The sequence below is a fragment of the Myxococcus sp. NMCA1 genome, assembly GCF_026810205.1.
GTDB lineage: Bacteria > Myxococcota > Myxococcia > Myxococcales > Myxococcaceae > Myxococcus > Myxococcus xanthus_A.
Window position 1 is genome coordinate 57,672 of record NZ_CP113950.1, and the last position, 57,283, is coordinate 114,954.

The 57,283-nt window shown below is 69.2% G+C and carries 48 protein-coding genes and 1 pseudogene (2 of these 49 only partly in view); 32 read left to right on the forward strand and 17 right to left on the reverse strand.

Translation table 11 applies throughout. The annotated features are described in order from the left end of the window. From OZ403_RS00280 to OZ403_RS00290, 4 genes and pseudogenes are all read left to right on the forward strand, one after another. Positions 1-888: pseudogene (locus OZ403_RS00280) on the forward strand (acyclic terpene utilization AtuA family protein) (its annotated part extends 239 nt beyond the left edge of the window); the annotation flags it as partial. Next, entirely contained in the window at positions 865-1,398 is a 534-nt protein-coding gene (locus OZ403_RS39565) for an AtuA-related protein (RefSeq protein ID WP_442929829.1), read from the forward strand. The pseudogene OZ403_RS00280 and the gene OZ403_RS39565, both read left to right, overlap by 24 nt. 4 nt (positions 1,399-1,402) lie before the next feature. Next, entirely contained in the window at positions 1,403-3,019 is a 1,617-nt protein-coding gene (locus tag OZ403_RS00285) for an acyl-CoA carboxylase subunit beta (RefSeq protein ID WP_268783206.1), read from the forward strand. A gap of 14 nt (positions 3,020-3,033) precedes the next feature. Then, on the forward strand, positions 3,034-5,028 hold the full coding sequence (locus tag OZ403_RS00290) for an acetyl-CoA carboxylase biotin carboxylase subunit (protein WP_268783207.1): 1,995 nt from the start codon (positions 3,034-3,036) through the stop codon (positions 5,026-5,028). A 30-nt stretch (positions 5,029-5,058) separates the two neighbouring features. On the opposite strand, the gene OZ403_RS00295 is transcribed toward OZ403_RS00290, so the two are convergent. Continuing rightward, on the reverse strand, positions 5,059-6,270 hold the full coding sequence (locus tag OZ403_RS00295; protein WP_140786561.1) for an MFS transporter: 1,212 nt from the start codon (positions 6,268-6,270) through the stop codon (positions 5,059-5,061). Between the two features lie 62 nt (positions 6,271-6,332). On the opposite strand from OZ403_RS00295, the gene OZ403_RS00300 reads away from it, so the two are divergent. The 9 genes from OZ403_RS00300 (at position 6,333) to OZ403_RS00340 (ending at position 15,420) form a co-directional block, all read left to right on the forward strand. Beyond that, positions 6,333-7,403, forward strand: a complete 1,071-nt coding sequence (locus OZ403_RS00300; RefSeq protein WP_268783208.1) for an isopenicillin N synthase family dioxygenase — start codon at positions 6,333-6,335, stop codon at positions 7,401-7,403. A gap of 37 nt (positions 7,404-7,440) precedes the next feature. Then, positions 7,441-7,773, forward strand: a complete 333-nt coding sequence (locus tag OZ403_RS00305) for a glutathione binding-like protein (protein WP_268783209.1) — start codon at positions 7,441-7,443, stop codon at positions 7,771-7,773. A 101-nt stretch (positions 7,774-7,874) separates the two neighbouring features. After that, entirely contained in the window at positions 7,875-8,507 is a 633-nt protein-coding gene (locus tag OZ403_RS00310) for a hypothetical protein (RefSeq protein WP_268783210.1), read from the forward strand. A gap of 18 nt (positions 8,508-8,525) precedes the next feature. Further along, a complete protein-coding gene (locus OZ403_RS00315) occupies positions 8,526-8,945 on the forward strand; it encodes a hypothetical protein (protein WP_140786564.1) in 420 nt (139 codons plus the stop codon). A 135-nt stretch (positions 8,946-9,080) separates the two neighbouring features. Beyond that, complete coding sequence (locus OZ403_RS00320) at positions 9,081-9,485, forward strand: hypothetical protein (protein ID WP_268783211.1); 405 nt, start codon at positions 9,081-9,083, stop codon at positions 9,483-9,485. Positions 9,486-9,572: 87 nt separating this feature from the next. Beyond that, complete coding sequence (locus OZ403_RS00325; RefSeq protein ID WP_268783212.1) at positions 9,573-10,217, forward strand: glutathione S-transferase family protein; 645 nt, start codon at positions 9,573-9,575, stop codon at positions 10,215-10,217. 104 nt (positions 10,218-10,321) lie between these two features. Beyond that, complete coding sequence (locus tag OZ403_RS00330) at positions 10,322-10,891, forward strand: TetR/AcrR family transcriptional regulator (protein ID WP_140796874.1); 570 nt, start codon at positions 10,322-10,324, stop codon at positions 10,889-10,891. 237 nt (positions 10,892-11,128) lie between these two features. After that, a complete protein-coding gene (locus tag OZ403_RS00335; protein WP_268783213.1) occupies positions 11,129-12,265 on the forward strand; it encodes an efflux RND transporter periplasmic adaptor subunit in 1,137 nt (378 codons plus the stop codon). A 14-nt stretch (positions 12,266-12,279) separates the two neighbouring features. Then, complete coding sequence (locus OZ403_RS00340; protein ID WP_140786567.1) at positions 12,280-15,420, forward strand: multidrug efflux RND transporter permease subunit; 3,141 nt, start codon at positions 12,280-12,282, stop codon at positions 15,418-15,420. A gap of 48 nt (positions 15,421-15,468) precedes the next feature. On the opposite strand, the gene OZ403_RS00345 is transcribed toward OZ403_RS00340, so the two are convergent. The 7 genes from OZ403_RS00345 to OZ403_RS00375 form a co-directional block, all read right to left on the reverse strand. Beyond that, the gene (locus OZ403_RS00345; RefSeq protein ID WP_140786568.1) at positions 15,469-15,837 is read right to left on the reverse strand and encodes a metal-sulfur cluster assembly factor; all 369 of its coding nucleotides are present in this window, start codon (positions 15,835-15,837) and stop codon (positions 15,469-15,471) included. After that, positions 15,830-16,906, reverse strand: a complete 1,077-nt coding sequence (locus tag OZ403_RS00350; protein WP_140786569.1) for an amidohydrolase family protein — start codon at positions 16,904-16,906, stop codon at positions 15,830-15,832. Before OZ403_RS00350 ends, OZ403_RS00345 begins: the two co-directional genes overlap by 8 nt. 42 nt (positions 16,907-16,948) lie before the next feature. Beyond that, the gene (locus tag OZ403_RS00355) at positions 16,949-18,082 is read right to left on the reverse strand and encodes a hybrid sensor histidine kinase/response regulator (RefSeq protein ID WP_268783214.1); all 1,134 of its coding nucleotides are present in this window, start codon (positions 18,080-18,082) and stop codon (positions 16,949-16,951) included. After that, the gene (locus OZ403_RS00360; protein ID WP_268783215.1) at positions 18,055-19,224 is read right to left on the reverse strand and encodes a PAS domain S-box protein; all 1,170 of its coding nucleotides are present in this window, start codon (positions 19,222-19,224) and stop codon (positions 18,055-18,057) included. Before OZ403_RS00360 ends, OZ403_RS00355 begins: the two co-directional genes overlap by 28 nt. A 165-nt stretch (positions 19,225-19,389) precedes the next feature. Beyond that, on the reverse strand, positions 19,390-20,136 hold the full coding sequence (locus tag OZ403_RS00365; RefSeq protein ID WP_268783216.1) for a class I SAM-dependent methyltransferase: 747 nt from the start codon (positions 20,134-20,136) through the stop codon (positions 19,390-19,392). A 13-nt stretch (positions 20,137-20,149) separates the two neighbouring features. After that, the gene (locus tag OZ403_RS00370) at positions 20,150-21,379 is read right to left on the reverse strand and encodes a type II toxin-antitoxin system HipA family toxin (RefSeq protein ID WP_268783217.1); all 1,230 of its coding nucleotides are present in this window, start codon (positions 21,377-21,379) and stop codon (positions 20,150-20,152) included. 1 nt (position 21,380) lies between these two features. Continuing rightward, entirely contained in the window at positions 21,381-23,054 is a 1,674-nt protein-coding gene (locus OZ403_RS00375; RefSeq protein ID WP_140786573.1) for a DUF262 domain-containing protein, read from the reverse strand. Between the two features lie 451 nt (positions 23,055-23,505). On the opposite strand from OZ403_RS00375, the gene OZ403_RS00380 reads away from it, so the two are divergent. From OZ403_RS00380 to OZ403_RS00395, 4 genes are all read left to right on the forward strand, one after another. Next, positions 23,506-24,987, forward strand: coding sequence for a M20/M25/M40 family metallo-hydrolase (locus tag OZ403_RS00380; protein ID WP_268783218.1), 1,482 nt, complete (start codon positions 23,506-23,508; stop codon positions 24,985-24,987). A 194-nt stretch (positions 24,988-25,181) separates the two neighbouring features. Further along, positions 25,182-26,243, forward strand: coding sequence for a hypothetical protein (locus OZ403_RS00385; protein WP_268783219.1), 1,062 nt, complete (start codon positions 25,182-25,184; stop codon positions 26,241-26,243). Then, positions 26,240-27,010 carry a hypothetical protein gene (locus OZ403_RS00390; protein WP_140786575.1) on the forward strand — a complete coding sequence of 257 codons (771 nt, stop codon included), beginning with the start codon at positions 26,240-26,242 and terminating at the stop codon, positions 27,008-27,010. The genes OZ403_RS00385 and OZ403_RS00390 overlap by 4 nt, the downstream gene beginning before the upstream one ends. Positions 27,011-27,198: 188 nt before the next feature. Then, positions 27,199-27,525 (forward strand): hypothetical protein, encoded by a 327-nt coding sequence (locus OZ403_RS00395; RefSeq protein ID WP_140786576.1) that lies wholly within the window; start codon positions 27,199-27,201, stop codon positions 27,523-27,525. Between the two features lie 12 nt (positions 27,526-27,537). On the opposite strand, the gene OZ403_RS00400 is transcribed toward OZ403_RS00395, so the two are convergent. After that, a complete protein-coding gene (locus tag OZ403_RS00400) occupies positions 27,538-29,271 on the reverse strand; it encodes an MDR family MFS transporter (protein ID WP_140786577.1) in 1,734 nt (577 codons plus the stop codon). Positions 29,272-29,545: 274 nt separating this feature from the next. On the opposite strand from OZ403_RS00400, the gene OZ403_RS00405 reads away from it, so the two are divergent. The 3 genes from OZ403_RS00405 to OZ403_RS00415 all read left to right on the forward strand — a co-directional run bounded on the left by OZ403_RS00405 (position 29,546) and on the right by OZ403_RS00415 (position 34,299). After that, a complete protein-coding gene (locus OZ403_RS00405) occupies positions 29,546-31,585 on the forward strand; it encodes a lysyl oxidase family protein (protein ID WP_268783220.1) in 2,040 nt (679 codons plus the stop codon). Positions 31,586-31,832: 247 nt separating this feature from the next. Continuing rightward, positions 31,833-33,059, forward strand: a complete 1,227-nt coding sequence (locus OZ403_RS00410) for an ABC transporter permease (protein WP_140786578.1) — start codon at positions 31,833-31,835, stop codon at positions 33,057-33,059. A 19-nt stretch (positions 33,060-33,078) separates the two neighbouring features. After that, positions 33,079-34,299 (forward strand): ABC transporter permease, encoded by a 1,221-nt coding sequence (locus tag OZ403_RS00415; RefSeq protein WP_140786579.1) that lies wholly within the window; start codon positions 33,079-33,081, stop codon positions 34,297-34,299. A gap of 97 nt (positions 34,300-34,396) precedes the next feature. Here the strand turns inward: OZ403_RS00415 and OZ403_RS00420 are convergent, their stop codons facing one another. Both OZ403_RS00420 and OZ403_RS00425 read right to left on the reverse strand, forming a co-directional pair. Then, positions 34,397-34,567, reverse strand: coding sequence for a hypothetical protein (locus tag OZ403_RS00420; protein WP_163884368.1), 171 nt, complete (start codon positions 34,565-34,567; stop codon positions 34,397-34,399). Positions 34,568-34,723: 156 nt separating this feature from the next. Beyond that, positions 34,724-35,452 carry a hypothetical protein gene (locus tag OZ403_RS00425; protein ID WP_268784933.1) on the reverse strand — a complete coding sequence of 243 codons (729 nt, stop codon included), beginning with the start codon at positions 35,450-35,452 and terminating at the stop codon, positions 34,724-34,726. A gap of 147 nt (positions 35,453-35,599) precedes the next feature. On the opposite strand from OZ403_RS00425, the gene OZ403_RS00430 reads away from it, so the two are divergent. The 3 genes from OZ403_RS00430 to OZ403_RS00440 all read left to right on the forward strand — a co-directional run bounded on the left by OZ403_RS00430 (position 35,600) and on the right by OZ403_RS00440 (position 38,822). Then, entirely contained in the window at positions 35,600-36,847 is a 1,248-nt protein-coding gene (locus OZ403_RS00430) for a phospholipase D-like domain-containing protein (RefSeq protein WP_140786580.1), read from the forward strand. Positions 36,848-36,882: 35 nt separating this feature from the next. Continuing rightward, complete coding sequence (locus tag OZ403_RS00435; RefSeq protein WP_268783221.1) at positions 36,883-38,199, forward strand: outer membrane protein assembly factor BamB family protein; 1,317 nt, start codon at positions 36,883-36,885, stop codon at positions 38,197-38,199. 92 nt (positions 38,200-38,291) lie between these two features. After that, positions 38,292-38,822 (forward strand): GNAT family N-acetyltransferase, encoded by a 531-nt coding sequence (locus OZ403_RS00440; RefSeq protein ID WP_140786582.1) that lies wholly within the window; start codon positions 38,292-38,294, stop codon positions 38,820-38,822. Between the two features lie 2 nt (positions 38,823-38,824). Here OZ403_RS00440 and OZ403_RS00445 read toward each other — a convergent pair whose 3' ends face one another. Beyond that, positions 38,825-40,492, reverse strand: a complete 1,668-nt coding sequence (locus tag OZ403_RS00445; protein ID WP_237081679.1) for a type VI secretion system contractile sheath domain-containing protein — start codon at positions 40,490-40,492, stop codon at positions 38,825-38,827. A gap of 273 nt (positions 40,493-40,765) precedes the next feature. Here OZ403_RS00445 and OZ403_RS00450 point away from each other — a divergent pair, with 273 nt between their 5' ends. Then, a complete protein-coding gene (locus tag OZ403_RS00450) occupies positions 40,766-41,866 on the forward strand; it encodes a lytic transglycosylase domain-containing protein (RefSeq protein ID WP_268783222.1) in 1,101 nt (366 codons plus the stop codon). A 33-nt stretch (positions 41,867-41,899) separates the two neighbouring features. On the opposite strand, the gene OZ403_RS00455 is transcribed toward OZ403_RS00450, so the two are convergent. The 5 genes from OZ403_RS00455 to sitA6 all read right to left on the reverse strand — a co-directional run bounded on the left by OZ403_RS00455 (position 41,900) and on the right by sitA6 (position 48,524). After that, the gene (locus OZ403_RS00455) at positions 41,900-42,670 is read right to left on the reverse strand and encodes a hypothetical protein (protein WP_237077904.1); all 771 of its coding nucleotides are present in this window, start codon (positions 42,668-42,670) and stop codon (positions 41,900-41,902) included. Between the two features lie 89 nt (positions 42,671-42,759). Continuing rightward, positions 42,760-44,100, reverse strand: a complete 1,341-nt coding sequence (locus OZ403_RS00460) for a sigma-54 interaction domain-containing protein (RefSeq protein ID WP_140786586.1) — start codon at positions 44,098-44,100, stop codon at positions 42,760-42,762. 58 nt (positions 44,101-44,158) lie between these two features. Beyond that, positions 44,159-46,912: a protein kinase domain-containing protein gene (locus OZ403_RS00465; protein WP_268783223.1), complete on the reverse strand. Its 2,754-nt coding sequence runs from the start codon at positions 46,910-46,912 to the stop codon at positions 44,159-44,161. A 195-nt stretch (positions 46,913-47,107) separates the two neighbouring features. Further along, complete coding sequence (sitI6, locus tag OZ403_RS00470) at positions 47,108-47,830, reverse strand: SitI6 family double-CXXCG motif immunity protein (protein ID WP_140796885.1); 723 nt, start codon at positions 47,828-47,830, stop codon at positions 47,108-47,110. A 16-nt stretch (positions 47,831-47,846) separates the two neighbouring features. Next, positions 47,847-48,524: a SitA6 family polymorphic toxin lipoprotein gene (sitA6, locus tag OZ403_RS00475; RefSeq protein WP_140796886.1), complete on the reverse strand. Its 678-nt coding sequence runs from the start codon at positions 48,522-48,524 to the stop codon at positions 47,847-47,849. A gap of 66 nt (positions 48,525-48,590) precedes the next feature. Here sitA6 and OZ403_RS00480 point away from each other — a divergent pair, with 66 nt between their 5' ends. The 8 genes from OZ403_RS00480 to OZ403_RS00515 all read left to right on the forward strand — a co-directional run. After that, the gene (locus OZ403_RS00480; RefSeq protein WP_140786590.1) at positions 48,591-49,001 is read left to right on the forward strand and encodes a hypothetical protein; all 411 of its coding nucleotides are present in this window, start codon (positions 48,591-48,593) and stop codon (positions 48,999-49,001) included. Between the two features lie 136 nt (positions 49,002-49,137). After that, positions 49,138-50,664, forward strand: coding sequence for a CoA-acylating methylmalonate-semialdehyde dehydrogenase (locus OZ403_RS00485; RefSeq protein WP_140852781.1), 1,527 nt, complete (start codon positions 49,138-49,140; stop codon positions 50,662-50,664). 74 nt (positions 50,665-50,738) lie between these two features. Then, a complete protein-coding gene (locus OZ403_RS00490) occupies positions 50,739-51,992 on the forward strand; it encodes a GTP cyclohydrolase II (RefSeq protein WP_140786592.1) in 1,254 nt (417 codons plus the stop codon). Beyond that, positions 51,985-53,196 (forward strand): DUF1688 family protein, encoded by a 1,212-nt coding sequence (locus tag OZ403_RS00495; RefSeq protein WP_140786593.1) that lies wholly within the window; start codon positions 51,985-51,987, stop codon positions 53,194-53,196. The genes OZ403_RS00490 and OZ403_RS00495 overlap by 8 nt, the downstream gene beginning before the upstream one ends. 12 nt (positions 53,197-53,208) lie before the next feature. Next, on the forward strand, positions 53,209-53,844 hold the full coding sequence (gene upp, locus OZ403_RS00500) for a uracil phosphoribosyltransferase (protein ID WP_140786594.1): 636 nt from the start codon (positions 53,209-53,211) through the stop codon (positions 53,842-53,844). Between the two features lie 111 nt (positions 53,845-53,955). Next, positions 53,956-54,465, forward strand: coding sequence for an MXAN_0125 family MYXO-CTERM protein (locus tag OZ403_RS00505; protein WP_237081680.1), 510 nt, complete (start codon positions 53,956-53,958; stop codon positions 54,463-54,465). Between the two features lie 389 nt (positions 54,466-54,854). Then, entirely contained in the window at positions 54,855-56,177 is a 1,323-nt protein-coding gene (locus OZ403_RS00510) for a CapA family protein (RefSeq protein ID WP_140796887.1), read from the forward strand. A 132-nt stretch (positions 56,178-56,309) separates the two neighbouring features. Beyond that, on the forward strand, positions 56,310-57,283 hold the 5' portion of the coding sequence (locus OZ403_RS00515) for a putative metal-binding motif-containing protein (protein WP_268783224.1). The gene runs 1,042 nt beyond the window's last position; 974 of the gene's 2,016 nt are visible here — the first part of the coding sequence; it begins with the start codon at positions 56,310-56,312; its stop codon lies beyond the right edge, outside the window.

A 57,283-nucleotide genomic window follows, 5' to 3' on the forward strand; every position in this document is an offset into this window, starting at 1 on the left:
GGGCGTGAAGGTGCAGGTGGCGCACGTGGAGGGGGATGACCTCTCCGGGCAGGCGGACGCGCTGGGCCTGGGCTCGCCGCTCACCGCGAATGCGTACCTGGGCGGGTGGGGCATCGCCGCGTGCCTGCGCGCTGGGGCGGACATCGTCGTCACCGGACGAGTGACGGATGCCTCGCTGGTGGTGGGCCCGGCGGCGGCGCACTTCGGCTGGAAGGTGGATGACTGGGACCGGCTGGCGGGGGCCATGGTCGCCGGCCACGTCCTGGAGTGCGGCACGCAGGCCACGGGGGGCAACTTCTCCTTCTTCACGGAGCTGGACGCGCGGCGCCCCGGCTTCCCGCTGGCGGAGCTGTACGAGGACGGCAGCAGCGTCATCACCAAGCACGCGGGCACGGGCGGCGCGGTGACGGTGGACACGGTGCTGGCGCAGCTCGTCTATGAAATCACCGGGGCGCGGTACGCGGGCCCGGACGCCACGGCGCGCTTCGACACCATCGCCCTGGCGTCGCATGGCAAGGACCGCGTCCGCATCTCCGGCGTGCGCGGCGAGCCGCCTCCCCCCACGGTGAAGGTGTGCCTCAACAACCTAGGGGCTACCGGAACGAGGCGACGTTCATCCTGGTGGGGTTGGACATCGAGGAGAAGGCGCGGCTGGCGCGAGAGCAACTGGAAGCGGCGCTGACACGCAAGCCGAAGGAGCTCCAGTGGATGCTCACGCGGACGGACCGCGAGGACGCGGCCACGGAAGAGCAGGCCGCCGCCTTCCTGCGCGTGGTGGTGAAGGACGCCGACGCGAAGGTGGTGGGCCGGGCCTTCAGCGGCGCGGCCGTGGAGCTGGCGCTGGGCAGCTACCCGGGCTTCACGATGACGGCGCCTCCCTCGGACGGCGCGCCGTATGGCGTCTACACGCCGGCCTATGTCGAAGCGGGGCGCGTGGAGCATGTCGCCGTCCTCGAGGACGGAACGCGCACCGCCATCACGCCTCCCGGCGAGACGCGCGCACTGGAGTCCGTGGAGCCACCGCCGCTGCCACCGCGAGTGCCGGACGGCCCCACGCGCCGGGTTCCGCTGGGGCGCATCGTCGCCGCGCGCAGTGGTGACAAGGGCGGCACGGCGAACATCGGCGTCTGGGCGCGCACGGATGCGGCCTGGCGGTGGCTGGCGCATGCGCTCACGGAAGAGAAGCTGCGCGAACTGCTCCCGGAGGCCGCGCCGCTGCGCATCGAGCGGCACGTCTTCCCCAACCTGCGGGGGCTGAACTTCGTCGTCGATGGCTTGCTGGGGGAGGGCGTCTCCTCGTCCACCCGCTTCGACCCACAGGGCAAGGCGCTGGGCGAGTGGCTGCGCTCGCGGCACATGGACATTCCCGAGGCGCTGCTGCGCGAAGGACAGGAGTAGACCGATGCCACGAATCACCTCGCGAATCGACCCGGGCTCCGAATCCTTCAAGGCGAACCGCGCGGACATGCTGGCCCGCGTCTCCGAACTGCGCGCCATCGAGGCGAAGGTCCGGAACACGGAGAACCAGGCGAAGGAGAAGTTCCACAAGCGAGGGCAGCTCTTGCCTCGCGAGCGGCTGATGCTGCTGCTCGACCGGGGATCGCCCTTCCTGGAGCTGTCCACGCTATGTGGCTATGGCTACCACGACGACAGCGACGGCTCTCTGGCGGGTGGCAACAGCATCATCGGCATCGGCTACGTGTCCGGGGTGCGGTGCATCGTCTTCGTGAACAACTCCGCCATCAAGGGTGGCACCGCGTCGCCGTGGGGCGTGCAGAAGGCGCTGCGCGCGCAGGCATTGGCGCTGGAGAACAAACTGCCCATGGTGTCGCTGGTGGAGAGCGGCGGCGCCAACCTGATGTACCAGCAGGAAATCTTCATCCCGGGCGGGGAGACCTTCTACAACCAGGCGCGGCTGTCGGCGGCGGGCATTCCCCAGGTGACGGTGGTGCACGGCTCCAGCACGGCGGGCGGCGCGTACCTGCCGGGCCTGTCCGACTACGTGGTGATGGTGAAGAAGAAGGCGAAGGTGTTCCTCGCGGGCCCGCCGCTGCTCAAGGCGGCCACGGGGGAAGTCGCCACGGATGAGGAGCTGGGTGGCGCCCAGATGCACGCCACGGTGGCGGGTACCGCGGACTACCTGGCGGAGGACGACGCGGACGCCATCCGCATGGCCCGCGAAATCGTGGCGAAGCTCGGGTGGAACGCGCAGCTCCCGCCCAGCGAGCGCCCCGCCTATGCCGAGCCCGTGTACTCGCCCGACGAGCTCTGCGGCGCCGTGCCCGTGGACTACCGCAAACCGTACGACTGCCGCGAGGTCATCGCTCGCATCGTGGATGGCTCGGAGTTCACCGGCTTCAAGGACGAGTACGACGCGCACACCGTCTGCGGCTGGGCGAACCTGTACGGCCACCCGCTGGGCATCATCGGCAACAACGGGCCGATTTCACCCCACGGCGCGACGAAGGCGGCGCAGTTCATCCAACTGTGCTGCCAGAAGGACACACCCATCCTCTACCTGCAGAACACCACGGGCTACCTGGTGGGCACGCAGCCGGAGCAGGGGGGCATCGTGAAGCACGGCGCGAAGATGATTCAGGCCGTGGCCAACGCGACGGTGCCGCAGCTCACGGTGCTGATTGGCGGCGCGTTCGGCGCGGGAAATTACGGCATGTGCGGCCGTCCGTTCCATCCGCGCTTCATCTTCGGGTGGCCCAACTCGCGCACCGCCGTCATGGGCGGCGAGCAGGCGGCGAAGGTGATGTCCATCGTCTTCGGGGAGAAGCTGGCCCGGCAGGGACAAGCGGTGGACGAGGAGCAAATCAAGGCGTTCTGCCAGCCCATCATCGACCAGTTCGACAAGGAGTCGCACCCGTTCAACTGCAGCGCGCGGATGTTCGACGACGGGCTCATCGACCCGCGGGACACGCGGCGGGTGCTCGGGTTCGCGCTGTCGGTGTGCCGTGAGGCGAAGCGGCGGCAGGTCCATCCCAACACGTTCGGCGTCGCGCGGCTGTGAGAGGAGCGGACACGATGGAGCGTTTCAAGAAGGTCCTCATCGCGAACCGCGGCGAGATTGCCGTCCGGGTGATTCGGACCTGCCAGCGGTTGGGCTACCGCACCGTGGCGGTGTTCTCCGAGGCGGACCGCGGCGCGCCGCACGTGCTGGCGGCGGACGAGGCGGTGGCCATTGGTCCGTCTCCGGCGAAGGAGTCCTACCTCGTCATCGGGAAGATTCTGGAAGCGGCGAAGACGTCCGGCGCGGAGGCCATCCACCCGGGCTACGGTTTCTTGTCGGAGAACGCGGACTTCGCGCGCGCCTGCCACGACGCGGGCCTGGTGTTCATCGGCCCGGAGGCCGAGGCCATCACCCTGATGGGCAACAAGCGTCAGGCGAAGCTGCGCATGATTGCGGCGGGCGTGCCCTGCATTCCTGGCTACGAGGCGTCCGACCTGGATGATGAGGCGCTGGCGGTGGAGGGCGAGCGCATCGGCTTCCCGCTGATGGTCAAGGCGGCGGCGGGTGGCGGCGGGCGCGGCATGCGGCTGGTGCACGAGGCGTCGCAGCTTCGCGCGGCCCTGCGCGCGGCGCGCTCGGAGGCGACGAATGCCTTCGGGAGTGGCGAGCTCATCCTGGAGAAGGCCGTCATCGACGCGCGGCACGTGGAGGTCCAGGTCTTCGCGGACACGCACGGCAACGTGGTGCACCTGGGCGAGCGGGACTGCTCGGTGCAGCGCCGGCACCAGAAAATCGTGGAGGAGAGTCCGTCACCGGCGGTGAGCCCGGCGCTGCGCGCGCGCATGGGTGAGGTGGCGGTGGCGGCGGCCCGGGCCATTGGCTACCGGGGAGCGGGGACCATCGAGTTCCTCCTCGCGCCGAGCGGTGACTTCTACTTCATGGAGATGAACACGCGCCTCCAGGTGGAGCACCCGGTGACGGAGCTGATTACCGGGTTGGATTTGGTGGAGTGGCAGCTCCGCGTGGCGGCGAGGGAGAAGCTGCCCCGGACGCAGGAGGCGATTTCTGCGTCGGGGCATGCCATCGAGGTCCGCCTCTGCGCGGAGGACCCCGCGAAGGGCTACGCGCCCCAGGCCGGGCGGCTGTTGGCGTGGAGGCTGCCGGTGCGTGAGGGCGTGCGCATCGACCACGGCGTGCGGGAGGGGCAGGCGATTCCGCCCTTCTATGACTCCATGCAGGCGAAGGTGATTGCGCACGGCCCGGACCGGGAGACGGCGCGCCGGCGGCTGGTGGAGGCGCTGCGCGAGCTGACAGTGTTCGGCGTCACCACCAACAAGAACCTGTTGTTGTACGTGCTGGAGCACGCGGCGTTCCGTTCAGGGGAGTACGACACGGCGTTTATCGCGAAGCACGCGGCGGCGTCGGAGGTGGAAGGGCTGTACCAGGCAAACGCGAAGGCGCGGGCGCTGGCGGCGGCGCTGCTCTTCCACGAGGAAGGCCTGAAGCTGGCGGACACGGCGGGACTGGATGTGTCCCTGCTGAACTGGAACACGTCCCACCGCCACCCCGTGCGGATGAAGCTCGCGAGCCGTGGCGCGGAAGCGTCCGTCACCGTCCAGCCCGTGTCCGCGGAAGGGTACGAGGTGGGCGTGGGGGATGCGTCGTTCGACGTGTCCGTGTTGGGGTTGTCCGCGGGCGTGCTCGAATTCGCCAGCGCCGGGACGCGGGGCCGCGCACGCTACCTGCGGGACGGGGACACGCTGTGGCTGGACCTGGGCTCGGGGGCGCACGCCGTGACGGACGTAACGTTCCGTCCGCCGTCGAAGTCGGACGGCGTGGGCAGCGGACGGCTGGCGGCGCCCATGGATGGGCGCATCCTGCGCGTGGACACGCAGGTGGGCGCGGCGGTGAAGCCCGGGGACGTCCTGGTGGTGCTGGAGGCCATGAAGATGGAGTTCCAGGTGGTGGCGGACGTCACGGGCACTGTCGCGGAGCTCAACGTGTCCGTGGGCAGCCAGGTGAAGGCGAAGCAGCTCCTGGTGTCGCTGGCGGCGGAGAAGGCTTCCTGAGCGATTGGGCCTGGCTCGAGCGGCGGAGCGTCAGGCCTCCGCCGCTTCAGGCACAGTGCCCTTCGGCCCTCGCTTGAGCGCCAACAGGGCCACGACACACAGCGCGGCGCCGGAGGCGCACACCCCGCTCCATCCCCAGTGCGTCCAGGCGAAGGTCCCCAGCCACGAGCCCGCGGCGCCGCCCGCGAAGTACGTCACCATGTAGAGCGTGTTCAGCCGGCTGCGGGCCTCCGGACGCAGCGAGTACACCCGCGTCTGATTGGAAATCTGGTTCGCCTGGACGCCCAAATCGAGCAGCACCACGCCCAGCGCCATGCCCCACAGCCAGCGCCCCAGGGGCCACATCACGACGAAGGACAGCAGCAGCACGACGATGGCCGCGCCGTTGATGCGCCGGTCCCCGCGCTTGTCGGCGTAGCGGCCCACCAGCGGGGCCACGGCGGCGCCCGCCACGCCCACGACGCCGAAGAGCCCGGCCACCTGCGCGTCGTACTTCTGCGGCAGGCTCTGGAGGTACAGCGCCAGCGTGGACCAGAACACGCTGAACGCGCCGAAGCTGAGTGCGCCCAGCACCGCATGCAGCCGCAGCACGGGCTCGGTGCGCGCCAGGTGGATGAGCGAGCGCAACAGTTGCGGATACGGCATGGAGGCCATGGGCGGCTGGGATGGCAGCGTGAAGCGCAGCACGCCGGCCAGCGCGAGCATGAGCCCCGCCGCAATCCAGAACATGGCGCGCCAGCCCAGGTGCGTCCCGACGAAGCCCGCCGCCGTCCGGGACAGGAGGATGCCAATCAGCACACCGCTCATGACGGTGCCCACCACCCGGCCTCGCTGCGCCGCGGGCGCCAGGTGCGCCGCGAAGGGGACGAGGAGTTGGGGAATGATGGTGGTGACGCCCACGACGAAGCTCGCGGCCACCATCCAGTGGAGCGTCGGCGCCAGTGCCACGCCCACGAGCGCCAGCGCCACCAGCGTGTTCATGGTGACGATGACCCGCCGCCGCTCCAGGCTGTCGCCCAGCGGGACGATGAAGAGCATCCCCACCGCGTAGCCCACCTGCGTCAGCATGGGCACCAGCCCCAGCGCGCTCCCCGAGGCCCCCAGGGCCGCGCCGATGTCTCCCAGCAGCGGCTGGTTGTAATAGAGGTTCGCGACGGTGGCGCCCGAGGCGGCGGCCATCAGCCACACGAGCCCGGTGGACAGAGCGGTGTGGGGAGCTTCCGGAGGGGAATGCGTCGGCATGGCGGCGGGCGGACTCTCGCGCCGCGCCCTGCCGGGGTCCAGACCTGTGTAGGCTCCCGGGAATGACAGGTCCGGATTCCGCACGGGGCGGCTTGCCCGTCATCGACATGGCGTCACTGTTCGATGCATCCCGCGTCACCGAGCGTGCGCGCGTTGCGCGTGAAATCGAGCAGGCCTGTCGCGACAGCGGCTTCTTCTACGTGACGGGCCACGGCGTGTCCGGCGAGGTGCTCGCGCGGTTGGAGCGGGAGAGCCACCGCTTCTTCGCGCTGCCCCGGGCGGCGAAGGAGGCCATCGCCATGTCGATGGGCGGTGTCGCGTGGCGGGGCTGGTTCCCGCTCGGGGGGGAGCTGACCTCGGGGCGTCCGGACCGGAAGGAGGGGTTGTATCTGGGCACGGAGCTCGGAAGCGAGCACCCGCGCGTAAAGGCCGGCTGGCCGTTGCACGGCGCCAACCTGTGGCCCGCGGAGGTGCCGGAGCTGCGCGCGGCGGTGCTCGACTACATGGCGGCCTGCACGCGCGCCGCGCATGCGCTGATGGAGGGCGTGGCGCTGAGCCTGGGCCTGGACGCGGACTACTTCCGGCGGCACTACACGGCGGACCCGACGGTGCTCTTCCGCGTCTTCCATTACCCCGCCGAGCCCCAGTGCGAGGAGGAGAGCTGGGGCGTGGGCGAGCACACCGACTACGGCCTGCTCACGCTGCTGGCCCAGGACGACCACGGCGGGTTGCAGGTGAAGACGCCGCGCGGCTGGGTGGAGGCACCGCCGCTGCCCGGGACGCTGGTGTGCAACATCGGCGACATGCTCGACCGGATGACAGGCGGGTGGTACCGCTCCACGCCGCACCGGGTGAAGAACGTGAGCGGCAAGGACAGGCTGTCCTTCCCACTCTTCTTCGACCCGGACTTCGCCGCCGAGGTCCACCCCCTGCCACGCGGCGCGGGCGCTGACGTGGACGAGGACCGCGCACGCCGCTGGGACGGCGCCAGCGTCCACGCCTTCCAGGGGACCTACGGCGACTACCTGCTGGGCAAGGTGTCCAAGGTGTTTCCGGAGCTGGTGCGGCGGGTGTGGGAGCGCGCGCCCACGGCACTGCCGGAGGAGACACCCCGAGGACCGTTACCGCGTTGACGGAGCCCGGGTCGCGTGCTTGAGAGCGCTGCGCCGGATGGCGAGATTCGGCGCGTCCACACCGCTCGCCGAGGTGGACCTGTTCTTCGCCCAGGAGGAGTGGGCGAAGCTGCGCAGGCCGGGCGCGGTGGAGTCGCTGAAGGAGCGCCTGGGAGAACTCGCGGCGCATCTGGGTGAGCGCGAGTACCTGGAGGACCGCTTCACCGCGGGCGACCTGATGATGGTGACGGTGCTCCGCATCCTTCGGCACACGGACGTGCTCGACGGCTTTCCCACGCTGAAGGACTACAAGGAACGCTGTGAGGCCCGGCCCGCGTTCCAGCGCGCCCTGGCGGCTCAGATGGAGCCGTTCCAGCAGCCTCGCGCTTGAGTGATTGACACGGCGCTCGGATGGGGCATCGTCGCTATGCAGTGCCGTGTGCATTCGCCGCATTTCAGCCGGATTTGCGTCCGGTAGGTCAGGTGGAATGGATGCCTCGCCGACTTGGAATGTTGCTGGTGGTGATGGCTGCCTGCAGCAGTGGTGACTGGTACACCCGGGCAGGGCACGACGCGTGGTTCGGGTTCCGCGGCAGTTCGGTATGGGCTCGCGGGCCTTGGCCCAAAATCCAGCCATCCAGGGACCTGGACGAAGTCATCGATCAACTGTGCCCCGCCATCATTCAACTGCCACGGGCTCGCGATGGCGAGTACGGCCAGGAGTACTGCGGCGCGCTCTATTCCCTTGGAGACGGGACCTATTACGCGACCTACGGCTCCCCCTTGGGGACGACCGTCATGGTCGGGCCCAGCAATCGCAAGCGGTGCATGCCACCTCGCTATGTGGTGGACGCGCGTGGGCGAACGGCGCCCATCGCGGACTACCACAGCCATCCATGGGCACCCTCGGAGATGTCACCCGAGGACAGGCAGGCGGACCTCCAGCGCTTCATGATTCGTATCCAGTTCGACACGGATTGCACCGTCATGAAGCTGGTCCCCTACGTCAACGAGTCTCGTCCTGGAGAGGCGTACGTGAGGCGGGGGAAGCAGTGGGTGCTGATTGGCGTCATCAAGAACGAGGACAAGCGGTATGGGCGTATCACGGACGTCGGCAGCGAGTGACGTTGGCGAGGTGACCGCATGAAACGCACGCTCCTGTTGATGATGTTGCTGCCTGGATGTGCCCTCTTTCGACCGGCCTCGCGTCCCGTTCATGCATCACCGGAGGAAGCGGCACGCGTGACGTTTCCTCGCGACTTGCCAACAGAGGGGCTTCATGAACTGTCAGGCCCCATGGTCGCGGCCATCGCGCTGGCCATGGAGGATTTTCGGCCCCTGGGGACGAAGCCGCACCGAGGCGCTACGCCGCTGGAGCAGTGCCTCTACCGGCGCGAGGCCTTCAACGCCGCCACCGCTCCTGGGCCCGAGGGTATCGTTTTCGTTCGCTTCTCCTTCAGCCCCAGCAATTGCGCCGAGCATGAGCGGGAAATCGTGCTCGACATGGGCGCGACCTACGCAGTGGACGTGCCCGGAGGGCGAATCCTCGCGGTCCAGCGTTGAGCGCTGGCGGGCCTCCGGCTCGATGTCCTGCGGCGTCCACCGCTGCTCCACGTTGTGAGTCCAGTCACACGCCGTTTCCCTGGAACTCGAATTGGATTTCTCCCTGTCGCCGAGGTCGAGGACTATCGCCTGCGTGTGAGGGACTTCGTCGAGCAGCATGTGCTGCCGCTGGAGAAGCAGCCCGACGCTTTCGATGCACGCGAGAACCTCCGCGAGGATGTGGTGGCCCGGGTGCGGGCCCGCGCTCGCGAAGAGGGGCTGAGGGCCTTCCTGTTCGACGCGGACCAGCCGGGTTGGCGCATCAAGCGGCGCATCCCCATCATGGGACCGGAGGAGCACGGCGGGCACTGCGAAATCGTCTTCGACGGCCTGGAGATTCCGGACGCGCACCGGCTGCTGGAAGTGGGGGACGGCCATGGACATCCACATTGGCCGGCTGCTCACCATGAGCGCCGCGTGGAAGCTGGACCAGGGCGACTTCGCCGGGAGAGCGCGCCGAAAGCGCTGCCAGAGGACGCCCGAGGACCGTTACCGCGTTGACGGAGCCCAGGTCGCGTGCTTGAGAGCGCTGCGCCGGATGGCGAGATTCGGCGCGTCCACACCGCTCACCGACCAGGAGACATCACGATGATGACCATCAGCGCGTTCAAGTGGGTTCCGCCGTTCGCACAGGGACTGGTGCGGGACCTCCGGGTGCGGTGGGCGCTCGAAGAGGCGGGGCTGCCGTACCAGGTGCGGCTCATCGACAACAAAGTCCAGGCCTCGCCCGACTACCGCAAGCTCCAACCCTTCGGCCAGGTGCCGGTGCTGGAGGAGGAAGGCCTGGTCCTCTTCGAATCAGGCGCCATCGTGCTCCACATCGCCAACAAGTGTGAGGCGCTGCTGCCGGCGGACGCGGCGGCCAGGGCTCGCGCGGTGACGTGGCTCTTCGCGGCGCTCAACTCCATTGAAATCATGATTCAGCCGCTCGCCGAGGTGGACCTGTTCTTCGCCCAGGAGGAGTGGGCGAAGCTGCGCAGGCCGGGCGCGGTGGAGTCGCTGAAGGAGCGCCTGGGCGAACTCGCGGCGCATCTGGGTGAGCGCGAGTACCTGGAGGACCGCTTCAGCGCGGGCGACCTGATGATGGTGACGGTGCTCCGCATCCTTCGGCACACGGACGTGCTCGACGGCTTTCCCACGCTGAAGGCCTACAAGGAACGCTGTGAGGCCCGGCCCGCGTTCCAGCGCGCCCTGGCGGCCCAGATGGAGCCGTTCCAGCAGCCTCGCGCTTGAGCGTCTGGGGAACCAGTCGGACGTAAGTGCCTGAAATGAGGGGGCTTTCGAGGCCCTCAAATGAAGGTTGAAAAGAATCCATCCGGACGGCATGTTTTGGGTGCATGACGAGCGCGCACCAACGCAAGAAGCAGCCCGACGTCATCCGCGCGCAGCTTCTCCGCGCCGCGGCGGAGCTCGTCACGCAGGGGGGGACCCAGGCCGTGACGCTCGAGGCTGTCGCGGCCCACGCGGGGGTGACGAAGGGCGGCCTCCAGCATCATTTCAAGAGCAAGCAGCTGCTGCTCGACGCGCTGTTCGACGAGATGAACCAGCAGTTCATCGAGTCGTTCCACGCGAACATCGCGGACGACCCGGACGCTCATGGGCGCGAGGCACGTGCGTATCTCCGTGCCATGGTCTCCAGCCCCGCCAACCCCGAGCAGATCCGGGGCTTGAGGGCGCTGATTGGAAGCATGATGGTGGAGCCCGACCTTCGTGAACGCTGGAACTGCAGCTGGCAGGAAGACCTCCAGCTGAAGTCCGGTGAGGTCAGTCCCCAGGACATCAATTCCCTCATCTGCCGCCTCGCGGCTGACGGCTTGTGGCTCGCGGACCTGCTCGAGGACCAGGGAATCGGGCCTGAGGTGAGGGCCGCGGTCATCCGAAGGCTCGAGGAACTCACCCGGGAGTAGGCGCCCATCACCGTCAGTGTGTCCGCATCCGGCTGACACCTCGGTCTGGAGTTCGTCTGTCAGGAGTCTCCGTGAGGGGGCCGTCAGTGACGGGCTTGTGCCTCGATATGTCTCATTCGTCATGTCATCTGCGCTGGAGCAGGTGGCGCTTCATTCCCTGGTTGCTGGCGAACCAGGGCGCGGCTTTGTGAGAAAAGTATGCTTTTGCGTATCTCTCGACGTTTTCGCCAGACAACAATGCCTATCAACAGGTCGACGAGCCTTCTCCTCGCTTGGACGCTGCTCCCGCTTCTCGCTTGTGACGGCAAGCAGGAGGAAGCGGCCTTCGCACCGCCGGTCCAGGAGGTGTCCACGCTGAAGGTGAAGGGGGAGGCCGTTGTCCTTCACGACGAATTCCCCGCGCGTGTCTCCGCGTTCCGGGTCGCGGAAGTCCGCCCGCAGGTGGGTGGGCTCGTGCGCAGCCGGCGCTTCTCCGAGGGCGACACGGTCCAGAAAGGGCAGCCGCTCTACCAACTGGAAGCGGCGGTGTTCCGCGCGATCGTGGAAGGCGCGGCGGCGGCCCATTCGGCCAGTGAGGCCGGGCGGCTCCAGGCGGAGTTGCATGCGGGGCGCATCCAGTCCCTCTTCGAAAAAGGAGCGAGCACCCAGCAGGCCCACGATGACGCCCGGGCCGCGCTCGCCATCGCGAACGCGGAGGTGGCGCGTGCCCGCGCGGCGCTGGACAGGGCCCGCGTCGACCTGGACTACGCCACGATTACCGCCCCCATCGCGGGGCACATCGGCATCTCCCAGGTCAACGAAGGCGCGCTCGTCGGCCCCGCGGATGCCACGCCGTTGAGCGTCATCCAGCAGATTGACCGCGTCTTCGTCGACATCAAGTCACCCGTGGAGCGCGCGGCGGGCTTGCAGTCACTCCAGGGAGGCACCGGAGAGGCGGGAGCGGAGGTCATCGTGCTCTCCTCGGCGGGGACGCCCTATCCGGAGCGCGGCCGGGTCCAGTTCTCGGACATCTCGGTCGACCCCGGTTCCGGCGAGCTCACGGTGCGCGCCCTGGTCCCCAACGCGCAGCGCAAGCTCCTGCCGGGCATGTTCGTGAAGGCGCGCGTCGTGCTCGGAGAGGTGGCCGATGCGCTCCTCGTTCCCCAGCAGGCCGTGCTTCACGACGCGCAGGGCCAAGCGCAGGTCTTCATCATCCGAGAGGACAACACCGCAGAGGCGCGCAACGTCCGCGCCGGCCGCATCGTCAGCGGACGTTATCTGGTGGAGGAAGGACTCTCCGCCGGAGAGCGTGTCGTGGTCGAGGGGCAGGACCGTCTTGCGCCAGGCCAGCAGGTCACCCCCGTCGAGTGGCAGCACGCCCCGGCCTCGCGCTGAACCTGGAGTAAGCCGTGCCAAGATTCTTCATTGAACGCCCGGTCTTCGCCTGGGTGATTGCCATCTTCATCGTGCTCGCCGGAGCCATCTCCATTCCCCGGCTTCCCATCGAGCGCTACCCGTCCATCGCGCCGCCGAGCGTGACGATTACCGCCACCTATCCCGGCGCCACGCCGGCCGCGATGAACGACAGCGTCGTGTCGTTGATTGAGCGCGGCCTGTCCGGCGTGAAGAACATCCTGTACTTCGAGTCGTCGAGCGACACGTCGGGCGTCGCGCAAATCGTGGTGACGTTCGCGCCCGGAACGGACCCGGACCTGGCGCAGGTCGACATCCAGAACCGCCTGAAGACAGTCGAATCGCGGCTGCCGCAGATGGTCCGGCAGCTCGGGCTCCAGGTGGAGACGACCACCACCAACTTCCTGCTCTTCTCCACGCTCGTGTCGAGCGACGGCCGCTACGACGAGGCCGAGCTGGGTGACTTCCTGAGCCGGAACGTGGTCGAGGACCTGCGGCGCGTGCCCGGCGTGGGACGCGTCCAGCTCTTCACGCCGGCCCGCGCGCTGCGCGTCTGGTTGGACCCGGAGCGGCTCATCTCGCACGGAATCTCCGTGGATGAGGTCGCGGCGGCGATTCGCGCACAGAACGCGGAGGCCTCTCCCGGACGGCTGGGGGACATGCCCGCGGTTCCAGGCCAGCGCGTCACCACCCCCCTGATGCTCCAGGGGCAGCTCCTGGACGTCGCGGACTTCGAGCGCGTCATCATCCGGGCCAACCCGGATGGCTCGAACGTGCTGCTCAAGGAGCTCGCCAAGGTGGAGCTGGGGCCCCAGAGCTACGCCTCATCCACCCGGCAGAATGGGAAGAACGCCGCCACGTTCGGCGTGCAGCTGGCCCCGGGGGCGAACGCGCTCGATACCTCCGAGCGCATCCGCGAGCGGATGGCGGACCTCTCCCGGGCGTTCCCCGCGGGCGTCGAGTACACGATTCCGTATGACGCGGCGCCGTTCGTGCGCGTCTCCATCCAGAAGGTCGTTCAGACCTTCTTCGAGGCGATGCTGCTCGTCTTCGCGGTGATGTATCTCTTCCTGCAGAGCGTGCGTTACACGCTGATTCCCGCCATCGTCGCGCCCATCGCGCTGCTGGGGACCTTCGCGGTGATGCTGGCGTCGGGGTTCTCCATCAACGTCCTGACGATGTTCGGCATGGTGCTGGCGATTGGCATCATCGTCGACGACGCCATCGTCGTGGTCGAGAACGTCGAGCGCATCATGGCGGAGGAGGGGCTATCCCCCCTCGAGGCCACGAAGAAGGCGATGAAGGAAATCACGGGCGCTGTCATCGGCATCACCCTGGTGCTCACGTCCGTGTTCATCCCCATGGCGTTCGCCACGGGCTCCGTCGGCACCATCTACCGCCAGTTCAGCCTGGCGATGGCCGTGTCGATTCTCTTCTCCGCGTTCCTCGCGCTCACGCTCACCCCGGCGCTCTGCGCGACGCTGCTGCGCCCGGTGGAGCCCGGCCACGCGGGGAAGCGCCGCGGCTTCTTCGGCGGGTTCAACCGGCTGCTGGAGCGGGTGACGGGGCGCTATGCGAACTGGACCCGGGCCATTGTCGGACGCCTGGGCCGGGCGTTCTTCGCGTACGCGGTGGTGGTCGCGATGGTCGCCCTGGCGTTCTGGCGGCTGCCGGGCGCCTTCTTCCCGGAGGAGGACCAGGGGTTCCTCAACGTCTCGGTGCAGCTCCCGTCAGACGCCACGGCCGAGCGGACGAACAGCGTGCTCGGGGAACTGGAGTCCTTCTTGAGCGAGCGCAAGGGCATCCAGGACGTGCTGACCATCCAGGGCTTCGGCTTCTTCGGCTCGGGGGCGAACGCCGGTCTCATGTTCGTGATGATGCGCGACTGGGACCAGCGCCAGGGTGAGACGGCGGCGGGTGAGGTCGCCGCCGCCAACGCGCGCTTCGCCTCTCCGCGCGAGGGCATGGTCATCAACGTGCTTCCGCCCGCGGTGGACGGGCTCGGCAACAGCGCGGGCTTCGCCATGCGGCTGGAGGACCGCTCCGGACACGGCACCAAGGCGCTCAACGACGCCATGAACCACGTCCTCCGGCGTGCCTCGGAGAGCCAGGTCATCGCCTTCCCGTATCAGGAGGGCTTGCCGGAGGGCTCGATGGTGCGAATCCAGGTCGACCGCGAGCGCGCGGCGGCGCTGGGTGTGTCGTTCGCGGAAATCAACTCGGTCATCTCCACCGCGCTGGGGTCGACGTACGTCAACGACTTCCCCAACAAGGGCTACATGCAGCAAATCATCCTCCAGGCGCGCGCGGAGTCCCGCATGCAGGTGGAGGACGTGCTCAAGCTCCCCGTGCGCAACGCGCGCGGGCAGATGGTGCCCCTTTCCTCGGTGGCCGAGCCCGTCTGGGAGCGGGGGCCCATGCAGTTGGTCCGCTACAACGGCTACCCCGCCGTGCGCATCGCAGGAGCGGCGGCACCCGGCTTCAGCAGCGGTGACGCCATGGCGGAGATGGAGCGCATCGCTGGCGAGCTCCCACCCGGCTTCGCGGTGGAGTGGACGGGGCTCTCCTACCAGGAGCGGCTCTCCGGCTCGGAGGCCCCCATCCTCCTGGCGCTGTCGATGCTCGTCGTCTTCCTGGTGCTGGCGGCGCTCTACGAGAGCTGGTCGATTCCGCTGTCGGTCATGCTCGTCGTGCCGCTGGGACTCATCGGCGCGCTGGCGGCGGTGATGTCTCGCGGGTTGATGAACGACATCTTCTTCAAGGTGGGCCTCATCACCATCATCGGCCTGTCCGCGAAGAACGCGATTCTCATCGTCGAGTTCGCCAAGCAGCTCGAGGAGCAGGGACGTTCACCGCTCCAGGCCGCGGTGGAGGCGGCGCGGCTGCGCTTCCGTCCCATCCTGATGACGTCGCTCGCCTTCGCGCTGGGCGTGGTGCCGCTGGTGGTGGCCAGCGGCGCGAGCGCGGAGACGCAGCGGGCCATCGGCACGGGTGTGTTCGGCGGCATGGTGTCCGGCACCGTCCTGGCCATCTTCCTGGTCCCCGCCTTCTACGTCGCCGTGCGGAGCCTGCTCAGACACCGCGCCTCCGCCACGGCGGCGCCGTTGGTGAAGGAGGAACCGGCGGGGAATCACTGATGCGGTCGCTGGCGGGCACGCACCCGCCCGCCAGCGCCGCGGCACGGCTCAGGAGCGGCGCTGCGCCGAGTCCTGGGGCAGCAAGCGGCCACCCAACATGGTGATGCGCTTGGCCGCGAGCCGCTGGCGGGCCTCCGGCTCGATGTCCTGCGGCGTCCACTTCAGGTCGTGGTCGAACTCCACGTTCACCGTGGTGACGCCGTCCACCGCCAGCAGCCGCTGCTCGATTTCCCGCATGAAGTAGGCGGCCATCATGCACATGGGCGAGGTGATGTGCAGGCGCACCGTCACCTGGCCCTCCGTGCGCTTCACGGACTCAATCAGCCCCATCTCCCCGATGCCCAGCGGCACGCCGGTGGCGCAGCTGCACGGGTCCGGGATGTCCTGGATGCGCTCGCGCAGGGCCTGCTCACTCATACAGGCTCTCCCGGTAGCCGTACGGCTGGATGTTGCCGCGCGCCTTCAGCTTCGCGAACTCGTCGTTGGCGATGTTCTTCTTCACCGCCTCCACGTCCACGCCCGCGTAGCGCGCGTAGTTTCCGCCCAGAATCAGCCGCTTCACGTCCGGCGTCACCTGCATGCCCGCCACCTGCACCAGTTCGTCCGGCAACTGGAAGTCATGCCAGAACTTGTGCAGCGCCGGGTGCGGGTGGCTGAACACCGTCCCGGAGCCCCACATGATTTTCTCCGGGCCCGCCCACTTCAGCAGCGCCGCCAGGGACTCGGCGAACCAGCGCTCGCGCTTCACGATGAGCGCGCCCGTCACTTCCAGGTTGACGTACACGTTGGGGAACAGCGACAGCTGCATGCCCGTCTCGTCCAGGAAGGCCATGCCGCCGTGGACGATTTCGAAGTTCAGGTCGGGGAAGGCATCCGCCGCCCCGCCGATGTCATCCACCTTGTAGGGCTCCAGCGGCACCGCGCCCATGGGCAAGCCCTTGTGCACGGCGATGTTCTTGATGCCCAGCTTCTGCGCACGCTCGAAGAGCGGGAAGGCGATGCTCGGGTCATCCATGCGCCAGCCCGTGTGGCGGAACTTGTCGCCCAGCCACGCCGCCGGGTAGAGCTTCAGGCCGCTGGGCTTGAGCGTTTCGTACTGCTGCTCCAAATCATCCAGCGCTGCCGTGCCGCGCAGCGGGTCCACGCCCGCGTACACCAGGAAGCGGTGGGGATAGTTGCGGTGAATCTCCAGCGTCTTCTCATAGGAGCACAGGCCGTCGTGGTACAGCGTCTGGAGCGGCAGCACGTGGTGCACCGCCAGGTCGACGCCGCTCTCCACGAAGAGCAGGTGCGCCAGCTCCCTCACGGACCAGTTCTTCAGGAAGCCTTCCGCCGTGGGGACGCGGTGCGTCTCCCCGGACAGTCCGCTGTGCAGCCCCCAGATGAGTCCCGCGAGCGACTCGGCGTACTTGCCGGCGCGGTAGTTCGTGGGATGGAGGTTGTAGGCGTGTGTCACCGCATCGATGACGAAGTTGCCGTCAATCACCCGAGGACTCCTTTCACAGTTGGGCCGGGAGGACGCCCGGCGTCATTCGCTACCACGAGAGGCACCCAGGAGCTGTCCCAGGCCCTGATGAATCGACTCCACGTCGAAGGGCTTCTCAATCTGCAGATTCGGCACGCGCTCCAGGAACTGACGGGCGCGCGTGGTGTACGAGCCGCCGGTGATGAAGATGAAGCGCTCGGCGATGCCGTCCCCGCGCTCGCGGACGCGCTCGTAGACGTCCATGCCGGAGATGCCCGGCATCATCAGGTCGCAGAAGACGGCGTCGAAGGGCGCGCCCGACGTCAGCACTGCCAGCGCGTCCTCGCCGTTGTTCACCACCGTCACCCGGTGCCGCATGCCGATGATGCGCGCCAGGGAGCGGCCCACCGCGGGCTCGTCGTCAATCACCAGCACCTGTCCCCGCCGCTCGGCGTGGGGCGCGGGTGCCACTGGCGCGGCCTGGGTGGGGACGGCGTCCGGCGCCGTGGGCAGGGTGACGGTGAAGGTGGTTCCCTGGCCCAGCTCGCTGCGGACGGTGATGTCACCGCCCAGCTTGCGGATGAGGCTGTGGCAGATGGACAGTCCCAGCCCCGTGCCCTTGCCCACGGGCTTGGTGGTGAAGAAGGGGTCGAAGACGCGGGAGAGCACCGCGGGCGCCATGCCGCAGCCGGAGTCGCTCACGTCCACCAGCACGCTGCCCGGCGGCCCGGCGCGGACCCACACGGTGATGTGGTGCTCCTCGGCGTTGCCTTCGGGGATGGCCTGCGCCGCGTTCACCAGCAGGTTGAGGAACACCTGGCCCAGGCGCGAGCCGTCCGCGAACACGAGGGGGACGGAATCGTACTTCTTGATGAGCCGCGCCCGGTGGCGCAGCTGGCTGGCGGCCATGTTGATGGAGAAGTCCAGCGGCTGCCGCACGTCCACCGCTTCGCGCCGCTCCTCATCCTGACGGGAGATGAACTTCAAATCCCGCACGATGTTGCGCACGCGCATGGCGCCTTCCTGCGCCTCCTTCAGCAGGGCCTCCGTGTCCTGCAGCGTCACGGGCCACGCCACGCTGCTGAGACCGCGCTCCCCGGCCCGCGTCAGCTCCGCGCCCAGGCGGCTCACGGACTCCATGGCCGAGGCCAGGTTGGCCATGACGTAGGTCAGCGGGTTGTTGATTTCGTGCCCCACGCCCGCGCCAGTGTGCCGGCCAGCACCATGCGGTCGTTCTGCAGGAGCTGCGACTGGGCCTGCTTGCGTTCGGTGATGTCGCGCGCCATCACCACGACGGCCTCGTGCCCGTCGAACTCGATGGGGATGCCCACGCTCTCCGCGTCGTACCAGGTGCCGTCGCGCCGCAGGTAGCGGACCTCCCGCAGCGGGGCCAGCGCGCCCTTCACGGCCGCGGTGTGCACGCGGTCCTTGACGAGCTCCAGGTCATCCGGATGGACGATGCTCCAGATGGGCTTGGCCATCAGCTCGGCCGGGTCGTCGTAGCCCAGGGCCCGCAGCAGCGTGGGGTTGGCGTAGATGAAGCGCCGCTGGGTGTGCACGAAGATGCCTTCGGGCGCCCGGTCGATGAGCCTGCGGAAGCTCTCCTCCGAACGGCGCAGCGCCTCCTGCGTGCGCTTGCGCTCGGTGACGTCCTCGAACGCGAACAACCGGTAGCGCATGGCGTCCCCCGCCACCGAGGAGGACGTGGACAGCCGCCGCAGGGTGCGTCCATCCGACAGCCTGGCTTCGTCCTCCACCAGTCCCGGCACGCAGCCCTGGTCCGGGGCCGCGCACAGGCGCAGGAACTCCGCCGCGTCGCCGGCCTTGAGGCAGTGGTGGATCACCTCGTCATGGGACAGCTCACCCCGCTGGATGGCGCCCTCCAACTCGGCGATGCCCCACAGCTGGCAGAAGCGGTGGTTGATGTAGTGCACCCGGCGCGTGCGGATGTCGACCAGGTAGAGGCCGAAGGGCAGGTAGTCACTCTCCGGCCAGGGGGCGGCGGACGGCTTCTCGGCCTGCCGCACCGTGCAGTAGAGCGGCTCCGACTCCGAAGCGGCGGTGATGCGCCAGGACAGAGGCAGCCAGGACCCATCCGGCCGGCGCCAGCGGCAGATGCGCGAGGTGGGGCTCGTGGAACCCAGCTTCGCGAACAGGACGGCGGCGTCTTCGATGGGGATGAAATCCTGCAAGGCCATGCCACGCAGTGACGTCAAAGACAGGCCCACCAGGTGGCCAAAGGCAGGATTGGCTTCGAGCAACACGCCATCACGGCCCAGGATGACGTAGGGCTCCGTGGACAGCTCGAAGAAGCGGTGGGCCCACTGCTCGGTCGACATGCTTCCCTTGGGTTGCCAGGGCGCAGCCAGCGCCGGCTTGGGGGGAAGGCCGGGTCATGGCATGCGAGGTGTTCGTAGATGCCTTTGCGCTTTCCAGGACATAGACACTATTTGTGGAAAAATTGCATGTCCTGATTTCGTGGATGGGGCCGCTCATACGCGGAGTCAAGGCGCTGACGGGCTGCGCAACAGATAGAACACGTAGCCGTAGGTGTGTTCGTACTGGCGATAGAGGCGGGTCTCCTGCTCGGCGGCCGAGAGCGCGGCTTCCAATGACGCGTCACCGTGGGCGCGCAGGTGTGCGACGCGCTGGAGCAGGGGCGTGTAGTAGGTGTCCCACCACGCGGAGGCGGGGAGGGTGAAGGTGTCGAGCACCTCGTAGCCCGCGGCTTCCGCGGCGGCGCGGTTCTCCAAAACCGTACCCATGGTGGGGTAGGCCTCACCCCAGAAGCGCGCGATTTCGTCAGGGCGCTCATCGGTCAGCCAGGTGCATTCGGTGATGGCGGCCACGCCTCCGGGCGCGAGCAGCGGACGCCAGCGCCGCAGGCCCGGACCGAAGCCCAGGTGGTAGATGGCGCCTTCGGACCAGAGGAGGTCAAAGGAAGCCTCGGGCAGCGACAGTGCACCCATGTCCTGCCGCTGTATTTCGACGAGCGCGTCCAGGCCCCGCTCGCGTGTCCGTGCCTGGAGTTGGTCGAGGAAGGGCCCGTGCAGGTCCACCGCGATGACCCGGGTGCGAAGCGCCTCGGCGAGCACCAGCGTCTGCGCGCCCGCGCCACAGCCGAGGTCCACCACGCGCGGGTGCGGTGGCAGCGGAGGCAGCCGTCGCAGGGCCTCCCGTGTGCAGTCGTCGCTGCCGGGGCCGTGACGGGGCAGGTCGTCATAGACGGTGAAGAAGGCGTCTTCGCTCATGGAGGGCCCCGGTTCATTGCCCCTGGAGCAGGGGCACGCGCTTCCAGTGGGCTTCGATGCGGCGGCGGCTCTCATCCGGCAGGGGCAGCTGCGCGTGAAGCGAGGACCAGGTGTCGAGCGACGCTTCCACCGCGGACTTCACCACCGGCAACACGTCACTTGTGGGCAGCGCCAGCTTGCGCGCCAGCCGTTCGAAGCTGCCCAGGGAGATGTCCTCGAAGCGCTTCGACTTCGCGAAGTTGAGCGCGAGCGTGTCCGCCGGCATGTACTGGAGCGTGGACACCAAATCGTACGCGGGTGACAGCGTGGCCCGGGTGCCGTCCGGGTAGAGCAGCGACCAGTTCTTGTGGTGCGCGTCCCCGTTGCCAATGACGGCGATGAACACCAGCCGCCGCAGGAACTCGTGCAGCGCGTCCAGTCCGGCGACCTTGTAGATGACGTTGGCGACCGTCTCGTAGTTGTACTTCTTGTACTTCTCATCCGCGTACAGCCCCAGCACCTGCGTCAGGTCCTCCATGTGGACCCGGCGGCCGGGTTCGGGGCGGTCGAAGCGGCGCACGGCGTAGGCCACGTCCTCGCGCAGGGTGATGCCTTCGGGCAGGCCCTGGATGTCGGCCACGTCCAGCAGCGCCACCTCGGGCACGGTGATGCCGGCGGCGCGGGCCCACGTCATCATGGAGAACTCGTTCTCCGGGACGCGGTCGTAGCGGTTGTCCGGCAGCTTCACAATCCAGTTGCCGCCGCGTCCGCCCGCCGGGAGCGTCATCGCCTTGTCCCGGCGCAGCATGGAGAACTTGAGCTGCACGCCGGCCAGCGAGAAGCGCAGCGGCTCCTGATCCTGCGGCGCGTTGGGCGCCTGGGGCTCCTCCAGCGGCTCCAGGCCACTGAGTGACAGCACGCTGGCGGGCCGCACGACGATGGCGCCGGGCAGGTCCTCACCCAGCCGCGCGATGAGGAAGAACTCGCGCTGGCGGGCCACCTGCTCGCGTTCGGCGATGAGCTCTCGCAGCGTGCCTTCCGGGAGCAGGTTGGAGAAGAACGAAGGCAGGCGCAGGCGGCTGACGTGCCGGCGCGTGAGGTCGTCCTCGAAAATCTGTCCCAGCACCGGGCGCGGGTAGCGCTGGCGGTACTCCTCCGCGATGACGAACTCGATGCGTTCGTCCTCCAGCAGCGTCAGCGTGCCGACGTGCACGTCGCCCAGGTGGACGTCGAGGATTCCGGCCGTGGTGCGGGTGGGCTCCAAGTCAGTCCTCCTCCTCGACGACCAGCGATTGGAGGGACGGACGGTCCGACTCCTCGTAGCGGGTGCGGGCCCGCAGGAACTCGATGATGTGTCTATCGATGAGCTCCATGCGCTGCATGAGGAATTCGAGCGTGCCGCCCTCGCGCAGCGTGTCGCGCATGGCGGGGGTGATGGCCTGGCTCTGGAGGACCTCGGGCGCCGGCGCGGGCTCGTCGCGCAGCACGTCCAGCAGGGGCTGGCCGGGCAGGGGCGGGTGCATCAGGTAGTTGGCGGGGGTGTAGAGGAAGGAGCGGTACAGCGCGGGGTCCAGCTTCAGCTCGGCGTCGGGCTCCTGCACGGTGAGGGACTTGAGCACGGGGCTGAGGCTGGCGGGGTCGGTGTCGCTGAAGAGCTGGGATGGCTCCAACAGGGCTCCGGTGCGCAGGTGCCGCGGCTGGAGCGAGTACAAGGCATTGAGGGCCATGCCGCGCGAGCGCAGCGCGAGGCCAAACGTCGCGGGCTGCGCGTGCTGGGCCAGCCATTCGTCGGACAGGGGCCGCACCTGCGCCAGCAGGGACTGGACGGACTGCTCCTCGTCGGGGCCGATGGCGGCCAGCAGCTCCTGCGGCGACAGGGCCCGGCTGTCGAGGAAGCTGTCCACCAGGCTGCCGCGCCAGAACCCCCGCGCGAGCAAATCTCGGGTGCGCGGCGACGGCTCCGGGTGCAGGTGGAAGAAGCGCGCGAGCAGCACGAAGTAGAGCGGGTTCGTCAGCAGGCGCCCGTGAGGGATTCCCGCGTCGCGCTTGAGGAAGATGATGACGCTGCGCAGGGCCGCTTCCGTCTGGAGCAGCGTTTGCGTGAGATCGTCCTCCTCGCGGAGCTGCTTCTGGAAGTCCTGGGTGAAGTCCAGGCCGCGTACCGCGAGCACGGCCTTGAGCAGCAGGGATTCATCGATGCGGCCGAAGCCCAGCTCCAGCAGGCTGGTGGCCAGCGCCTTCAGATTGGGCAGCCGCGAGCCCGCGGTGCCGCCGTAGAGCGCGTTGAAGACCTCGTCGTCGGTGAGCGGCTTTCCGGAGGTGTTGAGCCGCTTGAAGATGATGCGCAGCGTCTTCTCCTCCGCGGCTTCGACGACGTACGCGGGCATCTGGTACTCGCGCGCCGCCTTGCCCAGACGGATGGCCGCGCGCACGTGCTCCGGGTTCTTCTCGCGCCCCGGGTAGCGGTCCAGCCAGCCCAGCAGTTGCTCGCTGTCGAGCACCCGGTTGAGCGGCAGCCAATGCGGAGGCGTCGGCTCGCCGTGCGCGGGCTGGACGATTTCCTGCGTGTCCAGGTCGAAGAAGAGCGTGAAGCCGTCCCGCGCGGCGGGCTCCTGCTCCGGGTGGAGGAGCACCGCGGCCAGCGCGGTGATGCGCTGCTGCCCATCCACCACCCACAGCGCCTGGCTGTGGGAGGGCGCGTCGATGCGCACCGGGCCGAAGCTCACGCTGGCGGCGGGGGCCTCGCGCTTCCAGAAGAGCAGCGTGCCGATGGGATAGCCGCGGTACACGCTGTCGAGCAAATCCCTCACATCGCCGGCCTCCCAGCGCAGGGGCCGCTGGAAGTGGGGGAGACGCACCTCGCCGCGCCGGACGCGGTCCAGCAGGTCCTCGATGCTGAATGCCGTCGCCTGGGGCCGCCGCGTCAGGGTGGATTGCATGCGCTTACCTTTGTCCGGCCTGTAACACGCCCCGCACGGGATGCCCGCCTTCCGGTGGCTGTCCTGGGGAATCGCCTGGCTTGGACAGTGACAGTGGAATCGTCTGTGTTCACCGGGTGTGAATGTTCGATTATGGGCTCGGAGGGGGAGCGTGCTTGACGGGCGCTCGCCTGCCCTTCAACATGCCGTCCACGTTTCCTCTTCGGAGTGAGACGCGGCGGCGGTGATTGCCTCCCCCAAAAGCGACACCGTCGTGGAAGTCCCAGTTGAGCCCCGCGCGCCGCGTTCCCCCTCTCGGCGCGCGGTGGCCCCTGGGATTCTCGCTCCGCCCCTCGGTTCCATGCCTGCATGACGCACGGGCGTTGTCCGCTTCCGGGCGGTGGTGACGCTCACCGTCGCTTGCGAGGCCCAGGGGCTCGACGGAGAGTGGGCGCCTCCCCTTGGAGGCCCCTTGCCCGTCGCCACCTTCATCCTGCCCGCTTCCCTCGCGCTCCAGTTGCTGTCGGGAGCCGCACCCGCCGCGAAGCCGGCGCCCAAGGCTGTCCCCGCGAAGCGCGCCGCGCCCGTGTACGCGCAGGCGACCGCCGAGAAGCTCATTGGGCCCGCGCTCACGGATGGCCATGCCTATGCTCGGCTCGCCGAGCTGACGGACGGCATTGGCCCGCGCCTGTCGGGGTCGCCGGGCGCCGAGGCCGCCGTGCAGTGGGCGCTGCGCTCCTTCAAGGCCGACGGGGTGAAGGCGTGGTTGGAGCCGGTGAAGGTGCCGCACTGGGTGCGAGGCGAGGCGTCCGGCGAGGTGCTGGCCTCCGAGCGCACGCGGGGGCACCCCCTGGCGCTGCTGGCCCTGGGCGGCAGCCCGCCCACCGCGCCCGAGGGACTCACCGCCGAGGTGGTGGAGGTGACGTCGCTGGAGCAGTTGGAGTCGCTGGGCGCGGCGGTGAAGGGGAAGTTCGTCTTCTTCAACCACACCATGACGGTGGCCGCGGACTACGGGCGCTTCGCGGGGCTGCGCTCACGAGGCCCCGCCGCCGCCGCGAAGCACGGGGCGGTGGGCGCGCTGGTGCGCTCGCTGGCCACGGCGTCGCTGCGCACGCCGCACACGGGCGCGACGAACTTCCCCAGTGAGGGGCCGCGAATCCCTGCGGCGTCGGTGGCCACGGAGGACGCGGACCTGCTCCACCGGCTGCTGGCGGGTGGCCCGGTGCGCGTGAAGCTGATGCTGGGCAGCTCCGAGCTGCCGGACGCGGATTCCTCCAACGTCGTGGCGGAGATTCGCGGCCGGGAGAAGCCGCAGGAAATCGTGCTCATCGGCGCGCACCTGGATTCGTGGGATGTGGGCACGGGCGCGCATGACGACGGCGCGGGCGTGGTGATGGTGATGGAGGCCGCGCGGCTCATCGCGAAGCTGCCGCAGGCGCCCCGGCGCACGGTGCGGGTGGTGCTCTTCATGAACGAGGAGAACGGCCTGCGCGGTGGGCGGGCCTATGCGGAAGCGCACGCCGCGGAGCTGCCTCGGCACGTGGGCGCGTTGGAGATGGACGCGGGCGGCGGGCGGCCCGTGAGCGTCAGCGTGCGCGCGGGCGAGGGCGGGCAGGACCTGCTGCGCCCGTGGCTGCCGCCGCTGACGGCGCTGGGCGTGACGCAGTTCTCCGCGCGCGAGGCGGGTGGGGCGGACATCAGCCCGCTGATGCCCGCGCGCGTGCCCTTCTTCGGCGTGGAGGTGGACAGCAGCCGCTACTTCGACGTGCACCACACGGAGGCGGACACGCTGGACAAGGTGGATCCGCAGGACCTGGCGCGCAGCACCGCCGCCGTGGCGTGGATGACGTACGCGCTGGCGGAGATGCCCGGCACGCTCACGCGTCCCGAGGCGCCGGCGCCGCGTGGGCCTGTGTCGGCGCCCGCGCAGCAGTCGAAGACCTCGGGGAACTGAGGGGGCAGCTTGGGGGGAGGCCAGCCGGGACGCCCTTGGAGCGCATTGTTCGTTAATTTTGTCGATATTGGCCGTTTTCGGCCAATATGCGCACGTATCTTACGCATATCTGCATATTATCGACAGAGTTAATGGACTCGACTGCGGAGTTTCGAGAAGCATTCTGGAAGCAGGACCTCCGATTGCCTCGGGGGGTGGAACTCCTGCGCCAAGACGTCTTCCTGTTGCCGCGCAGAGGACCTGGTGGGCAGGCGGTCTATGAACTCGCCGAGGTGGTTCTCCCCCAGGTACGAGTGCCGGTCCTGATAGCCTACCGCGCGCCGTTGCTCCCGGCGGACGTTCACTCACTTCGGGAACGCCTGCGCGCGGCGAGCGTGGCGCTGGACCAGCGGGATGGGACCGCCGAGCGCCTGCCCGTTGTCCGCATCCCGATGATTGCGACGGATTCCGCGTCATCTGGAGTCATCGCGGCCTGCGAGCATGAAGACGTCGCATTGGTCGATCAGCGAGGAACATTCTTCCTGCGCTCAGGCAGCACCTTCATTCGTGTACAGGGGCGCGAACCGTCGCAGCGGCGTCCCCGTGAGCCGGTGTTCCACGGGAAGGGGTGCCGCATTGTCCGGACCCTGTTGCAGTCGCCGGGAGAAGCGCAGACGGTCCGCGCGTTGTCGGAGCGGACGCAGACCAGTTACTCCTATGCGTACGGCGTCGTCCGCCACCTCGTGCTCGATGGGTATGTCGAGCCGGTCGGCAAGCGGAGTGGGTTTCGGCTGAGGGCTCCCGTGCGCCTGCTGAGGGCGTGGATGGCAAGTGGCGAGAAGACCTCCGTGACACTGGACGGTTTCAACGCGCCTTCCACCACGCCGGAGTTGTTGGGGAAGGGCCTTGAGCGATTGAAGGCCCAAGGCATTCGGGGCATCTACACGCTGGCGAGCGCCTTGCTACCTGAAGAGCGCTTCGTGTCGGGACTGCCTCACGGGCTCTATCTCACGGGCTCTATCGACGCGGCTGTCGAAGCCTTCGGGCTGCGCCGGCTGATGCCTCATAACTTCTGGGTGCTGCGGGCAGAGCCCTCGGCTGAGACGGATGCCGGGGGGGTCTTCTTTTCGCCACGAACGCTTCCTCATGGCCCGGGTGTGGCGTTGCCTCAGTTGACCGTGGACTTCCATCAAAGTGGGGGGCGCGGCAAGGAGCAGGCGGATGAGCTGGTGCGGCAATTCGCACGGGCGCTGCCCATTCCAGAGGATGCGCCATGACCGAGCAGGAGCAGTTCGAAGAGATTCTGCGAGAACTGGGCGAACTCCTGCTGCAACTGGGAGATCTCTCCTGGAACGTCGTGCTCATCGGTGGGCAGGTGCTCGCGTTGGAGTCGCTCCGCAAGGGTGGGTCGGGGGTCATCGCCGTCACGACCGACACAGGAGCCGTGATTGAGCGCGGCTATTCCCACGAGCCTGATCTGCTCTTCGACATGGATGGCACCGAGTTCGGGGCGGAGCGTCTACCTGAGGTCCTCAAGCTCCGGGGGTACGAGCGAACGCGCAGTTTTCGTTGGTCGAAAACCCTTCCGGGAGGGGTGATGCACCTCGACCTGTTCGCACCTGCTGGAGTCGATTTGGAACAACTCCCCACGAACATGACGCCGCTGCCTGATGCGCGGTTGGCGCTGCGTGGAAGTCAGCCCGTGTTTCTCCCAATGGGAGAGACCTCGCTGCGAATCCGGCTGCCGGACGCAGTTGGATTCCTCTCGATGAAGGTTCGCGCCAAGTTGGAGCAGCGGCCAACGGAGACCAAGGACTGCTTCGACATCTTTGCCTACGTCAAGCTCGTGGGGCTGGATGACGTGCGCGCATCACTGAAGCAGGCCGGCGAGGAAGGGCAGGCGCTCCGTGCCAAACTGCAGCGCTTGTTCTGGAGCACGGATGCCGCAGGTGTGCTGGATATCATTGCCTATGCAGAAGGACTCGAAGAGGTCGACCGGGCTTTGCTCGCTCAGGCGGCCGTCGACTTGTTCGCGGATCTCTAAGCTCACTTCCGGTCAGTCGACGACCTCGGGAAACTGAGGGCGACTTGGGGGCCCTTGGATTTCCGAGGCACCCCTTGGAGCATGGCGTCGTCGGCGTCACGCGGGTGGTTGCTCAGCCTACGGGCCTCGTCTGCGTTGGCGTATGTCTTGCTTGGCTCGGACAGTCACTGGTTCGTGGGAGGACATTCATGATGAAGCAAGGCAAGCGTGTTCCGGGGCTGAAGTGGATCATCGCCGCGTTCATCCTGGCGGGCTGTCGTGGCGCCGAAGGCGAGGTGCCCCCGTCGAATGAATCCAGGCTGTCGTTGAAGGAGGGCCAGGTGCTCGGCCCTGCATGCACTGGAGAGCAGAAGCAATGCCCAGAGGGGCTCTCCTGCGCCTCGTTCAACCTGGGCGCTGGCCCCGAAGTCCGCTGCGTCCAGTCCCCGGAAATCTGTGACTTGTTCAAGTGCAGCAGCGGCGAGTGCGTGGTGCTGGAGAGCCACCCGATCCAGGTTCGTTGCAGCGGCTCCTGAGCCGCGCGGCCGCTACGGCTCCGGCGCGGACTGGAGGCGCCGGCGCTTGCGGCGCAGGTGCTGCTCCGGCAGGAACAGCGTCACCAGCAGCGCCGCACCGGCGATGAACAGGGCCACGTGGTACACGGCGGAGACGCCGCGAGTGAACGCCATCTTCAACGCCCGGCCCGCCGCGTCCACCGCCGCCAGCGCCTGCCGCTCCTCCGCGTCCACCTTTGCCCGGGCCTCGGGGACGACGGCCGTCCGCCGTTCGGCGTCGAACTCCGCGCGCACCCGCGCCTTCACCTCCTCCGCGCGGAACACCTGCCCGGTGGGGCCGCCTTCGCCACTGACGCCCGGCGCGGCGCGCATCACCTCGGCCTTCACGGTGTCCGGGAGCGCGGCGGTGGCCTGCGCCATGCGCGTCTCCAGCTCCGAGGACAGCGTGGACGCGAACACCGTCCCCAGCAGCGCCACGCCCAGCGTCATGCCCAGCTGCCGGAAGAACGTGGCCGCCGCCGTGCCCACGCCAATCTGGTCCGGCGGCACCGCGTTCTGGATGGCCATCGTGTAGAGCGGAATCGAAGGCCCCAGGCCCAGGCCCACCAGCACCATCTTCGCCGTCACCTCCGCCTGGGTGGAGTCCGGCGTCAGCGTGAAGGCCATGACGGCGAAGCCCGCAATCAGCAGCACCAGCGAGCCCAGCAGCAGCGCCTTGTAGCGGCCCACCCGGGATACGAGCTGCCCGCTCAACACGTTCCCCGCCACCACGCCCAGCGTCAGCGGCATGACCGTGAGCCCCGAGCGCGTCGCCGACAGCCCCACCACGTTCACCATGAACAGGGGCAGGAAGACGACGCCCGACAGGAACGCCCCGCCGATGATGAACACCGCCGCGTTGCCCGCGCTGAAGGCCCGCAGGCGGAACAGCTTCAAGTCGAGCAGGGGCTCGGGCGCGCGCCGCTCCGCCCAGAGGAAGGCCACCAGGCCCACCGTGGACAGCGCGAACAGGCCCAGGATGCGCCACGACGTCCATGCCCAATCGCCGCCGTCTTGCTTCCCCAGGCTGAGCGCCAGCAGCAGCGGCACCAGCGCCACCGCGAGCGTGAACGCCCCCACCAGGTCCAACCCACCCCGGGAATCACGCTGGGGCTTCAGCCGTGGCATGCGCAACAGCACCAGCGCCAGCGCCACCGCGCCCACGGGCAGGTTGATGAAGAACACCCAGTGCCAGCCCAGGTGGTCGGTGATGAACCCACCGGCCAGCGGACCCACCACGCTGGCCAGGCCGAACATGGCGCCGAAGAGGCCCTGGTACTTGCCTCGCTCACGCGGCTCGAAGAGGTCGGCCACCACCGCCAGCGCGGCGGTGAACAGCGCCGCGCTGCCCAGCCCCTGCACGGCGCGGAAGAGGATGAGCGCCACCGTGGAGCGCGCCACGCCGCACAGGAAGCTGCCCGCGAGGAAGATGACGATGCCCGCGGCCAGCACCGCGCGCCGGCCCAGCAGGTCCGACAGCTTGCCCCACACGGGCACCATCATCGTCGACGCGACGAAGTACGACGTGGTGAGCCACGGGTAGAGCGAGGCGGGGATTCGCAGGTCCGCCTGGATGGCCGGCCCCGCGGTGGCGACAATCGTCTGGTCCAGCGCGGCGAGCAAGAGCCCCAGCACCGCGCCCAGCAGGGTGAAGACCTTCTGGGCGCGCGTGAACGCCGGGAAGGCGGATGGCGCATCGGCGGTGGCGGGAGCGGCGGACGGGGCCATGTGTCGCGGTGGCTCCCGGGACAGGGAGCGCCAGGGGAAAGGTGGGGACGTTCCTAGCAGACGGCCACCAGCAGAGCCCCTTTGCGGCACCAGATGTTTCCGTGCGGCGGCAAGATTGCGCCCGTTCCGGCGCCGCGAGGGCAGCGCGCCGGGAGATGCCCCGCACCGGGCAAGCACTTCGCGTTGCGTGGAGTGAACGGTCTATACGCTGCGGACGTCCAATCCCAGACGTCGCGAGGGACCGGCCCGCGACGCGTTTCCCGGACAACACCCCATGCAACGCATTCGCGCTGTCGCCCTGACCTCGCTGCTGGCCGTTTCACTCTGCGCCTGTGATGACCCCGTGGAGCCGGGGGAACCCGACTCGGGCACGCCGGATGCCGGGCAGCCCGACGGAGGGGCGCCCGACGCAGGCGCTCCCGATGCGGGTGAGCCAGACGCGGGAGCCGGGGACGGAGGCACGTTCCTCTCCGAGGTGCCGCTCTGGCAGGTGGAGCACGACCCCGCGCACGCCACCGGTTGCTTCGGCCGCTCCATCGCGCTGGGCGACGTGAATGGCGATGGCCAGAGGGACCTGGTCGTCGCCGCGCCCCCGTGTCTTTCGCTCACGAGAGACCCCGGCCGGGTGTCGCTCTTCGCGGGTGAGGCGCCGTACTTCTCCACGCAGGGGGTGACGGCGGTGATGGACTGGCGCAACGCGAACTCGAGGGCCAATGGCAACCGGATGACGGTGTCCACGGGCAACGTGGACGGGGACGACTTCGCGGACGTGCTCGTCTCCGGTCAGTACGGCGCGCTCGTCTTCAAGGGCCAGGCGGACCTGGCCAGCGTCTTCACCGAGCCCGCGTTCGTGGTGCCCGGCGGCGGCGTGTACAACAACGCCGTCTTCGCGGACGTCAACGGGGACGGCCTGGATGACGTGGTCAGCGTGAGGGGGCTGGCGGTGTCCGTCTTCCTGGCCACGCCCGGTGCGCCGGGCGGGCCCTTCACCCTGGTGGAGCGCGCGGAGCCGCTCTACACCGGCTCCGTCCGCCGCGCGGGAGACGTGGACGGGGATGGGGCACAGGACCTCGTGCTGTCGAGTTCGATGGGGGATGGCTATTCGCTGGTGCCTGGCTGCAAGTCCGGCAGTCCCGGGCCGTGTGAGGGCGGGCTCGCGGCGCAGCCCTTCTGGACGGTGGACAGCCAGTCGCTGAGCCTCTTCCCGGACGTGAATGGGGACGGGGTGCCGGAGCGCTTCACGGGGCCGGGCGGTGGCACGGTGCGGCTCCACCTGTCGGAGGCGGGCGGCGGTTATGCCTCCGCCCCCACGTGGTCCGCCATGGGCGACCCCGTCTTCGCGAACTTCGGCTTATCCATCACCTCGGTGGGGGACGTGGACGGAGACGGCCAGCGCCAGGACTTCGTCGTGGGCTCTGACGGGCGGCTGTACTTCTACTCACCGGCGGAAGGGGTCTCCTCGGCGCTGAATCCCGTGTGGTCCTGGCCCCGCGCGGACGTCCTGCCGCAGGGGTACGGAGGCTTCAACCGCTTCGCCGTCATCCCGCCGGGAGACCTGAACGGAGACGGCTTCGATGACCTGGTGGCGGGCTTGGCGCCCCCGACGGGGCTCGTCGGCGGGCCAGCGGGCCGGGTCGTCATTCTCGGTGGTGGCCAGGTGCCCGCGGAGCCGGCGACGGCACCGTATCTGCCGCCAGTGGCGGGATGTGGCCTGACGCTGGACCCGGAGCACGGCAAGGCGGACCTCGCCGTGGACGCGGACGTGCTGGCCCGCACGTTGTACGTGGAGCGCCGCACCTTCGCCGCTGACTCCTGCGAGATACTGGAGGGCTGCGTGCCCGCGCCCGGTGAGCGGCGCCTGCTGCGCTTCAGCACCTCCATCCAGAACCTGGGCTCGGCGGCGGCCGTGGTGCCCGGCTGGGACGAGCGGCCGGACCTCTACATCTGGGACGAGTGCCACGGCCATGACCACCTCACCAACTTCGCCCAGTACGCGCTGCGGGACGCGCAGGGCAACGAAGTCGTGGAGGGCCGCAAGCAGGGCTTCTACCTCATCGACTACCAGCGCCAGTGCGATGACGCGGCGTCCTACCATCTCTCATTCGACCGGATGAGCATCTCCGCCGGCTGGACGGACATCTACGTCGCCGACATCCCCTGTCAGTGGATTGACATCACCGACCTGACGGACGGCACGTACTCCCTGCGCGTGGGCGTGGATGAGCAGGACATCATCGAGGAAGCGGACGTGCTCCCCAACGAGGCCATCCTGAACGTCCGCATCCAGGGCGATTCCGTGACGGTCATCCCGTAGTCCCAGCGGCCTTCCGTTCCCACCCCGCGTGGAGACAGGGGGTGGCCGCGCGGGCGCATGCTGGGTGTGGGGGCCGGCACGTCCCGGGAGTGGGACACCTACACGGATGGGCCGGGAACCGCTTCGCGCGGGGTTCCAGACGGATTTCCGTCACGCTGCATTTGCACCGAGGGAATGTCGCGTGCAATCACCCGTTCCGGGGCCCGTATCAACAGCGCGACGTGCAACGCAGCGGAGAAAATCTGACGTGAGCATCCGGGTCGATGTGTGGGAGGGGGCGCGCATCGCGCTGTTCTCGCTCCGTTCCAACCGCCTGCGGACCGTGCTGACGACGGTGGGCATTGGCGTGGGCGTGTGCACGCTGCTGGCCATTGTCGGCATCATCCAGGGCATCAACCGCTCCTTTGAGGACCAGCTTTCGAGCATTGGCGCCAACACGCTCCAAATCTCGAAGTTCCCCTGGACGCTCAACGGCGACTGGTGGTCGTACCGCAACCGCAAGGACCTGAGCGCGGACCTGGTGCCGCCCATCCTCAACGCGTCCGAGCACGTGCTGGCCGCGGCGCCGCTCTTCTTCGAGCGCGTGGAGGGCCGCTTCCTGGACCGCAAAATCGGCTCGGTGCTGCTGGTGGGCACCACGCCGGACTACGCCACGGTGGGCTCGTTCACCCTGGAGCGGGGCCGCTTCCTCACCCACGCGGACGTGGACAACCGGGCGCAGGTGGCCGTCATCGGCGCGGAGCTCGTGCGCTCGCTCTTCCCCGGAGTGAACCCGGTGGGGCAGCGCATCCTCTTCGAGGGCAAGCCCTTCCGCGTGGTGGGAACACTGGAGGCCAAGGGCACCATCCTGGGAGAGAACCAGGACCTGGTGGTGATGGTGCCCTTCCGCACCTTCCTGGCGCACTTCGGCAAGAAGCGCTCACCCAACATCGCGGTGGCCCTCACGTCGCCGGAGCATGCGCCAGCGGTGGTGGACAAGCTCACCGCGGTGCTCCGCCGGGAGCGCAACACGCCGCCGGGGCTGCCGGACGACTTCGCCATCAACCGGCCGGACCAGTTGGCCAGCATGTACGCGCAGCTCACCGGGGCGCTCTATGGCGCGGCCATGGGCGTGGGCCTCATCACGCTGCTGGTGGGCGGCATCGGCATCATGAACATCATGCTGGTGTCGGTGCGCGAGCGGACGCGGGAGATTGGCGTCCGCCGGGCGCTGGGGGCCCGCAAGCGCACCATCATCCTCCAGTTCCTGATGGAGGCCTCCTGTGTGTCCGCCCTGGGCGGCACCATGGGGACGGTGGTGGGCCTGGGGCTGGCGCGCATCGTGTCCTTGATTACACCCCTGGCGGCGGCGGTGGAGCCGCTGACGGTGGTGGCTGGCGTGGGGTTCGCGGCGATGGTGGGGCTGCTGTTCGGCATCTGGCCGGCGGCGCGGGCGGCGAACCTGGACCCGGTGGAAGCGCTTCGCCACGAGTGATGGACGGGAGACGGCGGCGATGATGGCAATCTGGGACACCCTGCGGCTGGCGTTCGGAACGTTCCGTTCCAACCTGCTGCGCTCATTCCTGACGCTGCTGGGCATCGTCATTGGCGCCACCACGGTGGTGTCGATGATGGGGCTCATCGAGGGCCTGCGCATCCAGGTGAACGAGAGCATGTCCGAGCTGGGCTCCGACTGCTTCCAGGTGCAGCGGCTGCCTTTCGGCGGAAACCTGTCCCTGGCGGAGCTGGCGCGGCGGCCCCGGCTGAACGAGGGCGATTTGGAGGCCATCCGGCTGCAGCCGTCGGTGCTGCTGGCGGCGGCGGAGGACTCCAAGGGTGGACAGAAGGTGTCCACGCAGCAGCGCGAGTCGCGCCCCAATGTGACTATCTGGGCCGGCACGCCGGAGTACTTCCAGACGAACTCGGTGGTGGTGGAGTTCGGGAGGCCCTTCACGGACGCGGAGTACCTGGACGGCCGCCGCGTGGCGGTGATTGGCCAGGACCTGGCGGACACGTTGTTCCCGGGCGTGCAGCCCCTGGGGCAGAACATCCGCATCCTGGGGCGCAGCTTCCAGGTGATTGGCACGCTCAAGCGCCGCGGCAGCTTCATGGGCGGAGGCAGCCAGGACAACCAGGTGATGATGCCGCTGTCCGTCTACAAGGCGCTGTTCGGGGTGCGCAACTACCGGGTGAGCGTCCAGGCCCAGTCGGCGGAGGTGCTCCAGCGCGCGCAGGACGAGGTGACGCTGCTGATGCGGCGGCGCCACAACCTGAAGCCGCTGGAGGAGGATGACTTCTTCGTGTTCTCCAACGAGAGCGCCACGGAGATGTTCAACAACATCTCGAAGGTGATTTCCGCGGCCAGCTTCGGCGTGTGCATGCTGTCGCTGCTGGTGGGCGGCATCGGCATCCTGAACATCATGCTGGTGGCGGTGACGGAGCGCACCCGGGAGATTGGCATCCGCAAGGCGCTGGGCGCGAAGAAGCGCCGCATCCTCGCGCAGTTCGCCATCGAGGCGGTGGTGCTGTCGCTGGTGGGGGGCGTGTTGGGCGTGGGCCTGGGCATGGGCCTGGCGCACCTGGCGAAGTGGATGGTGGGGCTGCCCGCGCAGGTGCCGGCCTGGGCGGTGATGCTGTCGCTGGCCATGAGCAGCGGCGTGGGCCTGCTGTTCGGCATCTACCCGGCCGCGCGCGCCGCGAAGCTGGACCCCGTGGAGGCCATGCGGACGGACTGACGCCACGCCGGTGCCGCAGGGTGGCTGGGAATGAAACGGGGCCTCCTCCGCGCGGTGCGGAAGAGGCCCCAGGTGTTTCAGCACGTGTGTCCGGGGATTACGGACACGGGGTGCCGCAAATCCACTCACCGGTGATGGGGTGCTTGTAGCAGGGCGGCTGGCAGTCGTCGGCGACGGCCGTGGCCGGCGTCATGGTGATTCCCAGGCCCAGCACGGCGGCGGCGGCGGTGAGGACGACGGCGATTCGGAGGTGCTTGCGAGCAGTCATTGCGGTCTCTCCAACAGCGGTGTCCGTACAGCGCGGCGGAGTGTGGAGCCCAGGTCTGACAATCACAATGCGCCGCGTGTCACACGCACTGCGTCTGAGACTGCAAGGCCTTGGGCGGTGCACAACGCGTGTGTGTGTGAAACAGATGCAGCGGAACTATTGCGTGTGTCCGTCTGGGCGAGGTCCACCGCCTGCCCATTGATAGCCCAACGTCGCGCCCACGCCGATGAATCCCAGGGCGATGAGCTGACGGCCGCTCTTCAAGCGGGCGCTGGGCTTGGACAGCTTCACCAGGGACTCGTGGACGATGACGCCCAACAGCGTGCCCAGCGCCGCGCCGCCGAGCGCGCCCAGGTAGGCACGGCCCGGATGGTGACTCTTGCCAAAGGCGAGCTCGCCCAGGCCCCACGTCCCGAGCGCGGTCAGGGGCGGTGTCAGCACGAAGCCGCCGCTGAAGGCCACGGTCTCCAATTCCATCCACCGCCCCGGGCTGGGCGCCGCGGGGCGGAAGAAGAGGAGCCGCGAGGGGATGGCGCCCAGGAGCATTCCCGCCGCCGTCTCCGTCGCGGTGGCACCCACGCGCGTGTCCCCGCCCACGCGGCTGGCGCCCCAGACGCCGGCCACGGGAAGCAACGCGAGCCCGGCGTGCGCCACCCAGGCCCCCTTGGGGAGCGGCACGTCCTCCGGTTCGATGTACGTGGGCACGGCCGCTCTTCCTGGTGACGGGGCGGCGGGCGTGTCGAAGTACTTGGAACGAGGCTCGGAAGGTGGGGTGTCGCGCAGCGGTGCGTCCGCGGCGACCGCGTGACTCACGGTGGGCAGCAGGCAGCCCAGCAGCAGCGTGCACGCGAGGGTGGAGCGTCGGTGAGAAGGCACGTTGGGCATTGGCGACACGCGGTGTGTCCCGAAGGTGCGCACGCGGGGCGGGGGCTTCCACCCTCACGGTGGAGATGTGCCGTTTACGCGTCTCGGGGTGTCTTCCGTGAGACATCGGCAGGTGCGCTGCGGGCCATGGGCGCTTAGCTTCCGGCAGTGAAGCTCGCCTGGCTCGTGCCCGTGGTGTTGATTGCCGCTGGGTGCCCCGCTCCCAATCACCGGCATGACCTGCGCCTGCGCTCATTGCCGGGAAGCAGCCCGGAGGCGCGTTCGCTCGCGTTCTTCCAGTCGCTGGGCGTGGCGCTGGTGCCGGGCCACCGCGTGGAGCTGGTGGAGAACGGCTTCATCTTCGACGCCATCGAAGAGGAGATTCTCGCCGCGCACACCAGCATCCACATCACCAGCTACATCTGGCGGCCCGGTGAGCCGTCGGACCGGCTGGTGCGGGCGCTGGCGGCGCGGCGGCCCGGGGTTGCGTGCCGCGTGCTCGTGGACCCGTTGGGCAGCGTCAACTTCGAGGCGGTGATGCCCGCGCTGGCGGCCAGCGGCTGTGACGCGCGCTACTTCCGGCCCATCCAAGGTGACTTCGTGGCCCTGGACGCGGTCCGTCTCCGGGCGCGGAGCCACCGGAAGCTGGTGGTGCGGGATGGCGAGGTGGGCATCACGGGTGGCTGGGGCATCTGGAAGAGCTGGATGGGGAATGCGCAGGGCGCGGATTACTGGCGCGACATGAACATCCGCGTGGAGGGCCCGGCCGTGCGGGACATGCAGGTCGCCTTCGCCCAGAACTGGCAGGAGTCAGGTGGGGATTTCCTGCCCGCGACCGACTTCCCGGAGCCGCGCTACGCAGGGGACGCGCGCGCGGGCTTCGTGGCCAGCACGGACAACCGGTTCCTGTCGGACGCGCGGCGAATGACGCTGCTCACCATCGCGGCGGCGAAGGAGCGGCTCTGGATTGCGAACTCGTACTTCATCCCCTCCGACGCCATCAGTGACATGTTGTTGGAGAAGGTGAAGCAGGGCGTGGATGTGCGGGTGCTGGTGCCCGGGCGGCACCATGACGTCGGGCCGGTGCACGCGGCGCAGCGGGCGACGTATGCGCGCTTGCTGGAGGGTGGCGTGCGCATCTGGGAGTACGAGCTGTCGATGATGCATTCCAAGACGATGCTCGTGGATGACTCCCTGTCCGTCGTGGGCTCCACCAACATGGACCCGCTGGCGTTGACGACGTTGGAGGAGTGCTCGGTGGTGGTGGAGGACCCGGCGCTGGCGGCGCGGCTCGCCGCATCTTTTGAGAAAGATTTACGCCACTCGCGAGAAATTCACTGGAGCGGGTGGAGGCGGCGCGGGCTCTTGCAGAAGCTGGGCGAGCGGCTGCCGTGGTTCATCGGCAACTATCTCTGACGCAGCAGTGCAGGGCCGGATGGTAGAAACCGGGCATGGCTCGCGCCCGCCCGACATCGCCTCGTTGCCCCCGCTGTCATGCGCCCATCGTCCTCGAGGAAGGCCGGGTGCTCTACACCTGTGGCTACTGCAACGCCTCCATCGACACGCAGGGCGAGAAGGCGCCGCGTCCCGAGTATCAGGCGCCGGCCTCGACGGGGGCGGGAGGGAACACGGGCGGCCTGTTGGTGGGAGGCATCCTGTCGCTCTGTTTCACGGCGGGGCTCGTGGCCTTTTACAGCTTCAGCTCCGTCACGGAGTCCACCGGCGGGCCCACCCCCACGAGCGTCCCGGAGCCGTCTCCCGTCGTCGTGGCGCCGCCACCGGTGGCGGAGAAGAAGGCGAAGTTCCAATGGGACTCCCAGGGTGTTCCCCTCGCCGTGGACCTCAACGGTGACGGAACGGACGACATCATCGGCCGTATCCGTCGCCTCAGTCTCGTTCCCGGAAAGACGGAGACGCGCAACCAGGTTTCCGCGTTCGATGGGAAGTCGCTCGACCTGCTCTGGGAAGCGGACCTCGAGGGGACGATCTCGGACTTGTCCGGCGCGGTGCACGTCGTTCACCAGGGCGGCCGCGTGGTGATGAGTGAGCCGGGCGCGGTGCATCTCCTCGAGCCGAAGACAGGCAAGCCGCTGGGGCGGGTGGCGCTCTCGGACAAGCCCAGCAGGCTCTGCATCCCGAAGGGCGACACCGAGTCCGTCTGGGTCGAGGTGGTGGATGGGCAGAACCTCCTGTTCAACACGAAGACGGCGACCGCCCGGCCCGCCATCGAGCCTCCGCCCCCCTGCGTGCCGGTCAAATGGAGCCACCATCTCTGTTTCGTTCCGGTGTTCAGGAAGAGTCCCGTCCCTTGTGAGCGCCCGCGCAACCTTCCCGCCGTTCCCGGATTCCGGGCGGAGAACGTCTACAAGCTCGAGGACCTGGACGTCGCGATGGGGGCACGGAGCCCTGGGAGCCGGGTGCCCATGGTGGCGGTGTTCCGGCGGGGCGAGAAGGCCGCGCTGTGGGCGGAGAACGTCGCCGACATGGACCCCAGGAACGTGAAGGAGTCCACGGTGGACGTCGTCGACTTCTCCGAGGACTCGCTCTTCATGGTCTACGCGTTGAAGGAGGGCGGGGAGCAGCTCGTTCGTAGGGACCTGCAGAAGGGGAGCGTGGGGTGGGACGTCCCCATTCCCAACTCCCGGAGCGGCTCGGGGGTGTCCCAGATTCGGGAGCACGGTGGGCGCATCTATGTCCCTCACTGGGTGTGGCTGGATGTCTTCGACGCGAAGACGGGCAACCTGATTGGCACCCTGGGCGCGTGGTGACGCCGACGCAGTGTCGGCCTGCACGCAGACATGAGCGCGACTGGCTGGGGTGAAATCGCGCGGACGCGCGGCCAGTCGTAGAGTTCCGGGCCATGGACACCCGGCATGTCGTGGAGCGGGCCCTCGTTCGCGAGGCACGGCCCGAGGATGACGCGGTGGTGGGGGACTTGTTGGTGGAGGCCTTCCTCACCCAGTACGCGAAGAAGCTCCCGGACGTCGTCTATGGCGACGAGCGCAAGCGCGAGCTGCGGGACGTCGCGTCCCGGCGCAAGGTGGCCACCGTGCTGGTGGCCGAGGTGGACGGGCAGGTGGTGGGCACCGTCGCGCTCTTCAAGCCGGGCGCGCCGGGCTCCGAGGCCTGGCTGCCCAACGCCGCCGACCTGCGCGGGCTGGCCACCGCCGTGAGTCACCATGGCACCGGGCTGGCCCGGCCGCTCATGGACGCCGCCGAGGCCCTGGCCCGGGAGTGGGGCGTGGACGCCGTGTGCCTCCACGTCCGAAGGGGCGCGGAGGGCGTGGGGCGCATGTACCTGCGGCGGGGCTTCGTGCGCGAACCCGTGGGCGACCTGGACCTGCCCACGGTGTTCCTCGAAGGCTACGTGCTGCGCTTCAAGAAGGACTGACTTCAGCCGCGCAGCGGCAGGGTGAAGGCGAGCTGGAAGCGCGTGCCCGCGTGCTCCGGGCGGACGGTCGCGGTGACGTGCACGCCGCGGCCGTTGTCCGTGGCCACCAACTGGCCGCGCAGCTGCCCGTTCTCCGTGGCGCCCCGGAAGAGGAACACCTCCGCGGCCTGCGAGAAGATGGCGTCCACGTCGTCGCCGCCGGTGCCCGCGGGGAGCTGGTCCCGCACCCAGGTAGCGAAGCGCACGATGCGCCCGGTGAGCAGCTGCGCGGGCAGCGGCACCGCGTAGCCTCCGCCGAAGACCATGGGCGCGGCGGCCAGCAGCACCGCGTCCGCGTTGCGCCCGCTGCCCAGGCCCAGGATGCCGCGCTCCTCCAGCCGCGCCTGCGCCCGGATGGGGAGGAAGTGCTCGGTGGGAATGCTCAGCCCGGTATCGCGGCCGGTGGGCAGCTCCCACATGGCGGGCGCCTTCAGTCCGCCCTGCTGGCCCATGATGCGCGCGAAGGCGCTGGTGTCCCGGAAGCTGGCCGCCAGCATCGCCGCCACCGCCACCGCGGGGCTGGTGAAGCTCACGCGCCGGGCCGCGCCGCGACCCTCGCTGGCCACCACCGCGCGGTTGATGACGGCGCACAGCCAGCGCGCGGACTCGTCCTGGCGCAGCTCCGTCCAGGCCTCGGAGACCTGCTCGCGTTCCTCTTCCAGCGCCGTGGCCAGCTCCGCCTGCGCCACGCCCAGGAGCGGCGCGGACACGGCGGCCACCACCGGAAGCTGCGCGCGCTCGCCCATCGCCGCGAGCTTGCCCAGGAGGGCGACGTCGTCGGTGGCATCCACGATGAAGACGGCGTCAGGGCGTTCGAAGGGCTCGGCGCCTAGCGCGCCCTGCACGGCGTCCAGCAGCCCGGCGCGCGCCACGTCCAGCACCTCCACGGAGATGCCCGAGGACGCGGGCACCTGGTCCAGCAGCCACTTGAGGCCGCGCCACCCGGACTCCAACTGGGCCACGGGCTCGGCGCCGAGCAGGTCCTTCGCCGTGAGGAGCAGCGCTTCCTCCACCAAATCCCGGGCCGTCTGCCGGGTGGCGGCCTCCGGCGTGACAACGGGCGCGGGCGTGGCGGGCACGCGCGGATTGATGGCGCGCAGGAAGGCATCCACCGCGCGGGACGCGGCGGCGGGCGTGCTCGCGTCGGCGCGGCTGAGGAGCGTCTCCACCAGGTCCTCGCCAGATTCGGTGGGCGCGGCCGGAGCGGTGGGCGCGGCCGGCGGGGCGGAGGCGGCGCGCAGGGCCTCGGCCACCGCGTCCGGCAGGCGGCCCGGGCCGGTGACGGTGGCCACGCGCGTGGCGGCCTCTTCGGGCGTCAGCGTGCGCAGCGGGTCGGACGTGGACAGCGATTCGTGCAGGTGCTGCAGGGCGCGCAGCTCCGGGACGCGGGTGATGACGTCCGCGAAGCTGAAGGCGCGGAGCCGGTCGAAGGACAGCTCGACGGTGCGCGTGTCACCTGCTCCGAGCCGGTCAGCCACGGTGACGCGGAGCCCGCTGGCGGCGCGCGTGAGCTCATCCCCGAAGGTGTTCACCGTGAGCGGGAAGCGCCGACCCGAGGGAGACGGGGAGAAGGCACCCACCACCAGCCAGCGCACGCGCGCGCTCTCGGCACTGCTTCCGTTCTGGCTCATGTCCCGCATCCCCTCCACGACGAGAAGGCCGCTACGTTAGCGCGCCAGCATGTCGGCACGGCTGCCGGACGGAGCCTGGTGACTGCGACCACCGCCCCCCTGACGGCAGTCACCAGGGGCCAGGGCCTCGCGGGGCGCGGGCGCTCCCGGGACTCAAGTGAAATCAATGACTTGGCGGGTGAACGAGGGCTCCCGGTGGTTGGCACACCTGCTGCTACTGGTGCGTGGGTCGCCTACAGCAGCCCTCCAACCCCTCCCCGAAGGAACTTCCCCATGCGCCTCTCTCCTCTCAGCGGCTCCGCCTCTTCCGCCGTCCGCTCCCCGGCCCAGGATGTCTCCGTCTCCTGGCCTTCCGCGTCGCTGTCGGGTCCCTCGGGTGCCTCGGCCCAGAAGCCGTCGCTGGGACGCATCGGGATGCAGCAGGATGGCTTCGACCTGGGCGGCGGCAAGGCCGCGTCCGTGGGAAAGCTGCTTGAGGGAGCCATGGCGATCATCAGCACGCTCACCCAGCTCCAGCAGGCCATGCAGGGCGGCGCGGCCGGTGGCGCGCAGGGCGCTTCGTGCGGCCAGGGCTCGTCCCCGTCCAAGTGCCTCTCGGACAGCTCCTTCTCGCCCGCGTCGGCCTGCGGTGGCCGTCCTCCCGTGGAGCTGAACCCCAGCGCCCAGGGCCCGTCTCCGTTCATGAATGATCCGGTGGAGGGCCTCACGTCGGCGCCGCCGGCGGGTGGCTCCGCGCCCGCTCCGGTGAGTGGCATCGAGGGAGCGTCGTCGGTGGGTGGCCCCGCGCCCGCTCCGGTGGGTGGCATCGAGGGCACGCCGGTGGGGGGCCCCGCGCCCGCGCCGGTGGGCGGCATCGGCGCGGCGCCCTCGGTGGGCGCGAACACGGGTGCCGGCGGCGCGAGCCTGGGCGGCAACCTGCCTCCGGCGCTGGAGAAGCTGCGTCCGGCGCTCGAGTCCGCGGCGGCCAAGACGGGCGTGCCGGTGGAGATGCTGGCCGCGCAGGTGTGGGCGGAGTCGCGCGGTGACGTGGCCGCCACGTCCACCAACGGTGGCAACGGCCTGACGGACACCGGGCTGATGCAGGTGAACCCCAACACCTTCAAGGAGCTGCAGGGCAAGTACCCCGAGCTGCAGGGCAAGAGCCTCTCCGACCCGGCGACGAACATCCTCGCGGGTGCCTGCTACATGAAGGACATGAAGGAGCAGTTCGGGAACTGGGACCTGGCCCTGCGCGCCTACAACTCCGGTCCGAACGGCGTGGACAAGAGCAACCCGCACGCGATTCCCGCGGGCACGGGTGACGCCATGTACGTGCAGAAGGTGAATCAGTTCGCCAGCACCCTGGCTTCGGGCCAGGGCACGCTGCCGGCGTAGTCGAGGCCGGCAGGTAGGACGGCGGCGGGAGGCTCAGGAAGACTCGCGGCCGAAGCTGCCGCGAGCCCGGGAGCCACCGCCGTCGGTGTTGCCCAGGACGCTGGTGTGGAGGGAGCTCTTCTCCACCAGCGTGCCTTCGTCCATGGCGCTCTGCGGGTCGCCGACGACGAGCATGCCGCCACCCTGGTGCAGCTCCCACGCGGAGCCCACGGAGTCGGCAATCTGCTGACCGGACACGGAGTACTTGGAGCCCGTGTTCGTGTCCTTCACCTGGTAGTTGCCCTTGTCGTCCATGCCGTCGACGACGACCCAGTGCGAGCCGCCGGCGACCTTGGAGTCCACGCCCGTGGCGAGCCGGTTGGTGTCCAGTTGGACGACGACTTGCTGCCCGCGGGCCAGCGCCTCGTTCACCGAAGGCATGTCGAAGTTCGAGGTGCCCTTCTTCACCTCCAGGCCCTCGTGCGCGAGCATCTTCGCGAGCTCCTCCGGGGTCGTGCCGCCGCCGTCGGTGAAGCGCGACTCCAGCGCGTCCATCTTCTGCGCCGCCGACGCGGAGTCCTTGCCCGCGGTGCGCGACAGCAGGGTGGCCACCGCGGCGCCGCAGTTGGCGTCCTTGGTCTGCTTGATGACTTCCGATGCGTCCGCGGCCTCGAAGCTGTCGGTGAAGTACCGGGCCACCACGTCGGGGACGGACGGCTGCTGGGGAGCCTGGGCCTGGGCGGGGCCGGACGCGGCGGGCGGGACGCTCTGCTGCGGCCGGGTCTCCGAGGGCCTCGCGATGGACTGGAAGAGGTTCACTCGCATGGGCGGTCTTCCCTGGGGGATGGGCGGAGCCCGCATGGCTCCAATCCGAGGTTATCTCCAAACTCTGGAGAAAGTTGTTTCCGCGGCGCTCAGAGGCCGCCGTTCGGTTCGATACCGTGCTTTTTCAGGAGCTTGCGGAGGTAGACGCGGTCGATGTCGGCCTCGCGGGAGGCGCGGGAGATGTTCCCCTCGCAGCGCTCCAGGAGGTTGCGGAGGTAGTCGCGCTCGAAGCCTTCCACGAGCCGCTCCTTGGCCTCCTTGAAGGGCAGGTCCAGGTCGGCCGCGCTGTGGCCCCGCTCGCTGTCGGCGGACTCCAGCTCCGGGAGGGCCTCCTCGCCCAGGTTCACCACCTGTTCCACCACGTTGCGCAGCTCGCGCACGTTGCCGGGCCAGGGGTACTGGGTGAGCAGCGCGCGCGTCTGGTCCGACAGGGCGCTGGGCGGGCGGCCCGTCTGCTCGAGCATGGTGTCGATGAGCAGGGGGATGTCCTCGGGGCGCTCGCGCAGGGAGGGCATCGTCACGCGGAGCACGGCGAGCCGGTGGTAGAGGTCGCGGCGGAACTTCCCCTGCCGCACGGCGTCCTCCAAATCCCGGTGGGTGGCCGTCACCACGCGCATGTTGACGGTGACGTAGTCATTGGCGCCCACGCGCTTCACCTGGCGGCGCTCCAGCACACGCAGCAGACGGGGCTGGAGCTCCAGCGGCAGCTCGCCGACTTCGTCCAGGAAGACGGTGCCGTTGTGGGCGCGCTCGAAGGCGCCGGCGCGGTCGCTCTGGGCGTTGGTGAAGGCGCCCTTCACGTGGCCGAACAACTCGGACTCGATGAGCGAGGGGGCCACGCCCGCCAGGTCCACGATGACGAAGGGCCCACTGGCGCGGCGGCTGGCCTGGTGGATGGCTTCGGCGCACAGGTCCTTGCCGGTGCCCGTCTCGCCCTGGATGAGCACGTCCGCGCCGCCCGGGGACAGGCGCTCCAGCAGGGTGAACACCTCGCGCATGCGGCGGCTGTTGCCCACCAGCGCGCCGAAGCGGTCGCGGCTGGAGAGCAGGAGCGTGCGCTTCGCCGTCTCCTCCGGCACCAGCTTCAGCTCGGTGGTGCCCAGGGTGATGACGGTGCCCGGGTGCAGCTCTAACTCAGTGAAGCGGCGGCCGTCACACGAGGAGCCGTTGCGCGAGCCCAGGTCGGTGGCCACCACGTGCTCGTCGTGGACCGTCAGCTTGAGGTGCTCGCGGGAAATCGTCTTGTCGGTGAGGACGATGTCGCACGTGGGGGCCTTGCCCAGCACGTATTCGGGCTTGGTGAGCGCATGGCTCTGGCCGGACTCGGGGCCGGACAGCACCATCAACTTCAGCCGGACCCGGCCTTGCCGCGCGCGGCTCAGCGTCAGCGTCGGGTCCAGCGCGGGATCCTCTTCGTTCGACGGGGCCACGGGGGCGGGACGCTAACACGGTCGACGCGGCCCGCCACCCGTTGGGTCCGTGGCGACTTCACCGCCGAGGCTTGCGACCCGCGGGCCGGGGGGCAGGCTCGGGCGGCAGCGTCGAGAGCCAGGCGTCCACGTCCGCCACCCGCGCCTCCATGCCGGCCTCGGTGAAGCGCGCCCGGGCCTGGGCCGCCTCCCCGCGCGCCGCCGGGGGCTGCTGCGTCATCCACAGGGCGCGAGCCAGGGCGAAGCCGGACTCGGCCAGCACGTCGGGCGGGGCCGACACGAAGGAGACGGCCTGCCGCAGCGGCGCCACCGACTCGTTCGCCTTGCCCAGCTCCAGCAGGGCCTGGCCCACGCCGTCGTAGGAGTACTGGAGCCGCTCGTCGTCGGCGGGCAGCGCCGCGCGCTTGATGAAGAGCGCCTCTTCGTAGGCCTTCAGCGCCTCGTCGTAGCGCTTCATCGCGTGCAGGCACATGCCCACCTCGTCCAGGGCCTCCGCGTACAGGACGCTCGTCTCGCCCCGCGTGGCCTTGCGGACCTGGGCCGCCGCCTGCGCGTGCTTCAGGGCCTTGGCGTCCTGCTTCAGCTCGCGCAGCGTCAGCGACAGCATGCCGTGGCGCTGGGCCATGTCCGGATGCCAGGGGCCCACCGCGGCCTCCGTCAGCGTCAGCGCTTCCTCCAGCAGCTCCACCGCCTTCTCGGGCTGTTCCAGGTCCAGCATCACGCCGCCCAGCAGGAAGGTGGTCCGCGCGCGCTTGGGGTGGCCCAGGGGCAGGGCGCGGGCCTGGAGCGCCTTGGCCTGCTCCAGCAGCGTGCGCGCGTCCTCGAAGCGCTCCTGTGACACCGCGAGGTTGGCCTGGTTCATCCGCACGTCGGCTTCCAGCACGGGCTCGCCGCCCAGGCGCTGGAGAGTGGCGTGTGCCAGCTCGCCCCAATCCGAGGCCTGGGTGAAGTGCTGCTGACCGTCCTCCACGTAGAGCAGCTTGTTGAGGATGGCGACCTTCAGCCGGTCCGCCCGTCCCGCCTCGGCGTCGCGCACGGCGTGGAAGAGCTGCTTCGAGGCCTCGGGGGACTGGCCGTTCTGCTCCTGGAGCCAGCCCAGGTGGAAGCGCAGCTCGGCTGTGAGCGGCAGGTGGCCGGTGGCCAGCACCGGTGCCTCCAGCGCCCGCGCCGTCTCCAAGGCTTTCGGATAGCGGCCCGCGTCCACCAGCGCCTTCACGCCCGCGAGCTGCTCCTCCAGCTTCTCGATGTCGGCGCGCTTCGCCGCGTCCGAGGGCAGCCGCTGCTGTTCGGCCAGGGACTCCTCGTCCTCGCATTCGTGCAGCGAGGGCAGGGCGTGGACCGCGTCCACCGACTTCTCCACCAGCGCCGCGTCCGCGCTGGACAGGAGCGCCACCGTGGCGCGCACGTCCTTGTGCCGCCGCGCCAGACACACTGTCCGCCGCGTCAGCAGCTCCTCCGTCTGCACGCCGTGGACGTGGGTGGCCTCGCAGGCCTCGGTGCTCTGCTGCTTCCACGCGCTCGCGTAGCCGTCCAGCACCTGGGACACCTTGCCGGCCAGCTCCTGCGCGAAGGGCTTGCCGGTGGCGAGGAAGGCCGCCTCCACTTGCTGCCGCGCCGCCGGGCTCCAGACGTCATCCATGCGCGCGCCCGTTGCCGCGCAGACCTGTGACTGCTGGTAGAGGACGCCGCCCACCAGGGCCACGCCCGCCGCCACGGTGCTCGCGCCCGCCACCCAGCGCCGCCGCTTCGTGAAGCGATGCTCCTGCGACAGGGCGCCCAGCAGCTCCGTCATGGACGCGAAGCGCGCGGACGGGTCCAGCGACAGTCCGCGCATCATCGCCTGCTTCACCCAGGCGGGGACCTTCACGTCGCGCGGCGGCTCCTGGATGAGGACGGGCGGCGGCAGGGGCTTGGGGGCCTCGCGCTCCAGGGGGGCCGTCACGTGCAGTGGCTCGGTGGCCTCGACCACGGGCTGGACCTGGGGCTTCCGCGAGGAGGCATACGCCTCCATCTTCGCGGGCTCGAAGGGCCGCTGACGGTAGAGCGCCCAGTACAGCGCGACGCAGAAGCTGAACTGGTCCGAGCGCGGGTCCAGGTCATCTCCACGGAACTGCTCCGGGGACATGTAGCTGGGCGTGCCGATGATGAGGCCCGCCTCCGTGAGGGGCGTGTCCAGCATGCGCCGCTCGGAGGGAATGAAGGCCTCTGAGTCCTCGGAGAGGGGCTCCTCCTTGGGAAGCGTGCCCACCGGCCGCGCCAGGCCGAAGTCGGTGACGAAGACGCGGCCTGCCTTGCTCACCAGTACGTTGGCGGGTTTGAAGTCGCGGTGCACCAGCCCGGCTTCGTGTGCGGCCTGGAGCCCCCGGCCCGCGGCGAGGAAGGACTCCAGCACCTCGCGCCAGGAGCGCTGTCCCTCCTTCACCCACGAGGCCAGGGTGCCGCCGTCCACCAGCTCCATGGCGAGGAAGACGCGGTCACCCCACACGTCCACGTCGAAGATGGGGATGACGTTGGGATGCGAGACGCGCGCCATGGCCTGCGCCTCGCGCAGCAGCCGTGCCCGGGCCTCCTCGGAGTCCGTGCGCGAGTCCGCGTGCAGCAGCTTGAGGGCCACCTTGCGGTCCAGGTCCGGGTCATAGGCCGCGTACACCACGCCCATGCCGCCTTGTCCCAGGCGCTTGAGGAGGAAGTAGCGCCCTACTTGGGGAACGGGTGGAGCGTCGTCGCGCCGCGACCCAGGGCCGGTGCCGACGGCGTCATCCTCGCGATTGCCCGTGCCTGCGCGTCCTCTGCCGCTGTCGTTCATGCTCATGGCCGATGCACCTGGTCCGCGACTCTATCCGCGCTTGTCCATCAGGCCCATGTTCCAGGCTGTTCGCATGGCTGCCTACGCACCAGGCCGGTGTCGGTCGTCACCGACGTGTGTGGCCTGTCAGCTGGGGCGCCGTGGGGATGCAGGGGACGAACACTTGAAAACAGAAGAGGCGTGCAGTGCCTCGTCCGGGTGTCAACGGGTGGGCAGCTCGCGGAAGGTGATGCCGTCGAGCTTCTGTCGCCGCACGGCCTCCATGAATCGCTCGGTCCCAACGACCATGGTCGCGAAGTTGCCGACCCGGAACAGGTCGACTCCCGAGGGGATCGAGGCGGCATCCAGGATGGGCGCTTCCGGGCGCGTGAAGCCATGCCGGCCGCATGTCCCGCATGGAGGCGGTACCTCGGGGGGGATGCAGTCGGGATGCAGGCGGCCCAGAGGTTCAATCTGGAGCTCCAGGAACGCGGGTGGGTTCTTCTGACGGAACGTCAGCTCCGTCCGGCAACCCACCAGTCCTTCGACGCCTTCCCCTTGAAGGCGCTCCAACACATCGGGCTGGACCAGCAGCAGCAGTTGCTCGACCCAGGCGATGAGGCCGAAACGTCCCGTGCCCTTGCCCGTCAATGGACCGAAGCCTGTTCCAGGGGGAAGGGCCGCATGCGGAGGTGCCAGAGGGCGCACCAGCTCTCGGAGTCGTGCGAACTCCGGGAGCGGCTCCGGGCGAGGTCGCTCGAACATCTCGCGTTCGGGAAGGTGGGACAGGTCGACGCAGGCATAGTCGTGCCCCACATCACTCCACGTGGCGCCGCACATGGGGCAGTGCACTCCTGGGAGGCCCCACTTGTGCCACGCATCGATGTAGCCGCCCTGGTTCGATGCGACCGTCGCGTCCTCGCCTAGCCAGAAGAACCGTGTCATCGGGGCGTCGAAGTCCTCATGTTCCAGGGCGGGAGTAGTACGACTGGATGGGGCCGCCCAGAAGTTGGAAGCGGTAGATGAGTTCCCCCGCGTGTCGATAGATTTCCTCAGGTGTGGCCCTGGGATTGGCCAGCATGAAGTCGCGCCAAGCCTGATTCCAGGCGCCACCCCGGCCATCGCCGCCGTGAATCTTCCGGTGGAGGTCGCGGGGAATCGGGAGGGTGTAGTTGTGAATCTTGACGCCCTGCCGCTCGAACCACCTGGCGAGCAGCTCGGCCTGCGGGAAGATGTGGTGCTTCTCGAAGCGGCCGGCTGGACGCTGGTGTGAGGGCGGGACTGCGCGCTCACGAGCCCCATTCCAGTTCGGAAAGACCATGACGGGTACAGCGCCGTTCGAGCGCTTCGTGTCGCGTCCCCAGTTCCGGCGGGGCCCGCTTCCTGGCGCGGCTGCGACTGGAGGGCGTGCGGGAGGGAAGCGCACCGGCTGGACTTCAGGGGCAACGTCTTCGCAGAAGTAGAGCCCGCACACGTCGAGGGTGCACTGGACCGCGACACATGGAGCGTCGTCGGAGGGGCGACACACCTCCTGGTCTTCGTTCGGTCCTCTCCGGCGTTCGTCATGCGCAACGGTCGAACAGCCCAGCAGGGACACGGCCAGCAGGAGCCAGAGCGCATGGGGGCGTCGCACAGTCATGGGACCCTCGCCGACGGAAGGCCTGGGCGTGCACGCCCCCCGCTCCGCGGTTACCTTCAGGCCGCCATGTCCCTTCGCAAGGATTACATCGAGCGGCTCATCGAGGAGTTCGCCGCCGCGCTGGCCCGCATCATCAAGGCGCGCCGGGAGAAGAAGCTCGCGGACGCCCAGCGCCTCATCCAGGAGACGGCGCTGTCCACGCTGGGCATGGAGTACACCGCGCTGCTGATGGCGGACCCGATGTCCACCGCGCGACTGCTGGGCTCCCCTACGCGCGTGAAGGTGCTCGCGCGCCTGGTCGCCGAGGACGGAGAGCTGATCGCCGAGCAGGGCGACGCCGCCACGGCCACTTCCCGCTTCCACTACGCGCTCGCGCTGTACGACGAGGTCCAGGTCCTGGGCCTCACGCTGGACGCCGATGACACGGCCACCATCGCCCGGCTGCGCGGCCTGCTGACCGCGCCCGACGCCCACTGAACGCAATCCCTCACACCTGTCCGAGAGATGGGTCCGCTACCTGACAGAGCAGGCACCTGGATGTCTACCATTGGGCGTGTCCGAGGGCACCCTCGGGGACCCCTGGGTTGCATGTCAGTCCATTCCCCTGGTTACAATGGCAGGCCATTTCTTCACGCCAGACACCTGGGGGGTGTGCGTGTCCTTCATCCAGCTTCCGCGGAGCGTTGTCTCGTGCCGTAACCTCGTTGGAGGAAGCTGGCAGGTGCCGCCCGGTGCGGCGCACCTCGATGTCCGGAGCCCTTACACGGGCACCGTCATTGGCAGGGTTCCCCTCACGCCCGCATCGGGAGTCGCCCAGGCGGTGGAGGCCGCGAAGGCAGCGGCGTCTTCCTGGAAGGACACCCCGCTGCGGGAGCGCACGCAGTACCTGTACCGCTTCCGTCAGCTCCTCGAGCGGGATTTGGACTCCCTGGCCCAGCTGGCCGCCAGCGAGGCGGGGAAGACGGTGGCGGAGGCCCGCGCGGGCCTGCTCAAGGGCATGGAGGTCTGCGACTTCGCTTTGTCCCTCCAGAATCTCGACACGGGCGCGCACCTGGAAGTCAGCCGCGGCGTCTCGTGTGAGTACCGCCGCGAGCCGCTGGGCGTGGTCGCCGGAATCACACCCTTCAACTTCCCGGCCATGGTGCCGATGTGGATGTTCCCCATCGCCGTCACGCTGGGCAACGCCTTCATCCTCAAGCCGTCGGAAAAGGTGCCGCTGACCGCGTGCGCGCTGGGCGAGCTCATGTGCGAGGCGGGCTACCCCGCGGGTGTCTTCTCCGTCGTGCACGGCGGCAAGGAGGCGGTGGACGCGCTGGTGGCGCATCCGGACGTGCAGGCGGTGGGCTTCGTCGGCTCGTCCGCGGTGGCGCGCCACCTGTACGCGGAGGGTTGCAAGCGCGGCAAGCGCGTGCTGGCGCTGGGCAGCGCGAAGAACCACCTCATCGTCGTGCCGGACGCGGACCCGGAGCTGACGCCGCAGGCGGTGGTGGACTCGTTCACCGGCTGCGCGGGCCAGCGTTGCATGGCGGCCAGCGTGCTGCTCGCGGTGGGCAACGTGGAGTCCATTCTCCAGGAAGTCGTCCGCCGCGCGGCGAAGCTGGAGGTGGGCCCCGACATGGGCGCCCTCATCGACCGGGGCTCGTTGGACCGCCTGGAGACGGCCCTTGCTCGCGCCGAGGCCGAGGGCGCGCGGGTGCTGCTGGACGGCCGTGGACGCAAGCCGCAGGGCGAGCCGTGGGCCGGTGGCAACTGGCTGGGCCCCACGCTGCTGGACGGCGTGCGCCCGGAGATGGAGGCCGCGCGGCGCGAGCTGTTCGGCCCGGTGCTCTCCATCGTCCGGGTGCCCACGCTGTCCGCGGCGCTGGCGGTGGAGAATGCGTCGCCCTACGGCAACGCGGCGTCCATCTTCACCACGAACGGTGGGGTGGCGCAGACGGTGGTGGAGGGCGTGCGTGCCGGCATGGTGGGCGTCAACGTGGGCGTCCCTGTTCCGCGTGAGCCGTTCTCCTTCGGTGGCACGGGCGATTCGCGCTTCGGGCACGGGGACATCACCGGGCCGTCCAGCCTCGACTTCTGGACGCAGGTGAAGAAGGTCACCCGCAAGTGGTCGGCCCGGACCGATGGCTCGTGGATGAGCTGAAGCGCGCCCCACGACGCGAAGCACCGCCCCCCGCACCCCGACTTTGCTCTCGCGCCCGCAAGGAGGGCGCTCCCATGGCCGAGAAGAAGAATCCCAATCACATCCGCCTCACCTCCCACCCGGATGGCGACGTTCCCAGTGTCCCCATCCACTGGGGAGCCGGTGAGCCGACGCGCCGGGGCCCCGTCGTGGCCACGCTGACGGAGGCCGGGCACCGCAACGTCATCGGCACGCATGCCGGCGCGTACGCGGTGTACCGCGCGCTCGCCGTGGCCGCGGGCATGCTGCCGCAGGACCACCGCGCGGACCTGAAGAACACCGCGCCCGCCGCGCAGGTGGGGCCGCATCCGTCGTGGAGCGACCCGCAGCGCATCGTCTCGCTGGACCCGTGGGGTGCCATCGCGCCGCAGGCGTTCCGGCCTTTCGCGGAGCAGGGCATCGACTTCCGGCCGACCATCGCCGTCACCAAGGCGCACATCAACTTCCCCGAGGTGCGCGACGCCATCGAGGCCGGGCGCCTGAAGCCGGACGGGGACCTGCTGCGCGACAACGGCGACATCAAGGTGACCAAGGCCGCGGTGGACCCGGTGTGGTACCTGCCGGGCATCGCGAAGCGCTTCGGCATGACGGAGAGCGCGCTGCGCCGCGGCCTCTTCGAGCAGACGGGCGGCATGTTCCCGGAGCTGATTACGCGCCCGGACCTGCACGTCTTCCTTCCGCCCATCGGCGGGCTGACGTTGTACGTCTTCGGCGGCATCGAGACGCTGGCGGACCGGGACGTGCCGCTGACAGCGCGCGTGCATGACGAGTGCAATGGCTCCGACGTGTTCGGCAGCGACATCTGCACCTGCCGGCCCTACCTGGCGCACGGCATCGAGGAGTGCGTGCGCACGGCGCAGGCGGGCGGCGCGGGGCTCATCGTCTACCTGCGCAAGGAAGGCCGGGCGCTGGGCGAGGTGACGAAGTTCCTCGTGTACAACGCGCGCAAGCGGCAGGAGGGCGGCGACTCCGCGGCCACCTACTTCCAGCGCACCGAGTGCGTGGCCGGCGTGCAGGACATGCGCTTCCAGGAGCTGATGCCGGACGTGCTGCACTGGCTGGGCATCACCCGCATCCACCGCTTCGTGTCGATGAGCGACATGAAGCACGACGCGATTACGCGCTCAGGCATCGAAATCCTGGAGCGCGTCCCCATCCCCGACGAGCTCATCCCCGCCGACGCGAAGGTGGAGATGGAGGCGAAGAAGGCCGCGGGCTACTTCACGCAAGGGCCGGTGGCGGACGCTGCGGGGTTGGCGCAGGTGAAGGGACGGGACCTCGATGTCTGATTCCGCATTGGCGAGGTCGGACCTCTCTCCCGCCGTTGCGTGGCTGCGCACGCCGTCCGCCATCCGGGAGCGGTGCCACCAGCTGTTGGACCTGGGGCTGGCGGGCAAGCTGGAGCACTTCCGTGTCGAGCCGTCGCGGCTGCCCATCGTCGTGGACACGGTGCTGCACGTGACGCGCGAGCACTACCCCACGCTGGACGTGCCGCTGCACAGCCGCTGGCGCCACTTCGACGTGGGCGGCGTGGCCCGGCTGGCGGAGCTGGAGGCGCGGCTGAAGGACGCCTCTCTCCAAGAGCGGGCGCGCGCGAAGCTGGACCTGGTGGTGGTGAGCGTACTGCTGGACGCGGGCAGTGGTCCGCAGTGGCGCTACCAGGAGGCCGGCGGGAAGACGTGGGCGCGCTCCGAGGGACTGGCCGTGGCCAGCTTCCGCATGTTCATGGAGGGGCGCTTCTCATCGGACCCGGACCGGCCGCTGCGCGTGGACGCGGAGGCGCTGGGCCGGCTCACGCGTGAGGCGCTCGCGCAGGGCATGCAGGTGACGGACACCAACCCGGTGGATGGCTTGGAGGGCCGGCTGCACCTGCTGCACGGGCTGGCGAAGGTGCTGCCTCGGCCGGGTGCGTTGCTGGACATCATCACCGCGCAGCAGCGCAGCGTGCGCGCCGCGGAGCTGCTGGGGCTAGTGCTGGAGGTGCTGGGCCCCATCTGGCCGGGCCGGGTGATGGTGGACGCGGTGAACCTGGGCGACGTGTGGCCGCATCCCGCGCTGGGGTCGGTGGAGAGCCTGGAGGCGCTGGTGCCCTTCCACAAGCTGTCGCAGTGGATGACGTATTCCCTGGTGGAGCCGCTGTCCGATGCGGGCGTGGTCGTGACGGAGCTGGATGGCCTCACCGGCCTGCCCGAGTACCGCAACGGCGGCCTGCTGGTGGACCTGGGCGTGCTGTCGCCTCGGGAGCCGCGCCTCTTCACTCAGTCCTTTCACCCGGGTGACGAGCCCATCGTGGAGTGGCGCGCGCTGACGGTGGCGCTGCTGGACCGGGTGGCGGCGCTGGTGCGTGGCCGGCTGGGCCTGAGCGCGGAGGAGCTGCCGCTGGGGAAGGTGCTCCAGGGTGGCACGTGGACCGCGGGCCGGCGCGTGGCGGCGGAGCGGCGTCCCGGGGGTGGGCCGCCCATCCGCGTGGACAGTGACGGCACGGTGTTCTGACGGGAGGACGCAATGGAATTTCCGAACTGCACGGTGGTGGACCACCCGCTGGTGAAGCACAAACTCACGCAGATGCGCCGCGTGGAGACGAGCACCGCCTCCTTCCGGGCGCTGCTCCAGGAAATCTCACTGCTGCTCGCCTACGAGGCCCTGAGAGACCTCAAGGTGCGCGAGGAGGACATCCAGACGCCCATGGCGCGCACGATGGCGCCGGTGCTGGATGGCAAGAAGCTGGTGCTGGTGGCCATCATGCGCGCGGGGCAGGGCATCCTCGACGGGATGCTGCAGCTGGTGCCCTCCGCGCGCGTGGGGCACATCGGCCTGTACCGGGACCCGGAGACGCTGTCGCCGGTGGAGTACTACTACCGCGTACCCGGCCAGCTCGCGGACCGGGACGTGGTGGTGTGCGACCCGATGCTCGCCACGGGGAACTCGGCGGTGGCCGCGCTCCAGCGATTGAAGAAGAGCAAGCCCGGCTCGCTGCGCTTCGTGTGTCTGCTGGCGTGCCCGGAGGGCCTGACGAACCTGCGCGAGCACCACCCGGACGTCCACGTCTACACCGCGGCCATCGACGAGCGGCTGGACGAGCACGGCTACATCCTCCCGGGCCTGGGCGACGCGGGTGACCGGCTCTTCGGAACCAAGTAGCGCGGTGGAGGAGATACCCATTACCCGGCAACGGTGACTTGGCGTGCGGCCGTGTCCGGGACAGGATGCGCGCCGCGGACGGGGCCGGCGCAATCGGGTTGGGAGCAGTCGATGCAAGGAATGCTTGTTCGCGCCCGGCGCATGATGGTCTGGCTGGGCTGCGCCAGTGCGCTGGGACTGTCGGGAATCGCCCGGGCGGAGTCGGAGCCGTGCGCGTGCTCCACGTCGAACCAGAGCGTCGTCTCCGAGGTGCCGTGCCTCATTTTCCGCGCGTCCGTCAGCTGCGGACTGAGCAACGTGCGCAACGCCTGTGCGCAGACGGTGACGCTGGTCGACTGGCCGTTGTCGAGCTGTCCGGACAGCGTGTGCACCCAGGCGCTCGCGCCACGTGGAGAGGCGGGCTTCATCTTCGGCAGGGAGGAGTTCGAGAGAGAGCGCTTCGTCGAACAGGCCTACACGGTGCGCGTGGACGGCGTGGACCAGCGGCTCGCCATCAGCGCGGAGGTGACGTGCAGGGACGTCCGCGACTCCGATGGCTGTGCAGCGGCGCCGGGTGCGCTGGGCGCTGCGGGGGTGGCGCTGCTGGTGGGCGCGGTGGCTCGCCGGCGCCGTGGAGCTTGAGCGCAGGCCCTGAGCGGCGCTGTCCGCCGGGACGTACAAGTGTGCGCCGGCGGGCGGTGTGTTGCTGAAGTGGGTGAGCACGGCCACCAGCTCCACGTCCTGCAGGTGGCCCATGGACGGCATGGGGGAGCCCCAGCGAGGGCTCGTCAAGCCGTAGAGGTGCGGCTCCACCCAGTATTCGCGTCCCCCCCGGCGCGGCGAAGAGGCGCGCGGTGTTCGTGAGGCCGGGGTACTGGTCCCAGCCCTGGCCTTCGCGGCCGTGGCAATTGCGGTAGCTACCCGCGCGAGGGTGACGTGAGCAGCGACAAGGGCAAGCCGTAGGAGCCGCGGTTCGCCGGTACCCGGGGTCCCCTTCCAGGGATGCCGGGTGTCTGGATTAGGGTGGAGGCGTGTCCGCCTCCGTCTTGCTGCTGTTGCCCCTGCTTTGTGCCTCCGCCCCCACGCGCGTGGAGCTGGTGTTTGGTGGGGATGTGATTCCCCATGGCGAGGTGAAGGAGGTCGCGAGGCTGCACGCCCGCACCGGGGCGCCGCCACCGGAAGGGGGCCGTGCGCCCTCGCTCAACCATGAGGGCTGGGACCATGTCTTCGGGCCCATCGCGGACGTGCTGCGCACCGCGGACGTGGGCGTCGTGAATCTGGAGACGCCCGTCACCGACAACAAGAAGGCGGTCGCGCGGGAGCTCTTGTTCAACGCGCCGTCGGCCATGGTGCACGCGCTGGCCTCGGCCGGGGTGAAGGTGGTGTCCACCGCGAACAATCACGCGAGGGACCAGCACCCCGTGGGTATGTTGGAGACGCTGCGGCACCTGGATGCGGCGGGCATCCGCCATACGGGCACGGGCGCGACGAAGGACGCCGCGTGGGAGCCCGCCTTCGTGGACGTGCGCGGCGTGAAGGTGGGGTTCCTGTCCTTCACGCGCATGCTGAATGGCTTCAGCAATCCGAAGGATGCGCAGGCGCCGCATGTCGCGCTGGTGCCCTATTCGCGGCACGAAGCGCACCGAGGGCTTCAACCCGAACAGGCCGTGGAGGCCGTGCGCGCCGCGGCGGCGCGGTGTGACGCGCTCATCGTGCTGGTGCACTGGGGGACGGAGTACAAGGCCACGCCGCTGCCAGAGGACCGTGCGTTGGGACGCGCGCTGCTGGACGCGGGGGCGAGGGCGGTCATCGGGCACCATCCGCACGTGCTCCAGCCGCTGGAGTCGTACCAGACGGTGGATGGGCGCAAGGGGCTCATCGCGTACTCGCTGGGCAACCTGGTGGCGAACCAGGACCGCTTCTACCGGCACGAGGTGGGGGCGAAGAGCTCGGGGGGCGACCGGCGGGATTCGATGTTGTTGCGGCTGTCGCTGGTGCGGCCCATGCCCGGTGTGTCGGTAGCGCTGGAGGAAGTGGCGGTGCTGCCGGTGTGGATTGAGAACAACGCGGTGGGGCGGGCGCGAAATGAGTCGCGGAACATCCAGCCAGTGCTCATCGACCGGGAGGTGGAGGAGGTGACGGCGCGGCTGGCGTTGCTGGCGGCGCGCCCCGCGCCTCTGGACAAGGAGACTCGCGCGCAGAAGGCCTTGCTGGAGCGGCGGCTGGAAGGCTCCAAGCACCGGCGTGAGCGCATCCTCCGGATGTTGCCGGAAGGGTTCGCGGTGGCGTCGCCCGAGTTGCGTCAGCGTGGGTCGGTAGCAGTGCCCCCAGGGCGGTTGGCTTCACAGCCTTGACGGTGAAGGCACACGGGGATGTGCCTCAGGCCATTCTGGTTGTGAGATGTCCATGGTCTTTCATTCAGGCGGACTTCAGGGTGAGTCGGCTTCTGGGCAAGTCACGCCTGGGGTTGGGGTAGAGTGCACCCTATGCGTCAATCCGCCATTCTCCTCCTGCCTCTGTTGTTGCTGGCCTGCAAGAAGGACTCGAAAGAGCCGGACACGAAGCAGGCTGCGGTTCACGTCAAGATTGGCCACCACCCGAAATTCAGTCAGGGCTGCATCACGGTGGAGGCCCATGGTGGCACCGGTGAGACGGTGCTCGCGGAGTTCAAGGAGCCCGGTCAGTTCGACTCCAACGACCCGGTGTTGAACGTTGCTGTCTTCCGGAAGGCGGACTGGGGGCGGGATGTCGAAATCACCGTCAGGGCTTTCGAGAAGGGCTGCGCGGCGGAGCAGTTGGTGGATGAGCGGAAGCAGACCTTCAGCTTCGCTTCCGCGGGCCGGCAGGAGTGGCTGCTCGAGGACCTGCACACCGCTGACGAGGACGGTGACGGCTTCGTCTCACCGGGTGGTCCGATGAACCGGGGGACGGACTGCAATGACCTGCGGGCGACGGCTTTCCCCGGCGCGCTGGAGCTCTGTAACGGCCTGGATGACAACTGCGACGGCCGGATGGAAACGGGGGTCGTCAACAGGGTCTGGTACCTGGACAGCGACCGCGACAGCTTCGGACGCAATGAGCCCGGGACGGAGGCTTGTGACCCGCCGAGTGAACTTCATGTCGAGGTGACGGGGGATTGTGACGACGAGCGGGGCGACATCCATCCAAACGCCGTGGAGGCGTGCAACGGCTTGGATGACAACTGCGACGGGAGCGCTGACGAGTTGTTCAAGGAGGGGCCGGGGGCACTGGGGACGGCGTGCACGGAAGCCTGCAACGGGACGTATGCATGCAACGGCGCGCAGACGGGGACAGTCTGTGTCGGCACGCCTTCGACGCCGCTCTACACGGACGCGGACGCCGACGGAGAGGGCGAGAAGGACAGCGCACCGGTAGGCGAGCTGTGCCCTGGCGAGGCACCGCCTCCCATGATGGCGGCGAACACGCTGGACTGTGATGA

What these genes read in the sequence shown, in the direction of transcription:
- OZ403_RS39565 (WP_442929829.1), top strand. Translation starts at nt 865, where the DNA reads ATGACGGCGCCTCCCTCGGACGGCGCGCCGTATGGCGTCTACACGCCG.
- OZ403_RS00285 (WP_268783206.1), top strand. Translation starts at nt 1,403, where the DNA reads ATGCCACGAATCACCTCGCGAATCGACCCGGGCTCCGAATCCTTCAAG.
- OZ403_RS00290 (WP_268783207.1), top strand. Translation starts at nt 3,034, where the DNA reads ATGGAGCGTTTCAAGAAGGTCCTCATCGCGAACCGCGGCGAGATTGCC.
- OZ403_RS00295 (WP_140786561.1), bottom strand. Translation starts at nt 6,270, where the DNA reads ATGCCGACGCATTCCCCTCCGGAAGCTCCCCACACCGCTCTGTCCACC.
- OZ403_RS00300 (WP_268783208.1), top strand. Translation starts at nt 6,333, where the DNA reads ATGACAGGTCCGGATTCCGCACGGGGCGGCTTGCCCGTCATCGACATG.
- OZ403_RS00305 (WP_268783209.1), top strand. Translation starts at nt 7,441, where the DNA reads ATGGCGAGATTCGGCGCGTCCACACCGCTCGCCGAGGTGGACCTGTTC.
- OZ403_RS00310 (WP_268783210.1), top strand. Translation starts at nt 7,875, where the DNA reads ATGCCTCGCCGACTTGGAATGTTGCTGGTGGTGATGGCTGCCTGCAGC.
- OZ403_RS00315 (WP_140786564.1), top strand. Translation starts at nt 8,526, where the DNA reads ATGAAACGCACGCTCCTGTTGATGATGTTGCTGCCTGGATGTGCCCTC.
- OZ403_RS00325 (WP_268783212.1), top strand. Translation starts at nt 9,573, where the DNA reads ATGATGACCATCAGCGCGTTCAAGTGGGTTCCGCCGTTCGCACAGGGA.
- OZ403_RS00330 (WP_140796874.1), top strand. Translation starts at nt 10,322, where the DNA reads ATGACGAGCGCGCACCAACGCAAGAAGCAGCCCGACGTCATCCGCGCG.
- OZ403_RS00335 (WP_268783213.1), top strand. Translation starts at nt 11,129, where the DNA reads ATGCCTATCAACAGGTCGACGAGCCTTCTCCTCGCTTGGACGCTGCTC.
- OZ403_RS00345 (WP_140786568.1), bottom strand. Translation starts at nt 15,837, where the DNA reads ATGAGTGAGCAGGCCCTGCGCGAGCGCATCCAGGACATCCCGGACCCG.
- OZ403_RS00360 (WP_268783215.1), bottom strand. Translation starts at nt 19,224, where the DNA reads ATGTCGACCGAGCAGTGGGCCCACCGCTTCTTCGAGCTGTCCACGGAG.
- OZ403_RS00365 (WP_268783216.1), bottom strand. Translation starts at nt 20,136, where the DNA reads ATGAGCGAAGACGCCTTCTTCACCGTCTATGACGACCTGCCCCGTCAC.
- OZ403_RS00375 (WP_140786573.1), bottom strand. Translation starts at nt 23,054, where the DNA reads ATGCAATCCACCCTGACGCGGCGGCCCCAGGCGACGGCATTCAGCATC.
- OZ403_RS00390 (WP_140786575.1), top strand. Translation starts at nt 26,240, where the DNA reads ATGACCGAGCAGGAGCAGTTCGAAGAGATTCTGCGAGAACTGGGCGAA.
- OZ403_RS00395 (WP_140786576.1), top strand. Translation starts at nt 27,199, where the DNA reads ATGATGAAGCAAGGCAAGCGTGTTCCGGGGCTGAAGTGGATCATCGCC.
- OZ403_RS00400 (WP_140786577.1), bottom strand. Translation starts at nt 29,271, where the DNA reads ATGGCCCCGTCCGCCGCTCCCGCCACCGCCGATGCGCCATCCGCCTTC.
- OZ403_RS00405 (WP_268783220.1), top strand. Translation starts at nt 29,546, where the DNA reads ATGCAACGCATTCGCGCTGTCGCCCTGACCTCGCTGCTGGCCGTTTCA.
- OZ403_RS00415 (WP_140786579.1), top strand. Translation starts at nt 33,079, where the DNA reads ATGATGGCAATCTGGGACACCCTGCGGCTGGCGTTCGGAACGTTCCGT.
- OZ403_RS00420 (WP_163884368.1), bottom strand. Translation starts at nt 34,567, where the DNA reads ATGACTGCTCGCAAGCACCTCCGAATCGCCGTCGTCCTCACCGCCGCC.
- OZ403_RS00425 (WP_268784933.1), bottom strand. Translation starts at nt 35,452, where the DNA reads ATGCCCAACGTGCCTTCTCACCGACGCTCCACCCTCGCGTGCACGCTG.
- OZ403_RS00435 (WP_268783221.1), top strand. Translation starts at nt 36,883, where the DNA reads ATGGCTCGCGCCCGCCCGACATCGCCTCGTTGCCCCCGCTGTCATGCG.
- OZ403_RS00440 (WP_140786582.1), top strand. Translation starts at nt 38,292, where the DNA reads ATGGACACCCGGCATGTCGTGGAGCGGGCCCTCGTTCGCGAGGCACGG.
- OZ403_RS00445 (WP_237081679.1), bottom strand. Translation starts at nt 40,492, where the DNA reads ATGAGCCAGAACGGAAGCAGTGCCGAGAGCGCGCGCGTGCGCTGGCTG.
- OZ403_RS00450 (WP_268783222.1), top strand. Translation starts at nt 40,766, where the DNA reads ATGCGCCTCTCTCCTCTCAGCGGCTCCGCCTCTTCCGCCGTCCGCTCC.
- OZ403_RS00455 (WP_237077904.1), bottom strand. Translation starts at nt 42,670, where the DNA reads ATGCGAGTGAACCTCTTCCAGTCCATCGCGAGGCCCTCGGAGACCCGG.
- OZ403_RS00465 (WP_268783223.1), bottom strand. Translation starts at nt 46,912, where the DNA reads ATGAGCATGAACGACAGCGGCAGAGGACGCGCAGGCACGGGCAATCGC.
- sitI6 (WP_140796885.1), bottom strand. Translation starts at nt 47,830, where the DNA reads ATGACACGGTTCTTCTGGCTAGGCGAGGACGCGACGGTCGCATCGAAC.
- sitA6 (WP_140796886.1), bottom strand. Translation starts at nt 48,524, where the DNA reads ATGACTGTGCGACGCCCCCATGCGCTCTGGCTCCTGCTGGCCGTGTCC.
- OZ403_RS00480 (WP_140786590.1), top strand. Translation starts at nt 48,591, where the DNA reads ATGTCCCTTCGCAAGGATTACATCGAGCGGCTCATCGAGGAGTTCGCC.
- OZ403_RS00485 (WP_140852781.1), top strand. Translation starts at nt 49,138, where the DNA reads ATGGCAGGCCATTTCTTCACGCCAGACACCTGGGGGGTGTGCGTGTCC.
- OZ403_RS00490 (WP_140786592.1), top strand. Translation starts at nt 50,739, where the DNA reads ATGGCCGAGAAGAAGAATCCCAATCACATCCGCCTCACCTCCCACCCG.
- OZ403_RS00495 (WP_140786593.1), top strand. Translation starts at nt 51,985, where the DNA reads ATGTCTGATTCCGCATTGGCGAGGTCGGACCTCTCTCCCGCCGTTGCG.
- upp (WP_140786594.1), top strand. Translation starts at nt 53,209, where the DNA reads ATGGAATTTCCGAACTGCACGGTGGTGGACCACCCGCTGGTGAAGCAC.
- OZ403_RS00505 (WP_237081680.1), top strand. Translation starts at nt 53,956, where the DNA reads ATGCAAGGAATGCTTGTTCGCGCCCGGCGCATGATGGTCTGGCTGGGC.